The 57,671-nt window shown below is 44.6% G+C and carries 57 protein-coding genes (2 of these 57 cut by a window edge); 27 read left to right on the forward strand and 30 right to left on the reverse strand.

Translation table 11 applies throughout. The features are described from left to right. Both MSG38_RS14200 and MSG38_RS14205 read left to right on the forward strand, forming a co-directional pair. Positions 1–354, forward strand: the 3' portion of a protein-coding gene (locus tag MSG38_RS14200) for a protein disulfide oxidoreductase (RefSeq protein ID WP_248402042.1). It extends 204 nt beyond the left edge of the window; the window shows 354 of its 558 coding nt (coding positions 205–558); its start codon lies off the left edge, out of view; it ends in the stop codon at positions 352–354. A gap of 127 nt (positions 355–481) precedes the next feature. Further along, positions 482–1,201: a DsbA family protein gene (locus tag MSG38_RS14205; protein ID WP_248402043.1), complete on the forward strand. Its 720-nt coding sequence runs from the start codon at positions 482–484 to the stop codon at positions 1,199–1,201. A gap of 315 nt (positions 1,202–1,516) precedes the next feature. On the opposite strand, the gene MSG38_RS14210 is transcribed toward MSG38_RS14205, so the two are convergent. Continuing rightward, positions 1,517–2,533 carry a succinylglutamate desuccinylase/aspartoacylase family protein gene (locus tag MSG38_RS14210; protein ID WP_248402044.1) on the reverse strand — a complete coding sequence of 339 codons (1,017 nt, stop codon included), beginning with the start codon at positions 2,531–2,533 and terminating at the stop codon, positions 1,517–1,519. 376 nt (positions 2,534–2,909) lie between these two features. On the opposite strand from MSG38_RS14210, the gene MSG38_RS14215 reads away from it, so the two are divergent. The 3 genes from MSG38_RS14215 (at position 2,910) to MSG38_RS14225 (ending at position 5,632) form a co-directional block, all read left to right on the forward strand. Further along, positions 2,910–3,902: a porin gene (locus MSG38_RS14215; RefSeq protein WP_048609714.1), complete on the forward strand. Its 993-nt coding sequence runs from the start codon at positions 2,910–2,912 to the stop codon at positions 3,900–3,902. 153 nt (positions 3,903–4,055) lie between these two features. Then, on the forward strand, positions 4,056–4,946 hold the full coding sequence (locus tag MSG38_RS14220) for a DMT family transporter (protein ID WP_048614762.1): 891 nt from the start codon (positions 4,056–4,058) through the stop codon (positions 4,944–4,946). Positions 4,947–5,014: 68 nt separating this feature from the next. Beyond that, the gene (locus MSG38_RS14225; protein ID WP_248402045.1) at positions 5,015–5,632 is read left to right on the forward strand and encodes a glutaredoxin; all 618 of its coding nucleotides are present in this window, start codon (positions 5,015–5,017) and stop codon (positions 5,630–5,632) included. A 153-nt stretch (positions 5,633–5,785) separates the two neighbouring features. On the opposite strand, the gene MSG38_RS23995 is transcribed toward MSG38_RS14225, so the two are convergent. From MSG38_RS23995 to MSG38_RS14235, 3 genes are all read right to left on the reverse strand, one after another. After that, entirely contained in the window at positions 5,786–5,920 is a 135-nt protein-coding gene (locus MSG38_RS23995) for a hypothetical protein (RefSeq protein ID WP_010431176.1), read from the reverse strand. Between the two features lie 285 nt (positions 5,921–6,205). Next, positions 6,206–6,556 (reverse strand): hypothetical protein, encoded by a 351-nt coding sequence (locus tag MSG38_RS14230; RefSeq protein WP_017057980.1) that lies wholly within the window; start codon positions 6,554–6,556, stop codon positions 6,206–6,208. A 100-nt stretch (positions 6,557–6,656) separates the two neighbouring features. Continuing rightward, entirely contained in the window at positions 6,657–7,862 is a 1,206-nt protein-coding gene (locus tag MSG38_RS14235) for a multidrug effflux MFS transporter (RefSeq protein ID WP_248402046.1), read from the reverse strand. 108 nt (positions 7,863–7,970) lie between these two features. On the opposite strand from MSG38_RS14235, the gene MSG38_RS14240 reads away from it, so the two are divergent. After that, positions 7,971–8,867, forward strand: a complete 897-nt coding sequence (locus MSG38_RS14240; RefSeq protein ID WP_048610723.1) for a LysR family transcriptional regulator — start codon at positions 7,971–7,973, stop codon at positions 8,865–8,867. A gap of 142 nt (positions 8,868–9,009) precedes the next feature. Further along, entirely contained in the window at positions 9,010–10,854 is a 1,845-nt protein-coding gene (locus MSG38_RS14245) for a bifunctional diguanylate cyclase/phosphodiesterase (protein ID WP_248402047.1), read from the forward strand. Between the two features lie 131 nt (positions 10,855–10,985). Here MSG38_RS14245 and MSG38_RS14250 read toward each other — a convergent pair whose 3' ends face one another. From MSG38_RS14250 to MSG38_RS14260, 3 genes are all read right to left on the reverse strand, one after another. Continuing rightward, positions 10,986–12,278 carry a peptidoglycan DD-metalloendopeptidase family protein gene (locus tag MSG38_RS14250; RefSeq protein WP_248402048.1) on the reverse strand — a complete coding sequence of 431 codons (1,293 nt, stop codon included), beginning with the start codon at positions 12,276–12,278 and terminating at the stop codon, positions 10,986–10,988. A gap of 277 nt (positions 12,279–12,555) precedes the next feature. Continuing rightward, positions 12,556–12,855, reverse strand: a complete 300-nt coding sequence (locus MSG38_RS14255; RefSeq protein WP_009845720.1) for an isoamylase early set domain-containing protein — start codon at positions 12,853–12,855, stop codon at positions 12,556–12,558. A gap of 124 nt (positions 12,856–12,979) precedes the next feature. Next, a complete protein-coding gene (locus MSG38_RS14260; RefSeq protein ID WP_248402049.1) occupies positions 12,980–13,633 on the reverse strand; it encodes a hypothetical protein in 654 nt (217 codons plus the stop codon). Positions 13,634–13,665: 32 nt separating this feature from the next. Here MSG38_RS14260 and MSG38_RS14265 point away from each other — a divergent pair, with 32 nt between their 5' ends. The 4 genes from MSG38_RS14265 (at position 13,666) to MSG38_RS14280 (ending at position 18,905) form a co-directional block, all read left to right on the forward strand. Beyond that, entirely contained in the window at positions 13,666–14,148 is a 483-nt protein-coding gene (locus MSG38_RS14265; protein WP_248365719.1) for a GFA family protein, read from the forward strand. Between the two features lie 175 nt (positions 14,149–14,323). Continuing rightward, positions 14,324–14,998, forward strand: coding sequence for a YoaK family protein (locus tag MSG38_RS14270; RefSeq protein WP_048610715.1), 675 nt, complete (start codon positions 14,324–14,326; stop codon positions 14,996–14,998). Positions 14,999–15,226: 228 nt separating this feature from the next. Next, on the forward strand, positions 15,227–16,597 hold the full coding sequence (locus tag MSG38_RS14275; protein WP_048609722.1) for a YjiH family protein: 1,371 nt from the start codon (positions 15,227–15,229) through the stop codon (positions 16,595–16,597). Positions 16,598–17,033: 436 nt separating this feature from the next. Further along, the gene (locus tag MSG38_RS14280) at positions 17,034–18,905 is read left to right on the forward strand and encodes a methyl-accepting chemotaxis protein (protein WP_048610713.1); all 1,872 of its coding nucleotides are present in this window, start codon (positions 17,034–17,036) and stop codon (positions 18,903–18,905) included. A gap of 145 nt (positions 18,906–19,050) precedes the next feature. Here the strand turns inward: MSG38_RS14280 and MSG38_RS14285 are convergent, their stop codons facing one another. Next, complete coding sequence (locus MSG38_RS14285) at positions 19,051–20,436, reverse strand: alpha-amylase family glycosyl hydrolase (RefSeq protein ID WP_248402050.1); 1,386 nt, start codon at positions 20,434–20,436, stop codon at positions 19,051–19,053. 283 nt (positions 20,437–20,719) lie between these two features. Next, on the reverse strand, positions 20,720–21,001 hold the full coding sequence (ppiC, locus tag MSG38_RS14290; RefSeq protein WP_258185064.1) for a peptidylprolyl isomerase PpiC: 282 nt from the start codon (positions 20,999–21,001) through the stop codon (positions 20,720–20,722). A 280-nt stretch (positions 21,002–21,281) separates the two neighbouring features. Here ppiC and MSG38_RS14295 point away from each other — a divergent pair, with 280 nt between their 5' ends. Further along, entirely contained in the window at positions 21,282–22,196 is a 915-nt protein-coding gene (locus MSG38_RS14295) for a chemotaxis protein (protein WP_017062751.1), read from the forward strand. Between the two features lie 94 nt (positions 22,197–22,290). Here the strand turns inward: MSG38_RS14295 and MSG38_RS14300 are convergent, their stop codons facing one another. From MSG38_RS14300 to hutW, 4 genes are all read right to left on the reverse strand, one after another. Beyond that, complete coding sequence (locus tag MSG38_RS14300; protein ID WP_248402051.1) at positions 22,291–22,851, reverse strand: ATP:cob(I)alamin adenosyltransferase; 561 nt, start codon at positions 22,849–22,851, stop codon at positions 22,291–22,293. Between the two features lie 113 nt (positions 22,852–22,964). After that, on the reverse strand, positions 22,965–23,495 hold the full coding sequence (gene hutZ / locus MSG38_RS14305) for a heme utilization protein HutZ (RefSeq protein WP_004731858.1): 531 nt from the start codon (positions 23,493–23,495) through the stop codon (positions 22,965–22,967). A 155-nt stretch (positions 23,496–23,650) separates the two neighbouring features. After that, the gene (gene hutX / locus MSG38_RS14310) at positions 23,651–24,172 is read right to left on the reverse strand and encodes a heme utilization cystosolic carrier protein HutX (RefSeq protein WP_248402052.1); all 522 of its coding nucleotides are present in this window, start codon (positions 24,170–24,172) and stop codon (positions 23,651–23,653) included. A gap of 57 nt (positions 24,173–24,229) precedes the next feature. Further along, a complete protein-coding gene (gene hutW / locus MSG38_RS14315; protein WP_248402053.1) occupies positions 24,230–25,639 on the reverse strand; it encodes a heme anaerobic degradation radical SAM methyltransferase ChuW/HutW in 1,410 nt (469 codons plus the stop codon). 161 nt (positions 25,640–25,800) lie between these two features. Here hutW and MSG38_RS14320 point away from each other — a divergent pair, with 161 nt between their 5' ends. The 6 genes from MSG38_RS14320 (at position 25,801) to MSG38_RS14345 (ending at position 30,719) form a co-directional block, all read left to right on the forward strand. Next, entirely contained in the window at positions 25,801–26,607 is an 807-nt protein-coding gene (locus MSG38_RS14320; protein WP_248402054.1) for an energy transducer TonB, read from the forward strand. A 2-nt stretch (positions 26,608–26,609) separates the two neighbouring features. Continuing rightward, entirely contained in the window at positions 26,610–27,311 is a 702-nt protein-coding gene (locus MSG38_RS14325) for a MotA/TolQ/ExbB proton channel family protein (RefSeq protein ID WP_048610699.1), read from the forward strand. Continuing rightward, positions 27,308–27,721, forward strand: coding sequence for a biopolymer transporter ExbD (locus MSG38_RS14330; RefSeq protein ID WP_019826831.1), 414 nt, complete (start codon positions 27,308–27,310; stop codon positions 27,719–27,721). Before MSG38_RS14325 ends, MSG38_RS14330 begins: the two co-directional genes overlap by 4 nt. Positions 27,722–27,886: 165 nt before the next feature. After that, positions 27,887–28,774: an ABC transporter substrate-binding protein gene (locus MSG38_RS14335; RefSeq protein ID WP_061038026.1), complete on the forward strand. Its 888-nt coding sequence runs from the start codon at positions 27,887–27,889 to the stop codon at positions 28,772–28,774. 125 nt (positions 28,775–28,899) lie between these two features. Beyond that, entirely contained in the window at positions 28,900–29,937 is a 1,038-nt protein-coding gene (locus MSG38_RS14340) for an iron ABC transporter permease (protein WP_048609731.1), read from the forward strand. After that, positions 29,937–30,719, forward strand: a complete 783-nt coding sequence (locus MSG38_RS14345) for a heme ABC transporter ATP-binding protein (RefSeq protein ID WP_017067953.1) — start codon at positions 29,937–29,939, stop codon at positions 30,717–30,719. Before MSG38_RS14340 ends, MSG38_RS14345 begins: the two co-directional genes overlap by 1 nt. 404 nt (positions 30,720–31,123) lie before the next feature. Here MSG38_RS14345 and MSG38_RS14350 read toward each other — a convergent pair whose 3' ends face one another. After that, on the reverse strand, positions 31,124–31,585 hold the full coding sequence (locus MSG38_RS14350; RefSeq protein ID WP_004731875.1) for a TetR/AcrR family transcriptional regulator: 462 nt from the start codon (positions 31,583–31,585) through the stop codon (positions 31,124–31,126). 532 nt (positions 31,586–32,117) lie between these two features. Between MSG38_RS14350 and MSG38_RS14355 the strand changes: the two genes are divergently transcribed. Continuing rightward, entirely contained in the window at positions 32,118–32,417 is a 300-nt protein-coding gene (locus MSG38_RS14355) for a YfcZ/YiiS family protein (RefSeq protein ID WP_017062761.1), read from the forward strand. A gap of 36 nt (positions 32,418–32,453) precedes the next feature. Here MSG38_RS14355 and MSG38_RS14360 read toward each other — a convergent pair whose 3' ends face one another. Further along, a complete protein-coding gene (locus tag MSG38_RS14360; protein WP_052878733.1) occupies positions 32,454–32,750 on the reverse strand; it encodes a YnjH family protein in 297 nt (98 codons plus the stop codon). A 103-nt stretch (positions 32,751–32,853) separates the two neighbouring features. Between MSG38_RS14360 and MSG38_RS14365 the strand changes: the two genes are divergently transcribed. Then, positions 32,854–33,453, forward strand: a complete 600-nt coding sequence (locus MSG38_RS14365) for a hypothetical protein (protein WP_052878734.1) — start codon at positions 32,854–32,856, stop codon at positions 33,451–33,453. 102 nt (positions 33,454–33,555) lie between these two features. Here the strand turns inward: MSG38_RS14365 and MSG38_RS14370 are convergent, their stop codons facing one another. Beyond that, entirely contained in the window at positions 33,556–34,662 is a 1,107-nt protein-coding gene (locus tag MSG38_RS14370) for a 1-acyl-sn-glycerol-3-phosphate acyltransferase (protein WP_052878796.1), read from the reverse strand. Between the two features lie 175 nt (positions 34,663–34,837). Between MSG38_RS14370 and MSG38_RS14375 the strand changes: the two genes are divergently transcribed. Then, positions 34,838–35,464, forward strand: coding sequence for an AraC family transcriptional regulator (locus MSG38_RS14375; protein WP_102332682.1), 627 nt, complete (start codon positions 34,838–34,840; stop codon positions 35,462–35,464). Positions 35,465–35,597: 133 nt separating this feature from the next. Here the strand turns inward: MSG38_RS14375 and MSG38_RS14380 are convergent, their stop codons facing one another. After that, positions 35,598–36,083, reverse strand: a complete 486-nt coding sequence (locus tag MSG38_RS14380) for a hypothetical protein (RefSeq protein ID WP_048609737.1) — start codon at positions 36,081–36,083, stop codon at positions 35,598–35,600. A 27-nt stretch (positions 36,084–36,110) separates the two neighbouring features. Then, entirely contained in the window at positions 36,111–36,632 is a 522-nt protein-coding gene (locus MSG38_RS14385; protein WP_248402055.1) for a nicotinate-nicotinamide nucleotide adenylyltransferase, read from the reverse strand. 109 nt (positions 36,633–36,741) lie between these two features. Between MSG38_RS14385 and nadE the strand changes: the two genes are divergently transcribed. Continuing rightward, entirely contained in the window at positions 36,742–37,572 is an 831-nt protein-coding gene (gene nadE / locus MSG38_RS14390) for an ammonia-dependent NAD(+) synthetase (protein WP_248402056.1), read from the forward strand. Positions 37,573–37,672: 100 nt separating this feature from the next. On the opposite strand, the gene MSG38_RS14395 is transcribed toward nadE, so the two are convergent. Beyond that, complete coding sequence (locus MSG38_RS14395) at positions 37,673–39,529, reverse strand: hybrid-cluster NAD(P)-dependent oxidoreductase (protein ID WP_248402057.1); 1,857 nt, start codon at positions 39,527–39,529, stop codon at positions 37,673–37,675. Between the two features lie 218 nt (positions 39,530–39,747). Between MSG38_RS14395 and MSG38_RS14400 the strand changes: the two genes are divergently transcribed. After that, on the forward strand, positions 39,748–39,906 hold the full coding sequence (locus MSG38_RS14400) for a YqaE/Pmp3 family membrane protein (RefSeq protein ID WP_008215717.1): 159 nt from the start codon (positions 39,748–39,750) through the stop codon (positions 39,904–39,906). Between the two features lie 192 nt (positions 39,907–40,098). Then, positions 40,099–41,127 (forward strand): dihydroorotase, encoded by a 1,029-nt coding sequence (pyrC, locus tag MSG38_RS14405; protein WP_048609740.1) that lies wholly within the window; start codon positions 40,099–40,101, stop codon positions 41,125–41,127. Positions 41,128–41,264: 137 nt separating this feature from the next. Here pyrC and MSG38_RS14410 read toward each other — a convergent pair whose 3' ends face one another. Next, positions 41,265–42,170 (reverse strand): DUF808 domain-containing protein, encoded by a 906-nt coding sequence (locus MSG38_RS14410; RefSeq protein ID WP_248402058.1) that lies wholly within the window; start codon positions 42,168–42,170, stop codon positions 41,265–41,267. Positions 42,171–42,344: 174 nt separating this feature from the next. On the opposite strand from MSG38_RS14410, the gene MSG38_RS14415 reads away from it, so the two are divergent. After that, entirely contained in the window at positions 42,345–43,271 is a 927-nt protein-coding gene (locus MSG38_RS14415; RefSeq protein WP_248402059.1) for a M14 family metallocarboxypeptidase, read from the forward strand. Between the two features lie 206 nt (positions 43,272–43,477). On the opposite strand, the gene MSG38_RS14420 is transcribed toward MSG38_RS14415, so the two are convergent. The 10 genes from MSG38_RS14420 to xsc form a co-directional block, all read right to left on the reverse strand. Continuing rightward, complete coding sequence (locus MSG38_RS14420) at positions 43,478–45,085, reverse strand: BCCT family transporter (RefSeq protein WP_050647820.1); 1,608 nt, start codon at positions 45,083–45,085, stop codon at positions 43,478–43,480. Positions 45,086–45,571: 486 nt separating this feature from the next. Then, positions 45,572–46,144 (reverse strand): malate synthase, encoded by a 573-nt coding sequence (locus MSG38_RS14425; protein ID WP_017064292.1) that lies wholly within the window; start codon positions 46,142–46,144, stop codon positions 45,572–45,574. A 236-nt stretch (positions 46,145–46,380) separates the two neighbouring features. Then, positions 46,381–47,301, reverse strand: a complete 921-nt coding sequence (locus MSG38_RS14430; RefSeq protein ID WP_248402060.1) for a cache domain-containing protein — start codon at positions 47,299–47,301, stop codon at positions 46,381–46,383. Between the two features lie 11 nt (positions 47,302–47,312). Continuing rightward, entirely contained in the window at positions 47,313–48,653 is a 1,341-nt protein-coding gene (locus MSG38_RS14435) for a TRAP transporter large permease (RefSeq protein ID WP_017064290.1), read from the reverse strand. A 37-nt stretch (positions 48,654–48,690) separates the two neighbouring features. Further along, positions 48,691–49,233 carry a TRAP transporter small permease gene (locus MSG38_RS14440; protein ID WP_017097758.1) on the reverse strand — a complete coding sequence of 181 codons (543 nt, stop codon included), beginning with the start codon at positions 49,231–49,233 and terminating at the stop codon, positions 48,691–48,693. 164 nt (positions 49,234–49,397) lie between these two features. Next, complete coding sequence (locus tag MSG38_RS14445) at positions 49,398–50,399, reverse strand: TRAP transporter substrate-binding protein (RefSeq protein WP_048610683.1); 1,002 nt, start codon at positions 50,397–50,399, stop codon at positions 49,398–49,400. 120 nt (positions 50,400–50,519) lie between these two features. Next, entirely contained in the window at positions 50,520–51,986 is a 1,467-nt protein-coding gene (locus MSG38_RS14450) for an FAD-binding oxidoreductase (protein ID WP_061038014.1), read from the reverse strand. 48 nt (positions 51,987–52,034) lie between these two features. Then, complete coding sequence (locus MSG38_RS14455) at positions 52,035–52,472, reverse strand: nuclear transport factor 2 family protein (protein WP_248402061.1); 438 nt, start codon at positions 52,470–52,472, stop codon at positions 52,035–52,037. Between the two features lie 265 nt (positions 52,473–52,737). Beyond that, complete coding sequence (locus MSG38_RS14460; RefSeq protein ID WP_248402062.1) at positions 52,738–53,553, reverse strand: FRG domain-containing protein; 816 nt, start codon at positions 53,551–53,553, stop codon at positions 52,738–52,740. Between the two features lie 399 nt (positions 53,554–53,952). Then, on the reverse strand, positions 53,953–55,764 hold the full coding sequence (gene xsc, locus MSG38_RS14465) for a sulfoacetaldehyde acetyltransferase (protein WP_017057935.1): 1,812 nt from the start codon (positions 55,762–55,764) through the stop codon (positions 53,953–53,955). 262 nt (positions 55,765–56,026) lie between these two features. On the opposite strand from xsc, the gene MSG38_RS14470 reads away from it, so the two are divergent. Further along, positions 56,027–57,010, forward strand: a complete 984-nt coding sequence (locus MSG38_RS14470; RefSeq protein WP_248402063.1) for a MoxR family ATPase — start codon at positions 56,027–56,029, stop codon at positions 57,008–57,010. A 3-nt stretch (positions 57,011–57,013) separates the two neighbouring features. Then, positions 57,014–57,671 carry the 5' portion of a cobalamin biosynthesis protein CobT gene (locus tag MSG38_RS14475; protein WP_248402064.1) on the forward strand. 1,064 nt of this gene lie beyond the right edge of the window, so the window shows 658 of its 1,722 coding nt (coding positions 1–658); the start codon lies at positions 57,014–57,016; its stop codon lies off the right edge, out of view.

The raw sequence follows: 57,671 nt of genomic DNA on the forward strand, positions 1-57,671 counted from the left end.
GAAGGTATTGATGTTATTGAGCTAAGCAAAAATGGTAAGCCAGTCATTGTCTATTTTTGGGCGACTTGGTGTGGTGCCTGCAAATTTGTAAGCCCAACCGTCAATAGCTTCAGCGATTCCCATCAGGTGGTTTCGGTCGCTCTATCGTCTGGTCCAGACGAACGTGTCCAGCGCTACTTGGATGCAAAAGAGTATGAATTCCCTGTTATCAATGATCTTTCTGGATCAATCAGCAGAAGTTGGGGCGTTAATGTCACTCCAAGCATCGTAATCATCAAAGACGGAAAGATAAGCAGTATCGCAACAGGCGTTACTTCTCCTATAGGGCTGTGGTTAAGAACCTACTTTGCCTAACTCGCTCACAAAGAAAAACAGAGCAAAGCTAAGTGAATAAACCGACTCAGCCAGTTTAACAAACAATATTAATGTGAGCGCAACCTAATAAGCGCTCACGATTATCACGAATTAGAGAAAAGACAATATGAAAAAGCATCTGATAAGCGCACTGATTTTAGGCTCACTAATGAGTACTAATGCCTTCGCAGAATTAAACAAAGAACAAACTCAACAACTTGAAGAAATTAATCAATTCCTGAAAGAAAACCCATCGACGATCTCTGGATTGCATACCAGTTTAGAGCAGTACGTAGCAGGTCAAGAGCAAGCAAAGAAAGCCCAAGCGGAAAGCCATGATTGGTTATACAACAATGACGCTCACCCGATCCTTGGCAATCCAGATGGCAAATCGGTCATCGTTAATTTTACCGACTATAACTGTCCTTTCTGTAAGCGCTTAGAAAAAGGGTTAACTCAACTCACCTCTGAAAATAGCGACATTAAGGTCATCAATGTCTACCTATCATTTAAGCAGCAACAGGTTTCGGGTCTAAACACCAACGCAGCGCTATACGCTATGAAAGTATGGAAAGATAATCCAGAAGCGTTCCCTGAAGTAGACCGACTATTAATGGCCAAAAGCGGTAGCCACACAAAGTCGTCACTGCAAGCTGTAGCCAAGAAGACAGGAACAGAAGCGCAACTAGACACCACCACAGAACAAAGCAACACGCTAATGACCAACCACCAAACCTTTAGCGCATTGGGTTTAACTGGCACACCAACATTAATGATGAACGGGCAGTTCTTACCGGGATACGTGCCTTACGACCGATTAAAAGAGATCGTAGATGACGCTTTTTAATCGAGTTTAGATAGAGATAAAAATTCGAACGAGAAGTAATAAAAAGCCGACTCGCGTAACTCGCAGTCGGCTTTTTTATGAGCTTAAGATAATGTTTTTAATATTATTTTTGAAACAGAAAAGCAGTCGAAGTGTCACTATCTTGCAATGGATTCTTAATCTAGCCTCGCTACTCTAAAAGCAGTTCTCTCGATGAGTCCAAGACGTGCTTACTCTAGACAACTGTCCTTTGGCCGAGCCCTGCTCGGTCTTTTTTTTTCGTGTTTTAAATGGCGACACAGTGCATTAACACGGAAACGTTCAGCCGACTAAGCCCTAACTTAACAAGCGACAAACAAGCGCACCCGGCTCCCTTAACGCATCCACGTTATAGCTAAGGACACGTCCAGCAGACGGCGCGTGATAACGGCGACACTCATTACCAAAAGCGTCATATTGAATGGCCAATAAATCATCTTGTTCTACGCTCTGTAGAAGCTCAACCTGCGGCAATACAAAACCACCAATATCAGCGCGGATAGAAACCACATCATTACCCTCTATCCAATCCATTCTCGGCAGTTGCATTTTGTCTGGGTTATTTAGGTTAATTTCGAACATTTCATAATAAGACAGCATGTTAAAAACACCGTCTACCGCACGTTGAATCATGTCAGGCTGAGTAAATTTCCCCATACCAACTTCCACCGTGATGCTCGGAATTCCACTTCGATTCCAAACCGTTTCTAAGATACCTGGATCGCCTGGGTCATTCAGAACACAATCGGGCTGCATCAACCTCGCCATCTCCAAACATTGTTCTATGCGGTAATCAGAAAATACATAAAGTGGGTAGACTGCGCCACGAGTTTGAGTGTGGAGATCAACGGCGAAGGTGGCATTGTGCTTAAGCAAACGCTCCCACAAAGACGAAACAAAGCGTTCCGCAGCTAGGCCATTCGCATCACCCGGAAAGAGTCGATTAAGATTGGCAGGGCAAGAACCCGGATCCGAAGAGATGAAATCACGGCTATGGTTCAGCAAGCCAGACAAATTCACAGTAGGCACAATCGTTACCGTACCTTTGAGCGTTTTACCGACTAAGTCCCTGATAATTTGTTGAGCAGCCAACACACCGTTGAGCTCATCACCGTGAATACCAGCGGTGATCATCAACTTAGGACCAGCTTGACTTCCTTTGAAAACAGAAACCGGCATGTTCTTAGGCTGCCCTAGCCCATCACTGGTGACTTGAAACCAAAACTGGTGCTCTCCAACGGGTAGGTCTTCAACATTCAAGGAGCCAATAACCTGCCTACCTTGTAAAACATCGCCTAAGTACTCTGTTTTCATCCAACTCTCCATCTTGTTGAGCAAAATCTATTCTCTTCTGAGTTTTTGCATCATAGAGGATATCCCAACCAGTACAAGCAGTTAATCAGATTAACAAGCCCTCAAGCGCTACCAAAATTCATCACCATCGACATTCGTGATTCCAAGGTAAAACTTGTCAATGTGACCTTTGAAATACACGCAACTTGTATATCTATTCACAGAATACTCAGTCGCATGAAATAAAAGTGCAATAAAATCAACACTTAAAAAAGTTCCCCATTCACGAAAATGTAATTTTATGGAAATGAAAGCTTAATTTATCTGCTCTAAATTAGCTTCATATCGAAACGGAGAGCACATTGCTCACGGATTTTAAAATACAAGGTAAGTGATTATGAAAAAGGCAGTTCTAGCTTCTGCAGTGGTAGCGGCACTAGTTTCAGGTTCATCTCTAGCAGCAACAGTTTACAGCTCTGATGGTACAGAACTTAAAATTGGCGGTCGTGCGGAATTCCGTGGTGATTTCATTGGTTCAGGCGGTGCTGAAGTTGAAGGTACAATGGAAGATAAAACTCGTTTCCGTTTAAACCTTGGTGGTAAAACAGAACTTACAGATACTGTAACAGCATTCGGTTTCTACGAAGCAGAGCAAAGCACTGGTGACAGTGAGTTTGATAACCGTTACATGTACGCTGGTGTTGATTTCGATGGCCAAGCACTTTCTGTCGGTCGTCAAGACATGGCTTCAGTAATCGTATCTGACTTTACGGATATCACTGAGTTCTCTGGTGTTCAGCAAGTAATCGACGCAGCTTCTGACAAAGAAGATAGCGTATTTGCATACCGTGGTGGCTTTGACGCACTTCAATTAGAAGCGACTTATCAAGCAAATAGCGAAAAAGACTCAGACGGCTACGGCATTTCTGGTGTTTACTCACTACCATTCGGTCTTGACCTTGGTCTTGCATACTCTGGCGAAGATCTAGGTGCTGGTGCAGGTAGCGCAAACCAAATCCTTGCAGGTCTAGCATATTCTCTAGATAACCTTTACCTAGCAGCAACCTACTCTACAGGTGATTCAGACGATAAAGCAGTTGGCGCAGATGTTGAGTCATTCACTGCAATGGAATTCGCAGCACAGTATAAATTCACTAAGCAGTTTTCTGCTGCTGTAGTGTACACATATCAAGAAGATGAAGCGGCAAACGGTTCTACAGCAGATTCTGTTGATGGCATCGAGCTAGCAGGCTACTACAAGCTGAACAGCAACTTCCGTACATACCTTGCATACTACATCAATGGTTTGGACGAAGAGAAAAGCCTAATTACAGGTCTAACAACGGAAGGTGAAGACACACTTCGCCTAGGTGTACGTTACGATTTCTAATCTAAATCGACTTTAGATACAGACTAAAAGGTTGGGCAATGGCTCAACCTTTTTCATATTCAAATATTCTGACTGACTTCATCAATGCTTTTTCTGGTTAAGTGGTGTTAAATCCGTATCATAGGTGGACCACATCAAATAATTAGAAGCATCATGTCACAACACCATCCGATCCAAGGCGCTAGCTGGATGCTAACCGCAGGCCTAGCCTTTGCCGTTATTAACAGCCTAACTCAAATTGCTAGCATTCATTTCGGACTTACTTCTACCACCGTTGCCGTTATTCAATACGCCATCGCGTTGTTCGCTATTCTTCCTTATCTGAAAACGCTGGGCATTCGCCGTGCGCTAAAAACCGACAACCTCAAATTGCACGTATTCCGTGTCTTCTTGTCTGTTATTGGTATTCAACTTTGGATATGGGCACTGGCTTACCCGGTACCAATTTGGCAAGGCATTGCCCTTCTCATGACGTCGCCATTGTTTGCAACCATAGGTTCAGGGCTTTTCTTAAAAGAAAAAGTTGGGGCAGCTCGCTGGGGTGCGACCATAGCAGGTTTCGTGGGTGCGATGGTGATTCTAGAGCCATGGGCTGAAGACTTTAACTGGGCAACGCTATTACCAGTCGGCGCGGCGTTTTTCTGGGCATGCTACTCACTGATGGTGAAAAAACTATCTTCTCAAGACAGTCCTTCAACCATGGTGGTCTATCTTCTACTATTAATCACACCATTTAACATCCTGCTTGCTGCGCCAGATTGGCAGACGCCAAGCGGCGGTACAATTTGGGCTATATTGATTGTTATCGGTGTTATGACGGCACTCGCTCAATGGGCGATTGTAAAAGCCTACTCAGTCGCTGATGCTTCGTTTGTGCAACCTTTTGACCACGCCAAATTACCGCTAAATGTTTTAGCAGGTTGGATTGTGTTTAGTTGGGTTCCACCGGGTCGTTTATGGCTAGGGGCTGCTATTATTATTGCGTCAGTTGCATTTATAACGCACTGGGAAACCAAAAAACCTTCAAAAGTGAAGAAAGTTTAAGGTTGGTGAAATAAATAGTTCGACTGTCCGTTCTATATGGATAAGAGAATTCAAACGAGGCCGTAACCATGAAGAAACCAGTCAAGATTACACTATACCGTTGGGCAGGCAGCTGGGGTCCATTTAAAGTTAATATCCCATGTGGGGAATGTACCCTTACCAAAGACATTCTGAAGGATACTTTTGAGAATGAATTGGCCAATGTCGATGTCGAACTGGAAGTGAAAGATTGGTTGTCTCACTGGTGGGAGCCGCTAAAACTAGGCTCTTGGCATGCTCCAATCCTTGTTGTTGAAGGCAAGGTTGTCAGCCAAGGTGAAGCGCTTAATCGCGGTGTGTTAGTCCAATCCGTGATCAAAGAGTGGACCAAACGAGACAGCCTGAAAGGCAACATCGTTTATGGTAAGGCGACCTGCCCATTCTGTGTTAAAGCAAAGAAAATGTTGGATGAAGCGGGTGTTGAATACCAATACCACGATGTCGTAAAAGATAGCGCCGCTTTGTACCGTATGATTCCAGAAGTAAAAGCACACATTGGTGAGAAAACACCGGTCACCGTCCCGCAGATCTGGCTTGATGGTAAGTACATCGGTGGTGCCGATAACTTAGAAGCGTGGATGAAAGAAAATGGCTTAGATAGCATCCCTAATAATGTGGTCGACTTATCCAATCAATCTGCTGGCTGAGTTCATTAAAAGCCATTAGTCAGAAGCTTAATTAGTGTTTTTTGTGTCCATCCACAACAAAACAAAGCGATAACTTTCACCAATCGCTAAAACGAAAAAGGCCTTAAACTTCATCGAGTTTAAGGCCTTTTAAAATTCCGTTTTTGAAAATGCTTATTTAGCCATTTTCTTCATCATTCGCTTAAAGAACGATGGTTTCTTTGGCTTTGAAGTGCCGTACAATGCTTCGTGCATCATGTTTTTTGCTGCCATTTGACCAAGGTATGCGTGGCCTAGTTCGTAATTCATGCTTATCTCCGCACATAATCAACTTTCTTTAGCGCGGATTCTACACTTATAACGCCCAAAAACAAGATCTAAATCACACTTTAATGCAATGCTAAGTGTTCATTTGCAATTAACCTAATTTTGTCTCTGTGCTAATCAGCATTGTATATGTATATCAATGAGTTAACCTAAATTCTGGTTTGAGCTTAATGCTCCATTCCTAATAACAATCCAAAACATTGGTTTAGACACTTATAAAAAAAGCAGCTCAAGAGAGCTGCTTTCTAAAATACTTTACTGAGAAACCTAGCTGCGCTTCGGCTGTCTGTAAGTTTTACCAGCAATTTGGTATGTGTCTTTTTGCTTCAATTCAAACATCGTTTCAAAGAACCAAGCTGCAAATTTGATTAAGTCATCGCCTTCATTCATGACATGTTCGATGTACTCTTGCTCTTCGCCTTGTTCATTTTCTTGAAGCGTCACGTGGTAAATACGCTTTTCGCCTTCCACTTCAGCAAGTGCAAATTGACCAGTCAGTGATGCAGCAGCCTCAGCGACTTCTGTATCCTCATTGGATTTCAATAGCTCAAGCGCTTGAGGCAGGCCATCTAGTGCACAGATAGCTTTTACCAGTACTTCAAATTCATTTTGCTGCATTTTGTTTTTACCTATTCAATGGACCGAAGCATTGTAGAAAACCATCAGCACAAATACAACGTATTAACGATGGTGCGTTAAACGATAGTGAATTTGGCATTTAGCTATATTCCACTTCAACAGTATCGCCTTTGTTGTTCATTTTGGTTGAAGACCAAAGCACTCCGCCCATGGCTGCACCAATAATGAGGTAGAACACGCCTAACTGTAGATGAGTCGTGACCCAACTTTCTACTAGATACCCACCCAATAAACCCGCTAAACACATCTGAATTGAGCCAGACAATGCAGACACTGCGCCCGCTTGTTTCTTATGAGGTTCTAATAACATGCTGATTGATAATGGGAACGAGATGCCTTGTGCTATCGCCAACCAAGTAAACGCCCAAACCAAGTTAAAGATGGATAACTTATGAGTAAGAAGCCAAGTTCCCGACGCCAAGATAATCAAAATAGCTAGGCTCATCAATTGGGGCGTACTAAACCTACGATTGAGTAAGTTTAAGGCGACACTACCTATCAGTAAGCCCGCCGAAGGAACAATCATCAATGAACCATATTCAGCGGCAGTCAGCCCCAATTGCTCTTGCATTAGGAATGGAAACAACGACAGCGATACCAAACTCGCCATGTAGCTCATCCAGTTGTAACTGGCACTGGTCAACACTTGGCGATTGGTCAACAAGCGTCCGTAGTTCTTCACTACTTGGCACGCATCAAAGCGGCTCTTTCCGTATGGCAAAGTTTCATGCAGAACAAAGTAACCCAGCGTAAATATCGCTAATAGGTACAATAGAACGAACAGGAACACCGCCTGCCAACCGAGGTGAAATGAAATCCAACCACCGAATACCGGCGCAATGATCGGCATAATCGAAGCAGTGATCGAGATATAAGACAGCGCTTTGGTAAGCTGAGAACCATCATAGCTGTCGCGAAGCACGCTTCGTCCAAGAACCGAGGCACTACCCGCCCCTAAACCTTGCAGCAAGCGACCAACTTCTAGCGCCGTCATATTGTCAGAAAACACAACACAAACGACTGTACCAATCAAATAAACGCCCTGACCTAACAAGAAAATAGGTCTTCTTCCCACCGCATCGGACATCGGTCCGTAAAATAGCTGAGACAAGCCAAAACCCACCAGAAACAGCGTGACGAGCAGCTGTACATCTACTTGAGTAGCACTTAAATCAGAAGCAATTAACGGTAATGCTGGCAAGTAGATGCTCACACCCACCTGCCCCGTAGCAATAATCATCATTGCTAAGAGTAACGGTGTTTTTTTAAAGGTCGATTGGCTCAAAAAATTCCCTATTCGTTTGATATTTGTTCATTAGATGAGTTTACATTCAAAACCAATAATTGATAATTAGCTAAATTGGAATTTTATTAAGTCCCAACAGGAAACAATATGGATTGGATTCTTAACGTAAAAAGCTATGTCAGAGTAGTGGAAGAAGGCAGCTTCAATGGTGCAGCTCGAAAACTGAACACCACTAGCTCGGCGATCAGCAAAAGAGTGAACTGGTTAGAAGAGCGCATCGGCACCCAACTATTAAAGCGCACCACACGCTCAATTAGCCAAACCGAAGCCGGCGCGCTCTTTTACCTGCGAGCCAAGGATCAGCTCGATAATTGGCAGTCCATAATTGATGAGACACGCTCAGTCAACCAAACCCCTGCAGGTCTGTTAAAGATAGGTGCAACGATAGCGGTTGGTTCTAAGTTTCTCGTGCAATACATGGACGACTTCTTAGAAAAGTATCCGGACATTAAGGTGCAGCTGATCACGACCACGCCAGGGCAATTACCAGAGTTGGGCTTGGATCTAGTGATCAGCCGTGAACTGGAACAGCTCAACTCGTTAAGCTTCAAGAAAACACCGCTGTTTGAACACAAAGCCAGCTTCTATGCAGCGCCAAGCTATTTGGCTAAACATGGTTACCCCACCAACGAGCAGGACTTAGAACAACACAACTCTTTAATTTGGGGAGAGCGCCCTACCCGAGAAGTCACACTTACCAAAGGGCAACGCATCACCCTCAATGGTAACTTTGCTACCACCAATCCAGAGGCTTTGTTTCATGCTGCGAAGCGAGGAATGGGCGTACTGTTAACCATCAAAGCGATGATCAAAGAGGATCTAAAGCAAGGGACATTAGTTCCAGTATTGCCAAATATTACTGCCGACGAAGTGATGGTTTACGCGTACTACCCTAAGCTTGATTACTCGCACACGCGAACCAAGCTCTTTTTGGACCATCTGAAAGACAGGCTAGACAAAGAGCGTAGCACGCAAGCTCTGTGAAATAAGTCACATTTTAATTTGAAAAGTTATACGACACGGCCGATAATAAACTTGACGCATATAGATTATACAAGTTCGCACATATACAAGATAATACGTATACAGCTTACACAGTGAATCTGGTTAACTAGGGATGGTGACTATGACTCAACATACGCACAACAGCATGATAGACACAGAGCGCATTGGCCGTTTGCTGAAATTGGAAGGTATCGACCTTTTAGAATCAGCTGTGCTTACTTTACATCAGACCTTTGATACTCAATACACTAGCATCATTGAGAAGAAGCACTTCCCTGACCAAACCGTTCCTTTGGTGATCGCCCATTCTGACCATGTATTGCATGACAAAATCAATGCGCGCCATGGTCACATCTACCAACAAGCCGTCAACCAAAGACACCCAGATTGCTCGTTTGCTCAGTATGTCGTCCAGTCATTGCCGACATCGGCATTTAGGCAGGAAATCACCTCACAAAACTCCATCGCGATCCCGACTAGAACTCAAAGTGGCGAAGTGATGGGCGTGCTGTTTTCAACGTTCACCTCGCCTCTTAGCCCTGATCAGCAGCAAGACGTAATAAAGCATCATCAATTGTTCGCCGACATCATCATTCACACCTTACGTGAAATGTGGTTTAACGATCGTTCCGAACAACTGGTAAATCAGCTTAGTTATGAGGTGTCACACGACAGCCTAACCGGGTTGCTCAACCGAAGCTGTCTATCAGATACCTTAGAGTCTATTACTCAACAGAGCGTCACTCCGTTTACATTGGCTTTACTCGATATCAATAGCTTCAAAGCCATCAATGACATGCACGGCAATTATATTGGCGATAAAGTGCTTCAATTTGTCGCAGAAACCTTGCGTCGAACCTTACCCGAAAGCAACCTGACTTTCCGGACTGCAGGCAACGAGTTCGCCTTCATTACCTACCATTCCGATCCAATATCCGTTTGCGAACAAATATTGGCTAAGATCAAGCAAGGTTATAGCAGCGTCGATATCAAGATCGATGTCAATCTCAGCATTGGTATTGCGCGCTCAGACGGAGACATCAAAGACATTGAGCAGATCATCTTCAACACCAGTTTAGCGCTTAAAGAGTGCAAACATAGCCAAGATACTCACATTCAATGTTATGACACCCATCTAAGGGTGCGCTACCAAAGAAAGGCTGAGTTAGTTGCTGCTTTACGAAATGAGCTTGAAAACCCAATTTCAAATAATTATGTACCTAGTGGCAATGGTATGTACGTGGTTGTGCAGCCAATTGTCAGTCAAGGTGATACACAATGGGAATACTTCGAGGTACTGACTCGCTGGAAAACCGCCAGACACGGTGATATATCGCCTGTGGAATTCATTCAAGTGGCTGAAGAGTCTGGGCTGATTGTCGAGCTAGGTGAGCGTATTATTGAGTTAGTGTGTCGCGCTAAAACCACCTTAGAGCAAGGCTTAGGTTACAAGGTTAAGCTTGGAATAAACTGTTCTGCTCATGAGCTGACCGACTCGAAACGCTATATATCCTACCTCACTCGAACCATTGAAGAACATCACTTTAAAGCTGAAGAGTTTGTTATTGAGTTAACCGAAACGGTGTTGTTATCTCCAACCCAAGAGACCAAATCGGCACTTAACTTTTTGAGAGGGCAAGGCTTCACTATTGCGCTCGATGATTTCGGTACGGGTTACTCCAGTTTGAACTACATCCACAGCTACCCTATCGACTGCATTAAAATTGATGCCACCTTTATCCGTAACTTGTTGACTAGCTCAACATCGGAGAGCGTCGTTTGGTTGATTGTTCAGCTTGCTCATAGGCTCGATGTGTCATTGGTTGCGGAAGGCGTAGAGAAGCGTGAGCAATTGGAAAAGCTGCACGCAATGGGATGTGACAAGATACAAGGTTACCTCTACTCACCACCGATGCGACCAGAAGCTATCGTCAGCCATATCACACATTCGGAGCCCTTGGCTTAGAGCGCTATCCTTGTATTAACCTAGGATAAAAAAACCGCGAGAACATGGCTCTACTCGGAGTGATGCTCTCGCGGTTTTAATTATGCTTGATGAATAACAACCTTAGTTCAGGGTTATCTCAAAGAGTCTAACTAGCTGTTATTAGATTGGGCTTCTAAAGCGACCTTTAACAGTTTATCTGCTTCATCTCTTGAAGCTACAAACGTCGCTTTTTCCTTTTTAGGCACAGAATCTGCCATCGGGATATTTGCTGTCATTGCATTGACAGGACGACCACGTTCAATCAGTTCATAGTGCAAGTGTGCGCCGGTCACCCGGCCAGTTTTGCCAGACAAGCCAATACGCTGTCCACGAGTTACCGTTTGTCCTTTACGAACCAGAATCTTACTCAAATGTAGGTAACGTGTTTTGTAGGTGCTGCCGTGCTGAATGACCACATAGTTACCTGCGTATGGGTGCTTACGCGTCATAATCACTTTGCCATCACCCGTTGCTTGAACCGGCGTGCCAACTGGCGTCGCGAAGTCGGTACCGTTATGCGGTGAGACTCGGCCTGTCACGGGGTGTAAGCGCTTAGGGTTAAACTGAGAACTTTGGCGCCAGCTACTGCTCACTGGGTAACGTTGGAAAGCACGTTGTAAGCTATCGCCATTGGCATCGTAATATTGACCATCAGTGTGTAAGTACGCTGACACAACGCGGTTACGATTCATGATCTTAATCGCTTCAATTTCACGTTTGCCGGTTGCAACACCATCAACATATTGCGCTTTCTGCAGCACTTCAAACTGATCGCCAGCGCGCAGATCTCGGCTAAAGTTCAGCTTATCTTTAAGAAGAGTCACAATATGGTCAATCTCAAGACTGCTCAGGCCAACCTTGTTCGCCGACATAGAGAAGCTGCCTTGAATATCACCCACTAAAGGTTTTTGCTTCCATTCACCAGGAATAGAGATGTCTTCGAATTCGTAGCTGCCGTCATCCAGCAGTCGGTAAACCACTTTGTCTGCGACGCTAAATTGAAGTTCCATTTTAGAAAGGTCGCCGGTCGCTTCATCACGCCAAAAACGTAATGTATTACCCGGACGAAGCGTATCTAAAGCAAGAAAGTTCAAATCGGTTTCCATCACGCTCATCATCGATTTATAAGAAAATCCAAGTTGCGTGAAGATGCTACTCAAGTTATCGCCAGATTGAATTTGATACTCAAATGTCGGCGGCTCAATAACGGTAACAGAAGATGGTGACAGAATTGACTCAATAACGGTTGAGTCTGGTAGATCAAGTTCGATCGTTTTCGTCAGATTTGATTGCGAAGATTGCAGAGCAACTCCAATCGCTGCAATAAGTGGCAGTCCTAAAATAGCTACTTTTTTTACAGGTGAAAGCTCGGCAAACGGAGAGGAAAATATTTTTGAATACACGGTAAACAGGTCTTTCTACGATATAAAGGCATAGGATATGCTTTTCAAACGCATAAATCATCAATGCATTGTCATAATATGATGTGAATCTGCCCAACTTAGCCTAAGTCATTGAGTTGCCGTAGATGAAGAGCCACTAGATGAGAAATAAAATTAACCGCTAAATTTAAAAATAAAAAAGCAGAAACGGCTAGTTTCTGCTTTCTATTGGTTGACGTTATCCCGTTTCGAATAATTAATAAACGAAGCGAATTAGTCGCTAATTTTAAGACAAAGACTATGCGTTAACCGTCGACACTAAGCAGTTGTCTTCACCAAACTCATTAGGGATGTAACGGTCAGCGTTCGCATCGTTCACCCATTGTTGGTCATCAACTAGGTAGCGGAATTGAAACTCGCCATCTTTAGGTAGACGAGTTTTAAACTTGTAAACCTTCCCTTTGGCCAGTTTTTTCATTGGGGTGGCTTTCCAATCAAGAAAGTCAGCAACGATGGATACAGAGTTCGCTTCCTGAGCTTCTAGCTCGAAGGTCACTTCAACTTCATCTTTCGTCTTAAAAAAACGTTTATTAATCATTCGCAAGCTCCATTTGTAAAAATAAGCGGACACAAAGCTAAGTGTGTCTAAATTTCATTCATCTAACTAAGATAATATGTAATTTGGCTCACATAAACAACAGATCCTTACATTAACGAAAACGTTATTGCTTACCAATTGATTGCGTATCAAAAGAAAAGCTCATTAACACCTTTTCAGAAGGGGGTTCTGCAAATGATTGTTCCGCAGAATGCTGAGTAAAGCCGATAAAACCTTCCCCAGTGAGTTTATTCTGTGATTGCGAATCTGGCTGCTGAGCGACCTCCAATGTCTGAATTTGTATACGATCACCCAGAAAAAGTTGGTCAACTAACACCACACGGCTTCGTTGCTGGTCATGTTTAAACAGGCCTAGATAATAGAACACACCGCTGCCTTGGTTAGATATCCACATCGGCGCGACAAAGAAACTCGCCTTGCCCAGCGTGGCGGCTGAAAGATTATTGGTGTCTACCGTTACCACACCGCGCTCAACACCTGAGTCATAGCGTCCAAACGCGATGGATCTAGGCTCATCAACTTCATTGATAAACGCGTAGGCGTTAGTTTCAGGAACTTTGATTGTCCATGGGTTGGTCGTCTTCAAATCAAAAACGGCTTCTACGACTGGGTCATAACTCACTTGAGAAGAAGGAAACTTCGCCAAGATCTCTTCATCACTTAAGCTAAAGCGATAAATACCCGCCACTATCACCACAACCAGCATGACAATTGGAATCAGTAGAATCAGAGGAATAGGTAAGATTTTCTTTTTCATGGGCAATTATATTCTTTTGTTTTCATCCAGTTGTGCAGACCATAAAGGGCTTTAGTATAATTATCAATACAGGGTTAACCAGAAGTGGAGCATGGATGGATATCAATCATATTAAAGATAGAAATATCAGAAGTTGCGAATGCCGCTGTGGAGCAGTCAACCTAGTATGCCGAGGCGAACCTCAACGCACCTCTGTCTGCCATTGCTATGAGTGTCAGAAACGCACCGGAAGTGTGTTCGGCGTTCAGGCACGGTTCCCAATAGAACAAGTCACACTCAGCGGGGAAGTGACCTCTTTCTCACGCATCAGCGATACGGGTAATGAAGTCACCTATCAGTTTTGCCCCAAGTGTGGCACCACCATGCTTTTGCAGTCGGTTGCCGCCGCCGATTTTTATATCGTCCCGCTCGGATTATTTAAAGAGCAAGACTTCCCACTGCCGAGCTTTTCGGTTTATGAAGAACGCAAACACGGTTGGGTTAAGTTCGACCACCAAATGAGCCATTACAGCTAGTTTGTCATTGAGCGTTATCTTTACCTCGTTATTGACCGTTATCTTTATATCGCAACAGTATTAAAACAAACTGCAATACTGTTGCCTAAGATCAAATATCAACGCTCCACAGCGCTAGCGTATCTTTTGTCTAGCGTTATAATCTTGCTCCTCTATTTAACCCAGGGTGAACCACATGATTTCTAAGCTACCTCGCTGGGTTGAATACGGCGCCCTTTTGTTAGCTGGTCTTGCTGGCAGTGTTAATGCTATCGGCTTACTTGGCTTCCAACATCAAGCTATCTCCCATATCTCCGGCACCATGTCTTTGCTAGGCAGTAGCCTGCTTACACCGACCTCGGCTTCTGTTCACCTCCTATTGGTGATCATGAGCTTCATGTTAGGTGCGGCGTTCAGCGGGTTCTTTATTGAAAACCAAGCATTGAAGTTAGGACGCCGTTACGGTGTTGCGCTATGTATTGAGGGGGGATTGCTGTTTTTGGCGCTGTGGACACTGTTGCAAGGCTATACTTCAGGTCAGTATTTCGCTTCAGCCGCGTGTGGTTTGCAGAACGCGATGATCACCACTTACAGCGGGGCGATCATTAGAACAACACACATGAGTGGGATCATTACCGATCTGGGGATCATGATTGGTGCTCGCTTAAAGGGGATGCCTTTTGACCGTCGTAAAGCCAAACTACTGATGTTCATTGTGGTTGGCTTCCTGTTTGGCGGCTTAAGTGGCGCTTGTCTGTTCCAACGCTTCGAAATCTTGGCATTGGCTTTCCCAGCGTCTTTCGCCTTCATTATTGCGTTTAGCTACTGGTTATACTTGACCTATCGAACTGAAACCCCAGTCAATTTATAAATATCTGGCAATATAACCTCAAACTACGTAACATCCGCAACACTTTATTCTAAACTCTTAATACGTAGCAGAATAACCAGCATGAATATTTAGCGATATTTGATGAATAGTATTGCAAGCGATATTAATACTGGGTAATCTTGCACCCAATGAGAAAATACGGACGTTTAGTGAATAAAAATGCCAAGGATGTGGCTTTTTTACGTGTAGAAATTCGAGAACAATAACATGTCTAACAACACGAATACTGCTCAAACAGAGAAATCTAAAGGCAGTTTCTGGGTTTTCTTAATCCCATCATTGATTGGTTTATTCCTTTTCATGGCGCCAATCAGCTATCAAGGTGATCTAACCATCCCTGTAGCTATCTTAGCCAAATCAATTCAAGCGGTTTTCGGTGAATATCTAGTCCCTATCATCACTGCGATCGTTGCCTTCATGTCTGTAGCTTCCGTTTTAAGCACCATTTTTAAGCCTACATTCATTACATCAAATTCATTTTTAAACGGCCTTTTCAACCCATCTCCATTGTGGTTGCTGGTTCGTTTAATTGGTGGTGCTGCAGCCGTTATGGCTTTCTTCCAAGTTGGCCCTGAGGTTATTTGGGAAGAAAACACCGGTGGTCTGGTTCTAGAAGGTCTGCTTCCGACACTGTTCTCAGTATTCATCTTTGCAGGTTTGCTACTGCCGCTTCTACTTAACTTTGGCCTACTAGAGCTGTTTGGCACGCTACTAAGTAAAATCATGCGCCCAATCTTCAACCTACCAGGCCGCAGTGCGATTGACTGTATGGCTTCTTGGTTAGGTGACGGCAGCGTGGGTATCCTGCTTACAAGCAAACAGTACGAGAAGAAATTCTACACTCAGCGTGAAGCAGCGGTTGTTGGTACGACTTTCTCAGCAGTATCTATCACATTCAGTCTTGTGGTTATTGCTCAGGTAGAACTAGAGCACCTATTCCTACCTTTCTACGCAGCAATCTGTTTAGCGGGTATTGTGGCAGCGGTAATCATCCCTCGCCTTCCACCACTAAGCATGAAGAAAGATACTTTCATTGATGGCAGCAAGCCGCACAAAGACGCTGACGCTATCCCAGCGGGTCACTCAACATTCTCTTGGGGTCTTGAGCTAGCGGTAAGCAAAGCATCACAAGTTAAGTCTGCTAAGTCAGTATTTGCTGAAGGCATCCGTAACGCCGTGGACATGGTCTTTGGCGTACTGCCTGTTGTTATGGGCCTTGGTACGATGGCGCTGGTTATTGCGGAATACACTTCTGTATTCTCATTCCTAGGTCAGCCTTTCATTCCATTCCTAGAGCTACTTGGTGTTCCTGAAGCGGTTGCAGCATCTGAAACGATTGTTGTTGGTTTTGCGGATATGTTTATTCCTGCAATTCTTGCCGCTTCTATTGACAACGAGATGACTCGCTTTGTTATTGCAGCAATGTCGGTTACTCAACTGATCTACATGTCTGAAGTGGGCGCTCTGCTTCTAGGCAGTAAGATTCCAGTGAACATCTTAGAACTGTTTATTATCTTTATTCTGCGTACGTTAATTACGCTTCCAGTTATCGCTGGTGTAGCGCATCTAATATTCTAAATTAGATGTTACTTATATAACTCAATAAAGATTCAGTTTATAAAGCCTCACTTTTGTGGGGCTTTTTATTTGCGAAAAATATATACACAGTATTATTTGGAGTTCAATCAATTTATAAGTTCTGCATATCATTCGATTTCATATCGTTTATTCACCCCGCCTCTTGTTAATAGAAAACTGAACGCATAACTATCAAATTAATACATTCTTAATTCCCCCTTAAACTACGTCTAGCCCCATTCCCCAACTCATTGAACCAAATACTAAAAGTAACAAATATGTGATTTAGTGAATTTTGTATTGTTTGGGTTGTTGTATTTTTGTAGTCTATTTTGTGAAATTACATTCAAGTAAAATTCAATCGAGTCGATATATATAATTACAAAAACACGATTAACTTTAGTCTTCGCAAAGCCTGTGAGAAGGGGAAAACTCAATGAAATTTAGCCATAAGGTGGTTGCTGCATCATCAGCCTTGCTGCTAGTGACAGTATCATTGCTTTCAATACAACAACTTTACACTGTAAGAAGTGCAGTAGAAAACCACGTCAATGCGAGCCTAGAAGAGATGGTCTCGGGCGTGAAAAATACCGTCGTATCGGAGATGAACGCCAAGAAAGCGTTGGCTCAATCGACGACTGAAGTCATCGAGATCAACCCTGAAGATCGCGCTTACGTTAAAGAAATCCTAGAAAAGCCAAAGCTTAAAAACAGCTTCCTAGCGGTTGGTTTTGGTTATGAAGCAAACGGTTTCGTTATTGAAAATGATGATGGTTGGGATGCAGGTCCAGATTACGACCCGCGAATTCGTCCTTGGTACATTGATGCTAAATCCAAAAACAGTTTAGTTGTTACCGCTCCTTATGTGGATGCATCGAGTAAGAAAGTCATCATCTCTGTGGGGACGCCAGTTAAAGACAATGGACGCTTCACTGCAGGTATGTTCTACGACCTAGAACTGACGAACCTTGCTACCTTGGTCAACCAAGTGAACTTGTTTGATGCGGGTTACCTGTTCCTAGTAACAGCGGACGGCACCACGATTGCTCACCCGAATGCGAAAAACAACGGTGAAACGCTTTCGAGCTACATGCCTCAAGCGACTATTCGTGAAGGCTCTCAAGAAATTGAAGTCGACGGCAAAATGTTCCTAGTTAACTTCACCCACATCCCAAGTGAAGATTGGTACATCGGTGCCATCCTTGATGAAGAGATCGCTTTCCAAACGGTTGAAGAATTGAAGAACAGCTCAATGATCTACTCATTGATTGCGGTGATTCTAAGCATCATTGCTCTAACAGTTCTGATTCGTGTGTTAATGCGACCACTGGATGCACTTAACCAAGCCATTCAAGACGTAGCAAGCGGACAAGGTGACCTAACAAAGCGCCTAGATACCAACACAGACAAAGAGTTCTCTGATCTAGCGAAAGGCTTCAATACCTTTACCGAAAATCTACAAAATCAGATCATTCAATCGAAAGCGATCGGTGTTGAGATTAAACGCGGTACTGAGATCACAGTGAAAGGTGCGGGCGAGTCAGCGAAAGCAATGAATACCCAGCTGCAAGAGCTTGAACAGTTAGCGACTGCAATGAACGAGATGGCGGTTACTGCAACTGAAGTTGCAAACAATGCTCAAGGCGCAGCAGCGGCAGCCCGTGAAGCAGACGAAGCAACGCTAGACGGCACATCTGTCGTAAGCGACACCACTCAAGCGATTGATAACCTTTCAGCACGTATCGACCAAGCGGTTGCCGAAGTACAAGTACTTGAATCAGCAACAGCCAACATCGAAACGATTCTAAAAGTAATCAACGATATTGCAGACCAAACCAACCTACTGGCATTGAATGCGGCTATTGAAGCGGCGCGTGCTGGTGAGTCAGGCCGTGGTTTCGCAGTCGTTGCCGATGAAGTTCGCACTCTGGCGCAACGTACTCAAGAATCGACGACTGAAATCCGCAACATGATCGAGCAGCTCCAAGCGGGTGCAAGCTCAGTATCGAACGCGATGAACCAAAGTAAAGACACAGCCACTGACGCCGTTGAACGCGCTCAGCAAGCGAACTCTTCACTTGACCGTATCCGTGACGCGATTCAACGCATCTCAGATATGAACATCCAGATTGCTTCAGCGGCAGAAGAGCAGAGCTTGGTAGCGGAAGAGATCAATAACAACACAGTTAAGATCAAAGACCTTTCAACACAAGTGTCCAACGCAGCTCAAGAAGCGAACACAGCAATGCAGGTTCAAACGGACAATGTTCGCCAACAAGACGAGCTATTGAACAAGTTTACGGTTTAATCGCTTTACCGTTGAACTAACACTCTGTTTAGTAACTAATAAACAGCTTCAAATAAAAAGCCCCGCTTACTGATTGCCAGTAGCGGGGCTTTCTTTTCAATCTTATCTTTCTAAACGATTAGACGTAACTCATAACAGATTCGATCTAGTTGGTCGTCAGCATCATGCACTGGTTAGGCTCAACCTTGATGGTTAACTCCTTACCAACACAGTCAAACACTTCTCCAGACAACAAGTCGGTCACTGCACCAGTCCAATTTAATGAGGCTGTCTTGCTTCGTTTCGACTTGTTAATCACCACAATGCCTTTATCGCCACGGACAAACACCAACAAATCATCATTCGCTTCAACTACACGCATCGCTTCGCCATGAACATGGTTATGGAATTGAATCATGTTTTTCATGTAAGGCGCTTGCCAGTCGTTGAGCCAACGAGGCTGACCGCTCTTGTCCAGAATACCGCTGGTGCTCAGTTCACTGTAAACAAGCGGCACACCGCCGTCTCGACCAAGAATGAAAGCATGAGCCAATCGCTCATCCACTTCATCCATCACATGCTCCAAAAACACCTCGTTGTTTGGAATATCATGAGTTACCGCAAACGTGATGGCTCGCATGTTCGACAGAGCTTGACCAAAACAGTAAGGGTTAATCAAAGACTTAAAGCTGCCCTGTTCTTCAAATGCTTTGAAGATGGTGTTGAACAACGGGAAATCGTAAGCGCCTAAGCGAGTGTGTTTAAGATAAGGCTCAAGGAACAGCTCATACTCTTCTTCTGTCGCGCCGCCATCGGTAATGATCTCACCGAAGATGTGCATTTCTTCGCAGATGTCATCAGTCCACACCTTACGTAGGTGTGCCAGTGTCATATGCTTTGCCGCATCAATGCGAAATCCTTTCACACCAATGGCTTTCAGTGCTTTTAGGTAGGCTCTTTGCTGTGCCACCACATTATCGTTATCGAGTAGCGTTGGCAGGCCAGGATCGCTCGCGCCACCGGTAATACGCCCGTTTTGCACTTCCCACGTGTCTTTCCAGTTCTTGATACCAAACGCTTCCACGAAGTCGTTCTCATCAAAAAGAGGCTCAGAAAGGTCACCAAACAAACGTATGGATTCATAATAGTCAGCATCTTTTTGATAAGACGCCATGTCTTGCTGATTGGGATACGTTAGATCACCGCGGATACCCGATTCGTTGGCCATGTGGTTAAACACGACGTCTACATAGGTACGAAGCCCGTGTTGCTTTAACGTGTTCACCATCGCTGTGAAGTCTTGAGTGTCACCAAGTTGATTATCGATCACACGGTAATCTTGGGGCTGATAACGTTGCCACCATTGGGTGCCAGAATCTCGGTCGCAACCTTTAGGGCCGCGTAGCGATTTCATCGCTGGTGAAACTAAAACCGATTTATAACCCAACTCTTGGATCAGTGGGGCGTTCTTCATTACGTCAGCGTAGCACCAGTCAAAAGCATGCAATATGACATCTGTCGCTGGGTTGCTTAACATAGCTGAACTCTCCATGTTGTTCTCCTACCAAACTCGTTTACAGCTTTCTAGATAAAGACAAAGGCTAAAAGGCAAAGCTGCATAAATTTCCTTAAGAATGGTATTTATTATATGAGTTACTCATTAAAACCCCTCATCCTCCCACCGATTAGTCGCGGCGGATAGTTAAGGGCGTAGCGCCAATTATCGCATAACGTCTGGGATGAACACTCAACCGTAGTGCTTTAAAATGCGCAAAAAAGTCACAAAAAAGGAGCGTATATACGCTCCTTTTATTCAATCTAACACATATTTATGACTAAGTTCTGTAAAGAACCTTCACCACATGCCAACCGAATTTTGTTTTCACAAGGTGTGGTACAAGCGTCTCGCCAGAGAAACAAACCTTATCAAACTGAGGCACCATTTGACCTTTTTTGAACTCACCTAGGTCGCCGCCCTTCTTACCAGATGGACAGGTTGAATGTTTCTTCGCTAGCGTTTGAAATTTAGCGCCCTTTTTAAGCTGCGTCATGATGTCTTCTGCTAGTTCTTTATGCTTCACCAAAATATGAAGCGCTGCTGCTGTTCTTGCCATGATAATTCTCAGTTTGTTGCTGCCAGTTTACTTACGACGATTGCTTAGAACATCGTGAATGCACTGACTGTTGTAAATCTGTTTGCCGCTAACGGCTTATCGACATAAATTCATCGACAGCCAGCGTTTAGCGTGATTTTAACCCAAGAACCGCTATTCTTCACTCTATAACCGAAAACAACTGCCTTAAAGCCATTAAAAACCGCATCGCGACTTGCTGCGGCTTCCATTTCCCTTTAAATTAATCCTTATAAATTAAGCGCGTATTAAGTAGGAGCCACTTATGGCCAAACCGATCAGTAAAGCGAGTCAGTCACAGGGAATGTTGATGTTCAAGTTATCCCTCACTCAAAGTTTTGCGATTGGCACGCTTAAGGTCAGAGAAATCGTCCCTTTTCAGCCGATGACTCAGATCCCCTACTCCCATCATCACGTGATTGGTACAGTGACTATCCGCGACCTTACAGTTCCTGTGATTGATATGTCCGCTGCGATTGGCTTCCGTCCGATAACACCCGCTGAATACCAAGATTGTGTACTCATCGTCACCGACTGTTTAAGAACAGTTGTGGCGTTCTTGGTTCGTTCGATTGATAAAATTATTGAATGCGACTGGAAGAGTATTGAATCTCCACCCACCAGTGTGGGTCGCAATGTGTTTGTTACCGGTATTACACGTTTCGAAGACCGTATTGTGCAAATGCTCGACGTGGAACTGCTGCTTTCTAAGATTTACCCAGCTTATGAGAATGCTCATATCCCGATGCTGACCGATGTAGAAAGGGAACGCCTCAAAGCGTTGAACATCTTATTGGTGGATGATTCCTTGATTGCGCGTAAACAGTTATCTGATGCCTTAGACAGCATCAATATCCCTTACAGCATTTGTAACAACGGCTTAGATGCCATCGACCTAATGCGACGCCAAGCCAGCGCTGGCAACGCCATTGACCTTCTGGTGAGTGATATCGAGATGCCGGGATTAGATGGTTATGAGCTTGCATTTGAAGTGCAAAACGACAGCGCTTTAAGTCACGCTTACTGTATTTTGCATACCTCATTATCCAGTGAGATCTGTGTTGATCGTGCCAATCAGGTAGGGGCACATGAAGCGCTTGAGAAGTTCAACGCGGGTGAATTAATCGAAGCTATGCTACGCGGTGCAAAAGTCTTAAACGGCGCCTCTACGGCTGCTTAGGCTCTATTTTAGAAGCTAAACCTAGCATAGTGCTCAATGGTTTAGCTTCTTAGTCTCTTCTTTGTTCAAATCTTAATAAGAATAGAGCTAACCGTTAGTCTTTGTTTTCTGGCACAGACTTTTTCGGCATAGAGTAGCTCTTACTCACAAATTCCACTTCCTCGACTTCATTCACATGATTGGTAAAAGAGGCCAATGCATAGAGAGTGTTCGCGACTAGGTTGGCGTATTTAAAAAGAATCGGGTCTGGCGACTTTTTGCTTTCATGATGTTCAATACTCACCAAAGCTCGCACAACTTTCTTAGCCTGACAACGACACAAGTGAAGTTCACTAGACACTCGGTGCCCACCGGGTAAGACAAAACCTTTAAAACCACCTTCTAACTGCTCACGGATACGATGATAGTCTTGCTTGAGCTCGACCAATTCAGACTCGGTGATGGCAAGCTTACCGCGTACAGAGCCATTCAAATGGTAGATGTTTGGCTGCAAGCGTTGCAGGATCTCACGAACCTGAGGCTCTAGCTCTAAAGACAACACCAATCCAACTCGACAACAAAGTTCATCCGACAAAATCTCAAAATCACAGATAGGACTGTCTTCATAGATAAATGGGTAACAGAACTCGTCCCAATCTCGACTTACTGGTTTCACGTACCGATCCTTACACATAAATAGTCATCAAACGCCAATATACCAAACTCTTTGATTTAGACATAAAAAAGCCCTCACATTGGAGGGCTCCTGAAGAAATAGGTTAAACGAGATTACTCATTAGATACTTTTTTGTGGCCTTCTTGTAGGTGAACGAAGTCCACCAGATCGTCGCCTGACACTTGGTATGCTTGACCAAAGCCTTTAACGAACAGGCCATTCTCTGCTTTAAGGTTGAACAGAGAGAAGTCTTGCAGTTGGCTCAAACCATCAATGATTTCACCAAAACGCTCTTGCATCTGGCCAATCACTTGAGTCCAAAGTTCCGTTTCACGCTCCACAACACTTGCTTGAGCATCAAACGTTAAACGCTTACGTGCGTAAAGCTGCTTCGAGCTCTCTTCGTCTTCAATCATCATCAAAGAGACCTGAGGGTTCGCTTTCAAGTTACGAGCATGACGAGCAATATCAGAAATTAGAACAAAGTAACCTTCTTGGTTCTGAACGAAAGGTGCGTAACTTACGTTCGGGCGACCTTCTTCATCAACCGTTGCAAGTTGAAGGGTACGGCGCTCTTGGCGAAACTCTTTAATTTCTGGACCTAGGCGACCTTGTAGACGTTCTTGTTTTACTTGCTGTTCCATGGGTAATTCCTTTCTTCACTTTCTCTGATTTATTATTTTTGCCCGAGGTTGAGCGATCATTAGCGAACTAAACGATCCTCGAGCATTGATGTCTTGTTTAAGCCAGTTAGCAACCCTATGTCAGATTGCTGCTGATTATTTACTATTGACTGTACTTAAGCTTGTTCTTTTAACGCTTTGAAGCGTTCTACTTGGTCGGCAATAAGCTCACGCTTTTCGTTACGGCCTAGGTAAATCTTAAAAATATTTTCGCCGGTTTCACTGAAGAAGCCGAAGTAATGACTTTCACGACCCATGAACGCCTTGCTCACCAAACCGATATGTTTAACGTTATCCAGTTTTAGGTGGCCATGAAGCTCGCCATCTTTACCCAACAGGTTGTAGTAACCACGCGCTACTTTACCTTTCGGGAATGGCGCTTTTACTTCAAAGATAGAACCAAATGAATGCACGATAGTGGTCACAGGGCCCCAACCCACTAAACCTTCTAGAATCTCTTGAGCACGGCTGCCATCTAGCATTACTGCCATGTCGTTTGGAAAAGCAGCAACCACTTCAACCTCTGAAACACCTAGCTTCTCAGCAATTGCTGTTGGAAGTAGTTTTGGCTCTTCTTCTAAAATTAGAGCTACGCGTTGTTCTAGAGTTTCTGTCATTTCTAATGTTGTATCTGTCATTGAATATGTTCCGTATAAACGAGTAATTTGCGTAAGTTATAAACTAAAAATTCGATATTAAGCGTGCTTCAAACTTGCATGCGGGTGTACGCCCGAACCTGATGCTTTAGGCGCTGGATGCATAGCTTGGTATTCAGCGTTAAGCACTTGAATTACACTCTGCGCTAGGCTTACCGCCCAAAAGCTGCCAGCAATAGTCAGGCTCAGATAATCTTCCGAAAGCTCAACTAAACCGTTCTTTTCCCAATGCGCGAACAGAGGTTTTAGGTAGTCGAACGTGTCTTGTCCCATAAAGCTCGGTAGCGTACTTCTTCTAACAACACCAGAATCGAAACCTGCCTTTAATGTTGAGAAGATAGGCTCTAATGAGCTTTGTTTCGTCATCATGGCGATAGGTAATTGACCTTGCTTTATAGACTCCATGTAGCTGTCTAAAGTTCGATGCTGCATCACACCATGGCCACCGATGTTGCCTCCAGCGCCACAACCAATGGGTAGAACTTCGGCATAAGTTTTCGCTAAGCTGTTGTAAATGCTGCGTTCGCGGTTATCACGAGTCCAGTGGTTTACGCTCAGTTGCTTGACCTTATTTTTTGTCATGAATTCCACACCCGCCAAATACATGCTCGCCTTATCTGGCGTATTCGCAGGCGGTGGGATTTTTCCTTTCTCAACAAGATTAAGCATAGGTGCATTGCCCGCAACAATCAGTTGGTAGAGGTCAATGCCGTGTGCGCCAGTAGACATGTAGTCTTCTAAATCTTGTTGGAACACTTCCATAGATTGGTGTGGTAATCCGTATAACAGGTCAAGAACGATTGGCGCTTGCTCGGTGCGGCTTAGTGAACTGATACGTTCTAGCACAACCTCTCGGTCATCTAGGCGCTTAGCACTACGTCGAACCTGAGTATTGAAACTTTGAATACCGAACGAGAAACGATTGAAGCCACCTTCAAGCGCACGATCAAACATCTCGTCACCAAATCGATTGATACGCCCTTCCAATGTCATCTCAACATCGTTTGCTAGTGGGAAATATTGGCGAATCGCTTTACCCAGCTGCTCAACTTGTTGAGGTGACAAATCGGTGGGTGTTCCGCCACCAATATAGACGGCGTGAAATAGTCCAGACTGAGCCCAAGGCGTTTTGGCTTTCTGCTTTAGCTCGACCATCAGTGCATCGAAATACTCATCCACTAATTTACGGCTTGCGGCATTTTGGAAGAAATTGCAGAACGTACAACGCACACGACAGAAAGGAATGTGGATATACAAGCAACGCTTATCCTGTTTTTTCCCTTCACTCAACATCAATTCGTCAAAGAGTTCTAACTTCTTATTGGGGTCGACCGGAATTGAACTTCCTCCGGCGTGTGCAGAATGCTTTTTCGCAAACGCAAAACGAAGCGGATCAGGGCTAGAAACGCCCAAGATTGATTCGTCAAATTTATAAATATTAAGACTCATATAATCTCTCTAAACACTTACATAGCAAAGTCTGGAAGACTATTCGCTAAAAACTGAGAGAATCATAAATACACGCAAATGATAATGCAATTGATAATTGATCTTATTTAGATTCTAAGCAATAATCCGATACAGAATTTTGATTTGGTAAAGGATTGATTGTGAACGTTCCTAGATATGTTATTGCAGGCGGTGCATCGTTAGTGATTCATGCCGCGTTGTTGTTTGTCGCTCAAGAATCCAAAGTCTTTGCGATGCCTGCAGGTAGCCAATCGAACACGGTATCGATCAACTTCACTCCTAAGAGCGTTCCTTCACAAGCTCAGCAAAAAACAGTCACAGAGCCAGTTGAACCTGAGCCAATAAAAGAAACCGTCTCACAAGCTGAACCTAAACCAGTCGAACCAAAAACAGTTGAGCCAAAGCAAGCTAAGCCAACTCCAAAGAAAAAAGCGATCACCAATAAGCCTCAACCAAAGAAAGTAGAGAAAAAAGTGATTGAGAAGAAGGTTGTCGAGAAGAAGCCGGTTCAAAAGAAACCAGTGACTGAGAAAAAGGTGGTGAAGAAAGAGCGCCCAGAGCGAGCGCCACAACAAGAGAAGCTGTCCGACAAGAAAGTCGATAAGAATATGGACGAATCTGCCAACCAGCCTCAGGAAGTAAACCAAGGCGTATCAAACCAAGAGCCAGTTTTGGTCACTAAACCTTCGTTCTCTGCGCGTCCTACCCCACCGAATTACCCTCGCCAAGCAAGACGCCGTGGCGTTGAAGGTGTCGCGACTTATGAGATCTGGCTAGACGCTGAAGGTAAACAAATTAAACAAGCATTAGTAAATTCATCAGGCGCACTAATGCTCGATAACGCCGCATTAGATGCCATTAAACAATGGAAATTCTCACCTCACACTGTCAATGGTCGAGCGATTGCTCACCGAGTACAAATACCTGTTCGTTTTAGGTTGGATTAATCATGCAACAAATCAGTTACTTACAAGATCAACTTGGCTTAATGACTTGGCCTCTTCTTATCTGTTCAGCATTAACAGCAATGATCATCGCTGAACGTGTCTTCCAAGTCATGCTCAGCATTGGTGTGGGCAAACGTGCCATTCGTCGTGAGCTTAACCAAATTTCACCAACCAACAGTAAAGAGATTGAAGCGCTTGCTCAGTCGATTTCAGGTAAACGTCCGCTACTGTACAAGGGCGTGTCAATGTTGCTTGCTCACCACTCTTTCTCAAAAGGGTTACGAGAAGATGCCGCTGGGATCTGGCTACAAGAAAAACGCCACCAGCTTCATGCAGGTTTAAGGCTACTTGGTTTGATCGGCGTGATCAGCCCACTCATCGGCTTGCTTGGTACGGTACTTGGTCTTATTGAGATGTTTAAAGGCGTTGCCGCGACAACAGGCAGCATCACGCCTAATGATTTGGCAGACGGTCTTGGATTAGCAATGAGAACCACAGCAGCAGGTTTGATGATTGCGCTTCCTGCTATTTCTGGTGCTCAGCTACTAGGGCTATGGGCCGATCGAGTGCTAGCTCAGCTAGAACATACTCTGAACTATGTGAATGTGTGGCTAGAAGGCATGTCGATTCAAACCAATCAGTCCGATGATACTCAAGGCAAGCCTGTCAACAAATCTTCTATCGGTGATGTGAGCCAAGCATGATTAAAACGCCCCACTCATCGAACACGCAGAGCCTAGCGCCGGACTTAACACCGCTGCTCGACATCATTTTTATCGTGATGGTTTTTCTATTGCTTACGGCATCGGTAAAGCTGGAATCGCTAGAAGTTGAGCTGCCAAGCTCGGATGTCAAAAACGTTTCTGAAGTCCACAAGGATTCGATTAGCGTCAATATTTTAGACCGTGAACCCTATTGGGCAATTAACGGCCAAGAATACATCGACTGGGAAAACTTCAAGATTGCCCTGTTAGAAGAGACTGGTTCAACGGATAAAAAACCGATCATCATTGGCGCAGATAAAGCCGCCAACGTTGAAAACCTAGTGAAGTTGCTTTCATTCCTTCAAGAAAACGGAATACCAGCGACTCAACTGCTCACGGACGATGGTTAGAACAATACTCAATTTTTATGAGGCCTAGAGTTTATGAAATTTGGCTCCTGATAGCTAAGAGCAAATAGACAGAACTAAGCCTCTCTATCGATTCGAACTCACAATGCGAACGGACTGCTCACTGAGTATCTTCGCGATACAAAAAGAAAATATAAAGAACTTATTATGAACAACTTAAACGTGCTCAATAAATTAAAGACCAAGACACATCTCCTTTCAGTTGCCGCTATGAGCTTGGCACTTAGCGCACCCGCAATGGCCAACGACACTGAACAACCTAGAATCATCAGTGCTGGCAGTGCCGTTACTGAATTGGTTTTGGCATTAGGTGCTGAAGAACAGCTAGTCGCGATTGATGTGACCAGCCACTTTCCTCAAGCAGAAAACCTACCAAAGATTGGTTATCACCGAAACCTGTCTGCGGAAGGTTTGCTTGCCCTAGAGCCAACCACTCTGATTGGCTCTGATGAAATGGGGCCAGACAACGCGATCTCTCAATTAAAATCGGCAGGCGTCGATGTAGAGATCGTGAACACTGAAGCAAACGTTGAAGGGCTGTTAAAGCGTATCGACCAAATCGCCAAGATTACCCATACCGAAGATCATTCGCAGCAAGTGAAAGCCGAAGTAAATCAGAAGATCGCTGCACTGAAAGCGAACCAAGTACCAAGCGACGAAGCGAAGAAGGTGCTTTTCTTATTGCTGCATGAAGGCCGTCCTGCGAACGTTGCTGGCGGTGAAACTTCGCCAAATGCAATCATCGAGTTAGCTGGCGGTGTGAACCCTGCAGCTCAAAGCCTAACGTCTTACAAGCCACTGTCGATGGAGTCACTGGTAGAAATGCAGCCAGATGTGATTCTAGTCAGTGGCCGTAGCTACCAAAAGATGGGCGGTGCTGATGCCATCCTGAAATCGCTACCTATGTTAGCAGCGACTCCTGCAGGTATGAACAAGCAAATCATTACCGTAAATGGCAGTGCTTTGGTTGGCGGGCTTGGCCTAGAAAGCCTTTCAGAAGCTAAGCGATTAAACGCACTTATCTATCCGCTATAACTTATCTACCCGCTATAACGCGACTACCCTATTTTTACTGTTGCTAGTTCAATGCCCGTCACCAGCCTACTTTCGCTAATGTTGGTAATGGATATTGAAGTTAGCAGTGGACATTGAGGCCCTTTATGTTGTTACGATCCGTCCCGCTGAAAACATCGATGTTAGGCCTAGGTGCTACCCTAGTCTTCGTCGCACTGTTTTCAATCACCGTTGGGCCAATGAACATTAGCTTGGCTGACAGCGCAGCGAGCTTACTCCAGCCAAACAATGACTTGGCTCCCCACATCAACTTAGTGATTCAAGAGATTCGCTTACCTCGAACCATTTTGTGCATGTTGATTGGTGCGATTCTCGCGTTATGTGGTGCTGTTATGCAGGGCCTATTTCGAAACCCGCTTGCTGAGCCTGGGATCATCGGTGTGTCTGCTGGGGCGGCGCTAGGTGCAGCACTGGCCATCGTACTTTTCTCTGAGCTATCGCTTCAATACCCTGCTTTCATGAACTTTGCTGCGGTTCCTGTGTTCGCTTTTCTTGGCGGCGCTTTAACCACGCTGCTGGTGTATAAGCTGGGTACAGGTAAATTCGGCACCTCTGTCACCATCATGTTGTTGGCGGGTGTGGCGATCAGTGCGCTCTCTGGCGCAGGTATTGGCTTCTTGAATTTCATTGCTGATGACCAAATGCTGCGCGATCTTTCATTGTGGTCGATGGGTTCATTGGCAGGCGCTAAGTGGTCAGGGATTTTGCTGGCAGCTGTCACGCTCGTTGGCTTGTTTGTTGTTTTCTACCGCCAAGCGATGTCTCTAAATGCTCTATTACTGGGCGAGTCAGAAGCGCAACACCTTGGTATCCCAGTACAGAAGTTGAAACGAAAGCTGATTCTACTGACTGCCGCAGGCGTTGGTATCACGGTTAGCCTATCTGGCATGATTGGTTTTATTGGATTGGTTATCCCACATTTAGGTCGCATGTTAGCGGGCCCTGACCACCGAGTTCTGTTGCCACTATCAGCGGTACTAGGCGCACTGCTGCTAACCGCCGCAGACATGTTCTCACGCGTGGTACTTGCTCCGGCTGAACTTCCTGTTGGTATTGTCACTGCGATTATCGGCGCCCCATTCTTCTTGTATCTACTATTTCAACAGAAAGGGAGAATCCTTTAATGTTTCCTTCAGCTTTAAAAGCGACCGATATCGAAGTGAAGTTCGGCAGTAAAGTGATATTAGATGGCGTTTCTATTGAGATTGAAGCGGGAAAGGTAACCACACTGCTTGGGCCAAATGGCGCAGGTAAAAGCACGCTGCTTAAAGCTTTGTGCCAAGAGATATCAAGCAACGGCGATATCCAGTATTTTGGACACACCAAAGACAAGTGGCCTTCTCAAAAGTTAGCTAAGCACCTTGCTATGCTTCCTCAACACAGCACATTGACCTTCCCATTCTTGGCTCATGAAGTTGTCGAGCTTGGTGGGATTCCTCTGCAAGAATCCAACAAGAAGCTGACCAGCATTGCTAGCCAAAAAATGGATGTTGCTGATGTGACTCACTTGAGTGAAAGGCTTTATCCTTCACTATCAGGCGGTGAAAAGCAGCGAGTGCACTTGGCTCGAGTGTTAACTCAGCTTCACCACTCTGGTGACCAATGTATTTTGATGCTTGATGAACCAACGTCTGCACTGGATCTTGCCCACCAGCACAACACCTTAAAGATTGCGAGAGAATTGGCCGACAACCACAATGCCGCGGTTATCGTAGTTTTGCATGATCTCAACTTAGCCGCGCAGTATTCCGATCGATTGGTGGTATTGAAAGATGGCAATTTGGTGTGTGATGGCAAGCCTTGGGATGCGCTGAAACCTTCGATGATAGAAGATGTGTATGGTTACAAAAGTATCGTAGAAAAACACCCAACCATGAGTTTCCCTCAGGTTCACCCCGCACAATAAGTCAGATTAAGGAGCGACTCGTTTTGAGTATTCGTTCTTGATAACAATGACGTAATTCTAAGCCTCGATTTGTTCGGGGCTTTTTATTGGCTCACAGCCACTCTCTCGGCTTAAACTCAATTTTATTAATAACCACAAAAGCAAGCACCAAAACGACTCACCTTGAGCATTTGAGGCTCTAGAAATGAACTCTACTTGTTAGGGTTACTTAGCTTTTAACACTGAAGAGAAAAACAAGCCGCGGGCGTAAGCATATAAAAAGAAAAGAAATAACATCATTCAGCATCAATCAACATCATTCAGCAAACAGCAACATCGGTGTGGGATTGAGAGAAAAACGCACAAGAAGTGAAACTGCAGGCACAAAAAAAGCCCCCGCAGGAGCTTCTTTTATTGAGTGCTAATTATTGGCTCATACGAATCAATGATTTACCAATCAACCACTCTAGTTCTTTACCGCTAGTATCGCCAAACTGAGTTTCAGTCAGCTTGTATAGACGATCAATACCGTTTGCAGCGAACTCATGTGCGCTCTCAGCAGTAACGATATGATGGAAAAGTAAACGTAAGATTGCTAGGAACTCAGCGTCTTCAAGTGCTGCAACCCAGCTTGCTGAAAATGCGTCAAGGCCATTTTCGAAGTCAATGTGTTCCATGAACATCTTGAAAATACGACCGTCTAGAGCAGCAGTAAAATCCGTTTTCTTTGGAAAGTGATGACTTATACCTGTACGAGAAACACCCGTTTGCTGACTCAACGTCGTGTATGACATCTTGTCGTAACCCAATCTTAGTAGCTGGTCTACAACGGCATCCATGATTTTCTGGATCGTGATTTCTGTATCTTCTTTACTACGCTTTGGCATATTCAGGCTCTTCTCTTTGTAAATCCATCTAACTCAATCAAATGAAGTCAGAATGAAAATCGTTATCAGCATTATGTGAGCAAGGTATTTTTTCGCAAGTATTTCCATTAAATACCAACAAATACTTTGTACGAACAATTTTACAGTGCTGCCTCTTTGGGCACTTTGTCTAATTATTCTTCGAAAGTCACCTTACCTCTCTAAGTGGTTAATCTAAAATAACAACTTAGAATATCAAATACCCAACAATAAATTCATTGTATAAATACCTATCAAGCAATAGATAGTCTTATAAAATTAGTTACGACGCAACTAACTGAATGATATTCTAACAAATTAATGACACTGCTTATCAACAAAACATGAGATAGATCACATACATATTTGGCGACGCGAATGTACACATTCATTTAACCCCTTCAACAAACAACATAGCATACCAGTACAAATTAGTTCAAAGATTTTAATTTTTGTAGATACAGTTCAAATTGCTCGTTAGAATAACCTCAGACTTTGTAAGAGGATTATTATTATGAGCCAAGATATTGGTAACAACGATGTATGTGAGGCTTGCGGCTGTGCAGGCGAAATCGGGTTCATCATTAAAGAAGGCGACGATGTTGCTGAAGTAACGGTTTACGGAAACTCAAAAGCACTTATTGAAGCTGAGTTTGCTAAGTACGTTGAACTTGCTAAACAAGTGTCTAGCAACGTTGAATTTGAAGCATCAGAGATGACTGAAGAAAGCACAGAGTTGCACGCTCGCTTCAAATTTGAAGTTAGCGCTGAGAAGATTATTTTTGAACTTAAGACTCGCTCTCTAGCGCGTTAATATAAGCATTTATATTCTTATTAAAAGACGAGTGAATTACTCGTCTTTTTTTAATTGAACCCAAGCCAGTGACCCATTTTGCTCAAAATCGTTTTCTGCAGCGCACTGAATCACTACACCCCCCACCTCTAACACAGCCCCAATGCTATAAGCCTTATCATCGTAATAACAAACTCGTTGCTGTTGACCGCCTTGTGTCACCACCACCGCAGCTTTACCGGGCGTTGAAATTACTTTGTTGGCACTCGCAGACATTGAGCCAAACATTGAAGCGGCTATCAGAAAGACCTTAATAATTCGTATATTTACTCTAATCATCGATTTACCTATCATCTTTGCTCCATTCCTCGTTAATCTACCGCCAAATGGGTAAAACACTATGCGAGATTAATTTTTCCATTATAGTGTAAGCGTCTATCGTAATAAGAAGCCTGTTATGCTCAGAATAATTGCACTTATTATTGGTTCCTTAACCATAACAAATGTCAGTGCTGAACCACTCGATCACTATCAAATATTGAACCATCTCGATAATTACGGAAACTTATATCTACGAAATAAGCCTTATACATCACTTCCAACGGGCTTGGTGGTAGATGGTAATCTCAATATAGAGAATACTGCGATCACACGCCTGCCCAAAGGGTTAGAAGTGAACGGCAGCCTAAAAGGCTCTAACAGCCAACTCGCTCGAGTCCCGAGCGGGGTTAAGATAAAAGGTTACGTCGACTTGATTGGCAGCCAAATCACCAGCTGGCCAAGAGGCGTAAGAGTGGGTGGTTTTATCAACCTCACTGATACTCCACTTCAGAGGCTACCTAATGGCTTTAGAGTGAAAGGCGATCTGAGCGTGATTCGTACGCCTTTAACAGAACTACCAAACGGGATAATCATTGATGGTGACTTATATATAGGTGGTTCTGGGATCACAACGTTTCCCGATACCATGACAGTCAAAGGCAACATCTATCTAGGCGGCAACACTGTAACCACATGGCCAACCAACCTAGAACTCGGTGGCGCCGTCGCTCGATAGTTCAACCCAAACTTTAGGTCTTAAAAGCAGATGGTCAGCAACAAAAAAGGAGCCTAAGGCTCCTTTTTCAGTTCCATCAATGAACTCGTTTGCTAACACTCGTTAGCCGATATTCTTCACTGGGTTCGCATAGCTATCGATCAAGTATTGACGAGCGCCTTGTGGCAAAGTCGATAACTTCTCTTCAAACTCTTGCTTAACCGCAGCTGTAATCGACTCGTCTTCTCTTTCCGCTGCTAGCAAGTTAACTGGGAACAGCTTGTAGTTATCGTGGATCTGACGATCGATCTCTTCAGCAAGAGCTTCAGGCGTATCAAAATCTTGGTCGATAACCTGACCGAAGCCGACGTGAACGCGTCCTTTATTACCGATGATGCCTTGAATGATACTTTCGATATCTTCAAACTCACCCTTTTCGTAACTGCCGTTTACGTCTTTTTCGAAAAGCTCTATCGCTTTAGCTGTGTCACATGGGTCGTTCTCGTAAGAAATAGCCACAGGAACAATCTTTAATGACTTCACGTATTCAGGAAAAGCAATTTTTTGCTTACGTCCTTCAACATGGAACATCTTCAAGATAGCTGGCTCTGTAAAATCGTTACCGTCTTTAGCACGGCCTTCTTTTTGAGCGATCCAGATAGAGTTACCTGTCTCTAGAGAGTGCTTAATGTAAGAAGACAGTTGACCTAGCGCTTTCATCATTTCACGCGGCCCTTTCAAAGAGCGCTTAACGATGAAACTTTTGTTCAGACGCATCAATTCAGTCGCACATGGCTTCTTCAACAGGTTGTCGCCAATCGCGATGCGACAAGTCTGATGGTTATTTTGATGCAGAGCGTAATTTACTAACGCCGGATCCATAGCAATGTCACGATGGTTTGATACAAACAGGTAAGCTTGATTCGCATCCAGTGACTCTACACCTGTGTAAGTCACGCCGTTTGTGGTTTTCGCTAACGTGTCACGTAAGTACTTTTTCACTTCAATCTGAATGGATTCAACGCTAGTCAGCTTGCTCCACTTCATTTTTAAGTACACACGCAAAATCGGGCTCATTAATGCTTTGAACCAAGACGCATGGTTTGAAAAACGGTAGTGCAAGATTGCACTGATAAATTCTTCATCATTAATAAGACGGTTTAGTGCCGCTGGAATTTCATCATCGCCGTAAGGACGAATATCAACATATGGATCGGTTGGAGAGGTCATTTTTTAATTCATATAATAAAAAGCTGGCTCATTCTACGCGTTGTTTTGACTTCTCGCAGCTACAGAGCCCATACTTTTGACAAGGTCAGACCAGAAACATTGAAAATCCCCTGTTATTGTTGGCATTCTTTAAGATTAACGGTAATCTTGACGCCCCAAAATTAAGGTACTATCTATGAACTTCGCTATTGAATATACATCGGCTTACTTTTCACACTTGGTGATCACACCACGCAAGAAAGTACTTAAACATAGCCTTGTATCGGTTCAAAATGGCTTGGTTTTGATTAAGTTAGGCAAACAAGAGTATGCCGTTGAACCAGGACAAAGCGTCTGGATTCCACACGACTGCCTAACGTCACTGACCTACTTTCCAAACACTCAGGTTAATCGCGTCGACTTTTCTGTTCGTTTGACGGATTCATTCCCAAGACAAGCGGGTTACATCACGCAAACTAACCTCTCTTCGGCGCTACTAGAAAAACTAGAGCAAACCAAAGCTCGTGCTTCCAATGCCAATAATACGGAACAAGCGTTTAAAGATATGCTTTCTGTATTGAAGCAAGAAGTGTTGTCGTTTAAACCCCTGCTTTGCGAAAGTGCTCTTTCTCAGCGATTCAATCAATGGAACATTGATGATTCAAACCTGCCACAAGAGCACACTCTGGTGATGGTGATGCGAGAAGCGAAGAAGCGCATGCAGTCAGGCCAGAAACGTTCACTTGTGATTGATGATCTGTTCTCAGGTAAAGAAGAAGAGTTCGAGCAACTGTGTATGCTTGTTTTTGGTGAAGATTTATAGCTTGGCGGAAAGTGAGTGCTGGTATTTAAACTAGCAAGCCAGATACTAAAAAGCCGCAAAAACTGAGTTTTTGCGGCTTTTTTAATTCTTACTATTTAGACGTAGATAGCAATCTATCTATGTCACTACTGGTCTAGAATGGCAACTCAACCTGCATCATTAGGTCGGCGTCACGTGAGTCGTGCCAACGATAATCAAAGCGCATACGCGGCTGCCCTTCTACTTTCTCGCCAAAACCGATGCTGAGTTGAAGACCATGATTCATCAACCACTCTTCAGTCGACATATCATACTGCTCGTCTTCAAGGTCTTCTGGAAACCACATACCCAAGCCAACATAATTTGACTCAATGCTTTGTGTCAGCAATGGCGAGTCTTTACTTTGAAGTACCCAATCAGACCAATAGTCCGGAGTGCTTTCAGGTTCATCATCGCTCAGCCCGCTGATTTCCATCATACGTTGGCCAAAAGACTCGATGCTGGTCGAGAAATCTAGACAGTTGTCATCTTCATCAGAAGTCAGCATGATTGAATCTAGGCTAAAAAAATCACACTCAGCATACGCAGGCATACTGCATGCTGCCATGATCAACGTCGCTGGTATCGCGCTCTTTAGCATAGTCCTCTGACCTCTTGATTAGTGAACTTACATTATCTGATACAGTCCACTATCTTGCAACATCTTTGTAACTGACTTTGTACTCAGTTTTGCAACATCGCTTCCACTTATCAGTGCATTACGTATGTCTGTGCTGCGAATTTTTACTTTTTCAGGGCAAGCCATTACAGACCATCGCTCGGTAATCTCATCTGATTTATAGAAAGATGAGAACTTAAAGAAGTTATCTGGGCCAATAACAAATGTCAGTTCAGCGTCACGATGTAACTTTTGAAGTTCACTGAGCACCGCATAAGTCGTGACGCTTTCACCTGGGGTAAATAGGCTCTTTTCGACCAAAGAAAGCTCCACTTGATCCAGTGAAAGATCGCTAATAAATGCGTTAACTAACTGACATCTCGTATCAAAGTCTAGCATCTCTTTTCCCCAAGCATGGGCAATACTTGGAACAAGTAGAATTTTGTCAAAGTGAGCCAACGAATCAATCACACTTTTGTGCCCTAAGCTCGGCGGATTAAACGCACTACCGAAAATGGCTATTTTTTCCATTATTAATTACTGCCTTCTCTTTCTAAGCTTGTGCAAAGAGGTTTTTAAATCGGATGATTTAGGTATGATAACACTAGATTTTTAATTTGCTTGCAGGAAAGGAATACGAATGGAACAGTTAATTCGTGACGAAATGCGCGTACTACCTTCAATTGACCCTCACTTCGAAGTGACTCGTCGTGTGGACTTTATCAAAACGAAACTTCAGCAGTCAGGCTGCAAGTCTCTGATCCTTGGTATCAGTGGCGGTGTGGATTCGACAACTTGTGGCCGTTTAGCACAAATGGCCGTTGATAGCCTAAATGAAAGCGCTGGTAGCGACGACTACCAATTCATCGCGGTTCGCCTGCCTTACGGTGAACAAAAAGATGAAGACGAAGCGCAACTTGCGCTGTCTTTCATTCAGCCTTCTCAATCTGTTTCTGTAAATATTAAAGCGGGTGTTGATGGGCTTCACGCTGCATCTCACGTTGCTTTAGAAGGCACAGGATTGCTACCAACAGATTCAGCAAAAATCGACTTTGTGAAAGGCAATGTGAAAGCTCGCGCTCGCATGATCGCACAATACGAAATTGCAGGTTACGTTGGCGGCCTTGTAATCGGTACAGACCACTCAGCGGAAAACATTACTGGCTTCTACACCAAGCACGGTGACGGCGCATGTGATTTAGCACCTTTGTTCGGCCTGAACAAGCGTCAAGTTCGTGAACTAGCAGCAACACTGGGCGCTCCAGAGCTACTGGTTAAGAAAGTACCAACTGCAGATCTAGAAGAGCTTGACCCACAGAAAGCCGATGAAGCAGCATTGAACCTTTCTTACGATCAGATCGATGATTTCCTTGAAGGCAAAGCCGTTTCTCAAGACGTATCCGATCGCTTAGTGAGCATCTACAAAGCAACACAGCACAAGCGTCAACCAATCCCAACGATCTACGATTAATTCGTTTTTGAATTAGTCTCAGAATCAAAAAGGCCGGAAGCTCATTCACGAACTTCCGGCCTTTTCTATTTAGTGCTTTTCCTTTTGACCGAACGCGTCGTTAATCAACAACTTCGATATCGGTTTGAGGCACACTGCAACACGCCAGTATCTGACCCATATTGCGTTCATGTTCTTGCAATGCAGGCACATCCGGTTGGTGAACTTGCCCTGACTCAAGGGTCACTTTACAAGCGCCACAGAAACCAGCACGGCAACTTGAAGCGATAGACACACCCGCCGATTCAGCTTGCTCTAGCAGGGTTGATTGGTTATTACCTTCGAACAAGTAGCCATTAACACTTAACTGCAGTTGCTTCACCGCCTCTTCAGTAGACTGAGCAACACCAAACGCTTCTTGATGATAATGCTGAGGATTAAGCCCCATTTGAATCAGCAGTTTCTTGGCATTATCCATAAAGCCGTCAGGACCACATACGAATGCTTGACGCTTATGTAGCTCTTTAATTTTAGCGACATGAGACACGCTCAAACGGCCTGATAAACCATCCCACTCTTTCGTTGGTTGGCTTAGTGAGTAAATCACCTGTAAGCCCGGATGTTCATTGGCAATTTGATCGATCTCTGCTTGATAAGGGATATCTTCTTCGCTGCTGCATTGGTGATAGAAAACCACATCATCAATCTGACCATGGTCGGCCAAATAACGAAGCATCGACAACATTGGCGTAATACCGCTACCCGCAGACAAAAGCAGCAGTGGGTGCTTAGGGTTTTGTTCTAAATAGAAAGCGCCATCTGGATTTTGAGCAACAAGCGTGTCACCGACTTGGAAGTGATCATTGAGCCAGTTGGAGATTTGACCATCATCCACTCGCTTTACAGAAATCGCCAAACGACCTGCGCGTGATGGGCTCGAAGATAACGTGTAACGACGAGACACTTTTTCACCATCAATCACCATCTCAATCGGTAGATGTTGCCCTGGCTGATAGCTTGGTAATGAATGGTTCTCTTTCGCTGGCTCTAGCCAAAACGTTGTGAAGTCGCGAGCGATCTCTTCACGCTCGACGCAAGTTAAGTGCAGTGATTCTACCCAAGTGTCTTCATAGTGCTCTTTCTCTTTGGTTTCAAGTACCTCAACCACATCACCCGCTTTCACCAGACCTTCATTTTTTGCCACAAGGTTCTGACCAAAGAAAACACCACCACGCTCGTTAGCTCTGAATGTAGAGAAGGTATTGAGTGGTTCTTTTGTTGCTCTGAATTCTCCACTCTCAACATCGACTGTTGTTAGGATACAGCGCTCGCAAGGCTTCACTGCTTCGAATTCAACCTCACCAATTCGGATACGCTTCCAACCATCTTCAGCAAAGGCTTCTGTATTTGAAACAACAAAGTTAGTACGGAACTGATCCATTGAATGAACTTCAGGGCTGCGGCGGTTGAGCTCATCTAGAGAGGCTTGGCTGATCACCAACATTGGATAGCCATCAGCGAAACTGACATTCTGACCAAGCTTTTCTCGAACACGATTGGATTGCTCACCACAGAATAGCAGTTCTACGCGAACACCAAGCACATCGCTAAACCAATCATCCGCCTCGTCGTTGGTGGTATACGCAGTGAAGCTATCTTTCCACACTGTTGCAGGCGCTTCTTGCATCTTGAAGTTTGCATATTTCAGGCGCAGCGGCTCTTTGCCTTCGTAAGTAAAGATCAAACCGTCTGGCTGCAAGCTTGAAGACACCTTGACCATTTTAGGGTACTTACGCGCCGTCACCATTGAGCCGTCAGCCAACGCCAACATAAAACGTCTGTCGAAGGTAAGGCCCTGTTTTTCGACCCAAGCAGAAGAGAGTGCGATCCCGCCTACTGATTTAACCGGAAACACGTTGATTTGAGATAAGGAAGGAGCTTGCTCTGAAGCCTTTCGATCTATAGGTGACTGCGACATAACGATTCCAATGTTTTGTTGTTTGTCCCAATGCTAACAAATGGTTATAAATAGATAAACTGGCAGGAATTAAACACTTGATACTAAGCTAATATCTTGAGATGTTTAAATCACTGCCTTGTATACATTAAGACAGCAATGCATTAACACTCTCCATACGTTCTATAATGTGAACACGGTTATCGCATTGAACTTTCATTGGATAAAAAGGATTTATCATGAACAAACTCGTCATTATCATTTTATGTGTACTGCTTCCGCCTGTTGGTGTGTTCTTCGCTCGTGGCGCAGGTAAGGATTTGCTGATTAACATCGTCCTGACCTTCTTCTTCTGGGTACCAGGAATGATCCACGGACTCTGGGTGGCGACTCGCTAACCCGTATCCAAAAATAAATACCGAATTAAAACGCCATAAAAACAAGCTCCTAGCCCTGAAGAGTTAAAAATAGGATGAAATGAAAGTGCTTTTCCACTATCATCCTGTCGCCTAAACGTAAGCGATTGCTTTCACAGATTTCGCCGAGTTTAGGCTCCAACTACATAACACTTCAAATGGTGGGAGCCTTCAATGACACAACTTACGATTACTCGTCCTGACGACTGGCACGTTCATCTACGCGATGGCGAAGTATTAAAAGATACAGTGCGCGATATCAGCCGCTACAATGGTCGAGCGTTAATCATGCCAAACACCATCCCACCGGTAACCGATACCGAAATGGCTTTAGCTTACCGTGAACGCATCATGGCAGAGCAGCCAAGCGAGCAATTCCAGCCTCTAATGGCACTTTACCTGACAGACAACACCACACCTGAAGAAATTCGCAAAGCGAAAGAGTCTGGTGCAGTAGTGGCAGCAAAGCTTTACCCAGCGGGCGCGACGACTAACTCTGATTCAGGCGTGACGTCAGCACAAAAGATTTACCACGTGTTAGAAGCAATGCAAGAAGTAGATATGTTGCTATTGGTTCATGGTGAAGTTACCACTCACGATGTTGATATCTTCGACCGTGAGAAGCAGTTCCTAGACACAGTGCTCGCGCCGATTGTGAACGACTTCCCTAACCTAAAGATTGTTCTTGAGCACATCACAACCGCTGACGCTGCAAACTTCGTTAAGAACGCGAATGACAACGTAGCGGCAACCATCACCGCTCACCACCTGCTTTACAACCGCAACCACATGTTGGTTGGCGGCATTAAGCCACACTTCTACTGCCTTCCTATCCTAAAGCGCAACACGCACCAATTAGCGCTTATCGAAGCTGCAACCAGCGGCAGCAAGAAGTTCTTCTTGGGTACAGACTCAGCACCACATGCAAAAGGTGCAAAAGAGTCAGCATGCGGTTGTGCGGGTTCTTACACAGCGCACGCTGCCGTTGAACTGTACGCAGAAGTGTTCGACTTAGAAGGTAAGATTGAGAACCTAGAAGCGTTTGCAAGCCACAACGGCCCTGACTTCTACGGTATTCCACGTAACACGGACACCATCACTCTTGTTAAAGAAGAGTGGAACGTTGCTGAAACCATGCCTTTCGGTTCAGACATCGTTGTACCAATCCGTGGCGGCGAGACGATTGCTTGGTCAGTAAAATAAGCACTCGGAAGGCAAAGTAAATACGTTGTAGATACTTCGTAAATACTTCACTTCAACTAAAAAGGGTCACCCAATTATGGGTGACCCTTTTTTATTCTGTATGAAAGTGACGCGTTACATAAGACGTTGTTTAAGCCCTACTTGCCGCGAACCTTCTCTATCGCACTCCAAACCGCGACAACAAGTAACCCTGCCACTACACCAATCACGCCATTCAACAAAGTGGGAACAACCGCAGTCGCAATCGTATGTCCACGAAAGTCCATAATAATCGGCTCAATTAAGTGATGAATCGCAGGAACGTTGTGCACCACAATACCGCCACCAACCAAGAACATCGCAACAGTGCCGACCACAGCAAGCGTCTTCATTAACTTGGGCGCAAACGCGACTAGCCCGTTACCCAATTGAGTTTTAATGGCACTACCGTTCGATGTTCGTTGCAGATAGAAACCTAAATCGTCCAACTTAACGATCCCTGCTACTAAACCATAAACACCAATCGTCATCACAACCGCAATCAAACTCACGACAAGAATCTGAGTAAGGATACTTGTACCTGTCACGGTGCCCAGTGCTATCACGATGATTTCCGCGGATAATATGAAATCGGTACGAATCGCGCCTGCGACCTTTATCTTCTCATATTCCTCTATGGATTCACCAGTACTTGTGTCCTCTCCCTTTTCAGCCTCTTGATGAGCATGAGGAAAGAGCTTCTCTAAGACTTTCTCGGCACCTTCAAAACAAAGAAACAAGCCACCAATCAAAAGCAAAGGCATGATCAGCCAAGGAATAAAGGCACCGATCAATAATGCCGCGGGCACCAAAATCAGCTTGTTTTTAAATGAACCTTTGGCAACCGCCCACACCACTGGGATTTCTCGTTCAGCAGAAACACCAGATACCTGCTGAGCGTTAAGCGCTAAATCATCCCCCAACACACCAGCGGTTTTTTTCGCTGCGACCTTAGACATCAGTGCGACATCATCCAACACGGTCGCAATGTCATCCAGTAGCGTTAATAAACTTGCTCCAGCCATTTTATGGTCTCTTTTAAGGGATTAAACAATTGATAAAATGTAACACCATCAATCCACTCATCAAAGTTATGAGTCTGTAAAAAATAGAGTCACAAGTTGTGTTTTCTATTGCCGTCTCTGCTAGACAGGACTAGTCTGTCTTCATCTTTCGCGAACATAAAAGAAGAAGTATAGATGAAAAGTGAATACTCCTACCCAATTGGTGAGCCAGGACAAAAATGGCAACAAGCAGAACGTCAAGCATGGTTAGCTCAAAGAACCGTTAAGCGTGAATACCAGCAAGAAGTCGTGCCAAAAATCCAAGCATTGGCAGACCGCTTTGACATCGAGCAATACGGCGCACTGAGCTACGATGAAGCTCGTTTCCCGCTTTTTGCAATCAAAAGCAAAAACTGGGATGCATCAAAACCGACGATCCTTGTAACAGGTGGTGTTCACGGTTACGAAACCAGTGGTGTGCATGGCGCGATCAAATTCGCCGCAACTCAAGCAGAACAATACTCAGCGCACTTCAACATTGTTGTTGCACCTTGTGTGAGTCCTTGGGGTTACGAAGTCATCAACCGTTGGAACCCAAATGCTGTCGATCCAAACCGCTCTTTCTACGACGGTACGCCAGCAGAAGAATCAGCAAACCTACGTGCATTAGTCGCTTCTTTACCAGAAGTCTTAGTTCACGTTGACCTACATGAAACGACGGATTCTGACGAAACAGAATTCCGACCAGCACTCGCAGCGCGTGATGGCATTGAGTACATCGAAGGTATGATCCCAGACGGTTTCTACACGGTTGGCGATACAGAAAATCCACAGCCGGAATTCCAAGCGGCGGTAATTGCTTCAGTTGAAAAAGTAACGCACATTGCGCCAGCAGATGCAGACGGCAAGATCATTGGCTCTGAAGTTACCCAACATGGTGTGATTAACTACCCAATGAAGAAGCTTGGGTTATGTGGCGGTGTGACTGATTGTAAGTACGGTACAACCACAGAGGTTTACCCGGACAGCGACAAAGTGACAGACGAAGAGTGTAACGATGCTCAAGTTGCTGCGGTAGTCGGTGCTTTGGATTACGTAATTCAACACGAACTAAACGCGTAAGCTAGTAGCTAGTAGCTAGTAGCTAGTACCCTAGAGCTAAGCCCTAAAACTAAATAAGAGCCACAAGTGACGATTCGCTTGTGGCTCTTTTTTGTCTCTTTCTCTTACCTGTCATTTCTTCTCAGGCATAAAAAAGCTCCCTTGCAGTACAAGAGAGCTTTGAAATAACGCTTCCTCTGGAATAAGTCGTTAATTAGCTATTGACTTTATTTCGCTGTTTCGCTAACGCTTGCTTGTCCTTTGTCTACTTCAGTCAGTAGACCTTTCAACAAGCTGAAACAACCAATCAGAAGAATGATCGTAAACGGCAGTGCAGCAATGATCGTGATCGATTGCAGTGCTTGGATAGATTGAGTACCACCAATCCACAACATCACCATTGCGATAGCACCTGAGATAACCGCCCAAACCACTTTCTGTTTAACAGGAACTTCAAGCTTACCGCCCGCCGTCATGCCATCGATAACGATAGAACCTGAGTCTAGTGTAGTCACGAAGAATACGATGATCAGTGCTACAGCGATAACCGATAGAATGCTACCAAACGGGTAAGCATCTAGCATGTAGAACAAGCTTAGAGACACGTCTGTGATGCCTTGGTCGAGGCCAAGTTGCCCCACATGACTGATCACTTGCTCGATAGCCACGCCACCAAAGATAGACATCCAAGCAGACGTTACCAGTGTTGGGATAATCAATACGCAAAGTAAGAATTCACGAACCGTACGGCCCTTAGAAATACGCGCTACGAACATACCGAAGAATGGTGCATACGCAACCCACCATGCCCAGTAGAATACAGTCCAGCCATGCAACCATGTTGTGTCTTCACGGCCAGAGCTTTGGCTCAATGCAATGATGTTTTTCGCATACCCCGTCACAGCAGTCGCGACAGAATCAAGCACAGTTGTGAAGTTCAGAACAGCGATCAGACCAAGGAATACGAACGCAATAACCATGTTCAGGTTACTTAGGAATTTAACACCACCGTCCATACCACGTAGTACAGAGATGATCGCTAAGCCCATGATCAGAACGATGATAGATTGCTGAAGGAAGATGTTGTTATCCAAGCCAAACACGTGGCTGATACCACTTGCTGCTTGTGTACCACCTAAGCCTAGTGAAGTCGCAAGACCAAACAGAGTAACCAGTACCGTTAGTACATCGATCACATCACCCGTTTTGCCCCATACTCGCTCACCCAAAATTGGGTAGAACACAGAACGCATTGATAGCGGTAAGCCTTTGTTGTAAACAAAATACGCAAGGCAAAGTGCCGTCATGCCATAGATAGCCCAAGCATGGAAGCCCCAGTGGAATACGGTCGCACCGAGTGCTAGTTCACGGCCAGCTGCTGTGAACGGTTCTGCATCGAGTGGCGTTCCGAACCAGTTCGTAAAGAACGCGGTTGGCTCTGCAACACCCCAGAAAATAAGTCCAATACCCATACCTGCTGCGAATAACATCGCAATCCAAGATGACATTGAATAGTCCGCTGTCGCGTCTTCGCCACCTAAGCGAACTTTACCCAAAGGTGAGAATGCAAGAATAACGGCAAAAACTAACATGATGTTGGCTCCCCACATAAAGAGGAAGTCAAACTTTGATAAAACAGCACCCTTAATAGAATCAATCGCAGCTTTGGCATCTGCAGGAGGAAGAGCAAGAAGAGTGATGATGAAGAGAAGAGATAAGCCTACTGAGGCTACGAAGACTGTGTTATGGACATCCATGCCCCATTTACTGACGTTATCTTGACCAACTTGATAGTCAGTAGAATCAATACTGTATTTTTTTGATTTAAAACTCATAAATTATGATGTTCACATATCCGAATCAACGAATATAAGGACGCTCTCCGTATCCAATTACTACTTGATTGGCTCGCCGAACCGCCTAAATAAAAGGCAATAAAAATCACAATAGTTAGTGATAAATGGACTTACTGGCTCAATCCCAAGGCGCACATTATAGCACAGCTCAAAGCATTTTGACTGAGTTTTAGCTCAATAGTCACCCAAACCGCCGTTGATAGTGATAGTTAACCCAATAAAAACAGAATAAAATAAAAGAATAAAAACCTTCAAATACAACAATTTAAATTGAAATGACGCACCGTAAAATTACATCCAAACTTTTTTCAGATAATTTTAATAATCACCCAATTTACTTATAGCTCTAATAAAAAAGCCCCGCTATAGGGGCGGGGAAAGTTACCAAAGGTAAAAGAGAAATCAGTGCTCAAATGTCAGTGCTGTGTCTCACAGATCAGCACTGCACATTTCAAAGACAGTTCGTTAGATTGCGAAGCAAAAACCTAGGTTATAGTCTTCACCATTTTTCGCCGTGAACTCTTTGTCTTCACTTGATGCATTCGGGCGGCCACTTTCATCGCCTTTTACTAAGCTCACCCAGTGACGGATGCCAGAAGAACGGCTCGCCTCAGTTTGACCAAACGTGGTGCATGTCTCTAATTGGATATCTTGAATATCAACCAACTCCAGACGGCCTGTGCCTTTACGAGCGCCGATTGTCACTTCAACGTGCGTACCGCTTTCATCACGGAATAGGATTGCTGAAGGCTTAGATTTATCACCTGTGTAAGCCACAAAGTGTTTAGCGCGTTTCAGTCCAGTATGTTCACCATTCTTGAAGTAAACCTGAACGTGTCGGTAATCGATCTCGTAGCTCACTACATCTTCATGTGAACCCGTCTCTAGAGGAAATAGAGTATCAAGCAACTGTTTCGCCATTTTTTGTTTTTCAAGTTGCTTGTCTGCTTTCACCATTTCGACGGCAAAGACAGCTTCAGCAATAAATGTTGAATGGTTTCTGTGAAGTTCTGTTTTGTCTAGTGTCAGCATATTCATAGTCTATCCCTCGTACGGCTTTAAATTTCATTTAGGTCAAACATCCCAATAGACCCTTTTCAAAATTGTTCTTTACTGTGTGGTTTCCATGTTTTTCATACTACTGTTATTTTTGAAACAATTTCACAACAAAAATTACACAGTGTGAATTTTACTAAATTGCTTTTTTACACAAACCGGCATTTCGAGCCCCCAGCCCTTTATTTAACTGGGTTGAGGGTTCCGTAGAAACGCGTTTACGTGTTGTTTGAATTTGTGTAATAACCCACCCCAACCAACTTATTGTCGATAACTCGATAGTAAGTGTGCTTAGTTTCCACTTTGCTCGACAGCGGATTTAACCATCGATAGGTGTAAACGCCACGACCATTTTCTTTGGCTAGATTTAACATCTCAGTGAGAATTGGCTTATCGTCAGGACTTAGAATTTCGTTGTGTGAACGCCCAACAAGCTCAGGAGAGACGCCATGCGCGAGCAGTTTTCCAGAGCTCATATCCATCACAAACACATACAAGTCCCCTTCTACAAAACTGCCTTTGGTATCATTAAATTCAGTAATGCTGTCTTGCTCAGACTCTACTATTGCGGTCATGGCTCTCGCCAATAATCGCTTAGCTTCTGCAGCACTGGAACGTTCTGGGTAATACCCCACCGCCACGATTACATCGCCGACACGCTCGAAGAAGGTGGTTTTCGGCTCACCCATGCGATCGGTCGGGTTAGTCCAGTGATACTTCACTTCACCAAAACCGTTGTGTACCGCTTTGGTGATCATTTCTCGGAAAAAAGGATTGCCGTAAACGTCTTGGGTATCCAACACACTGTCGCCCACCAGCACCATAGAAGAGCCGCCGCTAGCCAGGAATTGGCCATCGACGCCCAAAGCAAACACATAGAGCTCACCGTCTATATATTCGGCATCACTCATGAAGTCTTTCACGCTGTCGTCACCTTCTTTTTGAACGTGCACCACCGCTTTCGCCAACAAGGTTTTGGCTCTCCTTTCAGCGTCACTGACCACATGTGGCTCAGAGATATCGAGCACATTGACTGGCTTAATCTCTTTCTCGACTTCTGAATGCTCGGCACGCAATCCAATGCCGCTAACCACAGCAAACAAGGCGCAGCCAATAAGGATTATTCTGGATAGATTCATCGTTGTGTCTCCTAATAGCCGACTAAGGACGGTAGCCAAAGCGTGATTTGTGGGAAGAAAGCGATAACGAAAACGCCTACGACAGATGCAAGTACAAAGGGATGGATCTTCGCGGTGATCTGCTCGACCGTAGAGCCACCGATCCCCGAGGCAACAAAGATGTTTTCACCGAGCGGTGGTGTCGCAAAACCTATCGAGAGCGTACACACCACCACGATACCAACATGGGTAGGATCGGCGCCCAGCATGTACATGATTGGCAGCAGCACTGGCACAATGATCATGATCGCCGCCAAGGTTTCCATGAACATGCCGATGAACAGCAGCAAGGTAATCGTTAGTGCCCACACCATGTACATGTTGTCGGTAAAACTAAGTAGCGATTCCGCCACAACAACTGGGATTTTTTGTTCTATCAACAGGCGTCCGAACACAGTGGCAGCAAAGAGGATTAACAATACGCGTCCGGTGATCCATGTGGTGGTCGACAAAGATTTCATCACGCTTTTGAACGACAACTCTCGGTGAATAAACACACCCACGAATAGCGAATAAAAAATCGCCACAACCGCAGACTCTGTTGGTGTGAACATACCGCTGTAGATACCACCAAGAATCAGGAATGGCGCTAATATCGACCATAAACCGCGACGCAAGTAATGCCTTACATCACCAAACGACCATGTTTCGGTAAGCCCTTTATAGCCTTCACGCTTAGCAATGAAATAGTTAGTGACCACTAGCGTCGACGCCATAATGAAACCCGGCACAACCCCAGCAACAAACAGCTTTGGAATAGACAAAGAAGCAAACTGCCCATGCTGAGCAATGGCTTCTGGCGGTGCCATTAATCCCATCGCAGAAATGCCGAAAATAACCAAAGGAATGGACGGCGGAATGATGATACCCAAGCCACCTGATGCAGCCGTTACTGCTGACGCGTAGCTCTTATCGTAGTCACGCTTAACCATAGCGGGCACCATTAGCATGCCCACCGCTGCGGTTGTTGCAGGGCCTGAACCCGAGATAGCGCCAAAGAAAAGACACGCCATAACCGTTGCCGCGCCAAGGCCGCCTGTTACGGGCCCAGCTAAGCTTTCGGCGATATCCACCAAACGTTTGGAGATCCCCGCCGCCTCCATTAATGCGCCTGCAAGAACAAAGGCTGGCAGCGCCATTAATGGGAAGTTACCCACCGAAGTAAACGCAATTTGTACTAAAGCGATGGGATTTTTGTCGAGCAACATATAGGCCGCCATTGAAGCGCCGGCCAGTGATACTGTGATTGGTGCACCCAGAATTAACAGGGTTAAGAAGCCACCAAATAAAATTAGAGTTAAATAGGATTCCATTATTACATCTCTCTATTACGACTATTCTCTGTGATGACTACTGCGCTGACTTTTGTGCCGTCATTTTTCGCAGCTCTTTGACTTCTGGATCTTCGTTGGTTGCGCCTTTGAATAAACGCTCGTAGTTGTTCCAGATAATTCGAATCATCATTAGGGAAAACGCGATAGGTAAAATCATGTAGAAATACTTCATCGGGATGCCTGTGGTTTGAGATTTCCAAAACAGGTTCATTTTGTTAAACACGAAGTCGTAACTGAGGTAAACAAAGTAACCGTTGAAGCAGAGCCATAAGAAGTCAGCGATGGTTTCGCTAACGGTTTGCACGATTGGCGGAAAGAATTTGAAGTGAAAGCTCACTCGGTTATGAGCCGACATTTTGGCTGCCACAACGGCGCCTAGATAAGCAAACCAAACGAACATGTAAGTGGCCACTTCATCACCCCAAGGTATGGAGTAATCAAAGAACTGACGAGTAATGATTTGTGTGAACAGCAATAGGACAAAGCTTGCGAGCAGCAGACAACAGGTATATTCCTCAATGTTGTTTAGGTGCTTTTTTATTGTTTTAGCGACTGACATATAACCTCCAATGTTGATTTCCACATGACAACCAGTCGCTCACGGTCCTAAAAAGATCAGGTACAGAACAGATCAACGAGTAAAGCCATGTAAATGCCCTATCTCACTGTTCTATCGCTAGGTGATTAAGTAGCGGAGAACAGCAGATAGGGCGAATCTAATCGTTACTTTCTACCTAGTAACTCAAGAACGTCGTCTAGCTTGTCTTTGCCCCCAATGCTTGAGTAGAACTTAGGCCAAACTGACTTAGTCACCTTGTTGATCCACTCTTGTTCATTGTCTGCTGGGTCGGTGAAGACCATGCCTTTCGCTTGTAGTTCTTCACGGATTTTGTTTTCAGTATTCTCTAGATAAGCAAAGCTGTGCTCTGTCGCTTCCTGACCTGCTTCAAGAATGATCTTTTGCATCTCTGGAGTCTGTTGTTGGAAGACGGTTTCACTGACGATTAGCGGCTCAAGCGAGAAGATGTAGCGAATGTTGGTCACGTACTTTTGTACTTCATTGAACTTCATCGCATGCACAGTGATGTAAGGGTTATCTTGACCATCAACCACGCCTTGTTGCAGGCCGGTAAAGGTCTCAGACCATGCCATTGGTGTTGGGTTTACACCCCATGCTTGATAAGACGCAATCATGATTTCATTACGAGGAACACGAATCACCAGCCCTTTAAGATCTTCTGGCGAAGCGACTGGCTTTTTCGAGTTAGTCAACACCCTAAAGCCTGAATAAGCCCAACCAACGATGCGAACACCAGCATCACGAATCGTGTTATCGACGAGGTCTTGGCCAACTTGGCCTTGAGTCAGTAGAACCGCTTCTTCTGCGCTTTGAATCACGTAAGGCATGGTCAGTAGACCAACAGTTGGAGAGAAAGGGGTTACGTTGTTGATCGCCAGTACAGAGAAGTCGAGTAAGCCGATTGCCGCATCGTTGACGGTGTCTTGCTCATTGCCTAATTGACCATTCGGGAACAGATCGATTTTTACTTTACCGTCTGTTTTTTGCTCCATCAGTTCAGAAAACGATGTCGCCAATTCCCACTGCGTACCACCAGCAGCATCGCCGATAGCCATTTTAAAATTCGCTGCTGCCGCGGTATGAGATAGCACCGCTGTTGCTACAATGGTGACACCAGCAATAATTTTATTTTTAATAAATTTCATAGTCTTAACCTTTCCTATCGTACAGACTTCCTGCCTGTACTTTGCTCACAAGGTGACCTGGTACAACTTTCCCGGTCGTAGTTCTATTTCCCTATTTTGGAAACAATGTTCGAGTCGCGATTACAGCTTTTCATCCTTTAACGAATACCACTGATAAAGGAACCGCTGCCCCATTCTGCGAAACGGTGCAAACATCTCTGATTCCACCACTTCCCTCACGTTGGGGAACGGAAGTTTTGATTCAAATATTGGCAAGTCCAACTTGTGGCCTTCACCTGCGATCCACTGAGCGAGGCGCTTACCTGCTTGAGCGGAATACATCACGCCATTACCGCCATAACCCAGCGCGTAAAAGATGGATTGCTTAGGATTAGGCTGATAGATTCTCGGCATCATGTCGTGGCTAACATCCACCCAGCCCCACCATGAATAGTCGATTTTGATTTGATCGAGAGACGGGAATTTTCGAGTTAAATCCGCTCTCAACATGTCTTCGTATTTCTTTTCAGGTGCGTTCTTGCCACTGATGGCACTGCGTGTCCCAATCTGTACTCGGTTATCCGGTAACAGACGGTAGTAATGACGCAGGATTCGGGTATCTGTAATCACCTGATTGGTTTTGAAGTTACACGCGGCGATTTCGTCTTGAGTTAGCGGACGTGTCACCATCGAATTAGAAAGTACCGGCAACAAGCGATTCTTAAGTTCTGAATGCAAACCTTGGCTGGTGTATCCACCGGTACAAACCCCAACAGAACGTGCCTTCACAACACCGCCGGGCGTTTTCAAGTAGTGCACACCGTTGCGTGTTTCCCACCCCATTACAGGGCTTGCTGGATGCACTTTTACACCGAGTGCTCTCGCCTTTCTTAGATAGCCAAACGCAAGTTTCCCTGCATGAATACCAATCCCTTCTGGCTCATGCATTGCGCCTGCCGCTTCTTGGTCACCAACGTAATCACGCTTTACGGTTTCCGCATCTAAGATCTGCGCATCGTAATCGAACGTCTCACGCAGCAACTTGGCTTCTTTCTCTAGTGTTGCCATCACTTTTGGACGGTGAGCGACGTATAAGTGACCACCCGGCTGCGGGTCACAATCAATGTCTTTGATTAGAGACTTAAAGGTGTTCATGCCATCTACGCATTCGCGGTGCATTTTCAGCGCGGTTTCTAGTCCCCAGCGTTCAATCCACTGAGAGCGTTTTAAGCGTCCTGACGCACACTGAGCCTGACCACCATTTCGGGTACTGCAGCCCCAACTCATACGGTTAGCTTCAATCACAGTCGCTTTAATGCCGTACATTTCAGCAAGGTGTATCGCGGTACTTAGGCCTGTGTAACCTGAACCGATTATCGCCACATCAACATCCATATCCGATGTAATTGGACCATCATCTTCAGGTGGCGCGCCTGCCGTATCTACCCAGTACGTTGGTGCGTATTCCTTACCGTGACCTGGGCTCTTGTCTTTAAGTGGATCGTATTTTGGATCGTATTTATCTCTTGCTTGGGTACTTTCTTTTGCTTGGGTGCTTTTCACCTTTGGCGGCACATCGGCTGCCGGTTGTTCCATTACTAAACTCATAATTCGACTCTCCTAGTCATAACACGTGAACGGGTTGTGGTTTCGTGTCTAGCTCTTGGGAGTATTGTGGGGAGTCAAAAGAGGTCGTGTTTTACGGAAGGCATTTTTTACGCTGATTTTTCCATCTTTCAGGGTAAACACGTCGACCATGCGAGCTTCGATGATGCTGCCATCAGGATTAGTCGCAGAGAACGTCGATTCACTCACCGCGCGGTCACCACACACAAAATGGACAGGGTCGCTCCAAGCTGCATCTGGAAAGTTTTGCCAAACCAATTCAAAGCTATTGCGAACAGCTTCGTACCCTTCAATAGTATTTCCAAGCAAGCCTTCACCTGCCACGGTGTGGAAGACACAGTCTTCAGTCATAAACGACATCAGTGCTTCAATGTCGTGGTTATTCCACGCATCACTGAAAGACTGTAAAAAGGCGGTGTCGACTTGGTTTTCCAGCACGAATGTCGCTGCATTGGTTTGCATATTCATATTCCAGAATCCTTTATGTTTTCGTTATTGGTTTAAATTTCAGTGGCTTTGCGCCACTTTTTTATTAGAGTGTTTAAACTAGATTTGTGGAAATTTAACAACTTGATAACAAGCTTCGCCACTCTAACTTCGAGTAGCTTTATAAACAATCTCTAAGCTCACAGATTTCATCTTTTTATAAACTAATTAGTGTTCTAATTTTATTTACCAGAAAAACAACTACGTTAAGTCTAAAACTAATTTAAATTGATATAGATATTATCCTTTAGTCGAAGTCAAAATCTTGATGGTACTTTCGGCCATACTGCTCAAGTTTACGGTTATGGGTATTCACTTGTAATTCAATATTCCCCTCACCTTTATTAATAACTTGATTGTTATCTACATGGGCTTCATTTTTTATATCGGTTAGCTTCTCTTCGATATAATCAGTCGGTTCATTTAAAACATTCATGGATATTAACTCCTTTATCAGGTTTACTTTTGCTGACGGAAGAATATGAACGGATACTAGACCGTTTGAATATTCTTTCTCATCGTACAAAGGCTGAATGGCATCATTACTGCCGTCCTTAAATGGATGAATGGAATACCACTTATCCGTTCGTTGCTCCTGCTTATCGCAGTCGGCTACTTTAAAGATCTGAGTTCTTTCAAGTTCATAGGGTGAGTTAAAAACACTAACCCTATGATAATTAATCGCTTTAACAATATTGATGCAGTCTTTACTTTGGCTATGGCACACAGACCACAACGCATTAATCAGGCTATCTGTCCATTCAAGTAACCGGGTTGGAAACCCCTGCTTCTTGGCTAAGCACATCAATAACCAATCGTTTATCTCGTGTGAACTCAGTGAATGCCCACCGTAAACTCTCACGGTTGAAAGCAACTCTTGTTCGACACGGCGAATGTTTTTACGATTTGACCGGCCTAAGCTTGGCATCAGATTACGGTTTTCATAATCACACACGTTATAAATTAAACCACGCTCTCCACTACACCCCGTGATAAGTAAATCGATTATTTCATACAGCTCTTCGAGTGAGCTTATATAGCGTTTATTGTTCACAGCATGCATGTAATAGGTCGCTTAATTTAAATTTATTGCAATCAAAAATTAACTATTCTGGTTAATCAGTATCGGTACGAATGATTTTTAAAATGGTAATAGGTATATATCTTTATCAATGACTATATATCCTCATCAATAACTAGCAGTTATAAAACCATTAACTAAGGAGCAATAAGCTAAGGGTCGATTAATAAGGAACGAAAAAGTTATATAACTAAAACCACTTATATGCACAACAGTCATTTAATTCATGTTCTAACGTTTGACTAAGAATTATTGAAATACGGGTTGCCGGTATTCACTTAAGTACATTGCCAATACCCGTTAATATTGCCCGACCACATTCTCGATTGCACTTTCGTTAACACTCTCGAAAATACCGTGGCCGGACAAACTTCCTATGGCTTATACGTAATCTTTGTATTTATCTAGGAAACGAACCGGTGTTGATAGCGCATCTCGGCGGAACGGGTCGCCCAATTCCTGAGTACACATGATTTCAATGATGGTTGTTTTGCCTTCGTTCATCTGCATGTCGATGGCTTTTTGCAAAGTTGGACCTACATCTTCTAGCTTATCAACCGTGATACCTTCAGCACCCATTGCTCGAGCGATTTCAGCAAAGCTTTGGTTATCTAGCTCACCGGCAACAAAGCGTCGGTTGTAGAAATCGACTTGGTTCTTCTTCTCTGCACCCCATTGACGGTTGTGGAATACCACGGCTGTCACTGGAATGTTATGACGAACACATGTCATGGTTTCCATCAGGCTCATGCCCCACGCACCGTCGCCTGCATAAGAGATAGCTGGGCGATGAGGTGCTGCTGCTTTCGCGCCAATAATAGTTGGGAACGCGTAACCACAGTTACCAAAACTCATTGCCGCAAAGAAGCTACGTGGTTTTTCAAAGCGTAAATAGCTGTTTGCCACCGAGTTGATGTTACCGATATCGGTTGAGACCATTACGTCTTCTGGCATCGCTTTTTCTAGCTCACGCAGTACTTGGCGTGGATGTAGGTATTCACCACCAGAGAACGGAGTCTCGTGTGAGTTTTCTTCAATCATATCCAAGCTGAAAGAGTCACGTTCGTGTGTCCACTCATCAAGCTCTTTTTCCCAAAGTGCTTTCTCTGTTGCGACTGTATCTTGGCGAGCGCCTTTATTGTCATCACACAACAGTGCACGGCCTTCCAATCTTTCAGATAGAGCAACCGCAGCTGCTTTCGCATCACCACAGATACCAACTGAAATCTTCTTAACCAGACCTAGCATCTTGTTGTCTGCATCAATCTGAATGATTTTCGCATTCTTCGGCCAGTAGTCCATACCATGTTGAGGCAACGTACCAAATGGACCAAGACGTGTACCCAAAGCGATAACCACATCCGCTTGAGCCATCAACTTCATTGCTGCTTTCGAACCTTGGTAGCCTAAAGGACCACACCATAATGGGTGACTAGCAGGGAACGAGTCATTGTGCAGGTAGCTGTTCACAACGGGTGCGCCCAGTCTTTCTGCCAACGCTGCACACTCTTGAACGGCATCAGCCATAACCACGCCGCCACCAGAGATGATGACTGGGAATTTCGCTTCAGCAATCAGGTCTGCCGCTTCATTCAGAGATTTCTCGCCACCCGGACCACGGTCTAAACGCGCAGGTTTAGGGATCTCGGTTTGAGTTTCACCATAGAAGTAATCACGAGGAATATTCAGTTGAGTTGGCCCCATTTCGCTCATTGCGCGGTCGAAACATCGGCCTGTGTATTCCGCCATACGGTCTGGGTGCGTTACGTGTCCTTGATACTTAGTAAACTCTTGGAACATTGGAAGTTGGTTACACTCTTGGAAACCACCTAAGCCCATTGTTTTAGTACCTGTCTCAGGCGTCACAATTACGACCGGGCTATGTGCCCAGAACGCCGCTGCAATCGCAGTCACACAGTTACTGATACCCGGGCCATTCTGCCCGATAACTACACCGTGGCGACCCGATACACGAGAGTAACCATCTGCCATGTGGGCAGCGCCTTGCTCGTGTACTACTGGGACCAATCGAATGCCAGCAGGAGCAAAGATATCCATTGCGTCCATAAATGCTGACCCCATGATGCCGAACATGTCGGTAACATCATTAGCAACCATAGTTTCAACGAACGCTTCTGATGGTGTCATTGTTACTGTGCCGGAAACAACCGTACGTTTTTCTTGCTCGCTCATTCTTCCATTCTCCTTGAGTTGACCATAATTTCATTTTTCGGAATGAATTGTCTCTTTTTCGAATTCATTTTCACCTTAGTAGTAGAATTTTTACGCGTCAACTTTTTATATTAAATTGGAACAATTCATTCTAATTAATGAAACTGGATCACATTATTGGTAGTTTTTCGTACAAAAAGTGCCGTTAACTTAGGTTGAGCTGTTAATAATCGACGACATAGCGCAATAGCTGCGACAAGTAATGGGTTATATAGAGGGAAGAATGATGAAAGAGTCGGAATTGATACCAACGCGACAGGTAAGTATGAGAGAGTGCTTTGGGATCGACAGCAACCTAACGGTGATGGCGTTTGAACATGCGGGAGAGTATGTGCCAAAAATCGATCCTAACTACTGTTTTGATCCTGAAGTGACGCTGGCCATATTGGCGGGGTTCACTTCCAATCGTCGCACGTTGATACAAGGTACGCACGGGACGGGCAAGTCTTCTCACATTGAACAAATTGCCGCGAGATTGAATTGGCCATGTTTGAGGATCAACCTAGACGGACACTTAAGTCGATTGGATTTCATTGGTAAAGACAGCATCGTCATTAAAGATGGAATGCAGGTGACAGAGTTTAAAGAAGGCATTCTTCCACAAAGCATTCAGCAGCCCATCGCGCTGGTATTAGATGAGTACGACGCTGGTCGCCCTGATGTGATGTTTGTGATTCAGCAGCTATTAGAGCAAGACGGCAAATACACCTCTTTAGAACAAAACCGAGTGATCACGCCTCACCCTTCTTTCCGCCTGTTTGCTACCTGCAACACGCTTGGCTTGGGTAACTTTTCAGGTTTGTATTCGGGTACTCAAGTGCTTAACCACAGTCAGTTAGATAGATGGAACATCATCGCTACGCTCAACTATTTAGACCCACAACATGAAACCAAGATCGTGTTATCCAAACTTCCAGAGCTGAATAATGAAAGTGGCCAGCAGTTAGTAGAGAAAATGATCGCGACCGCAGGATTGACGCGTAACGGGTTTCGGGCTGGCGACCTTTCAACTGTGATGTCTCCGCGAACAGTGCTCACTTGGGCTGAAAACATCCAAATATTCGACGATGTAGCGACGGCATTTAGGCTTTCATTCTTAAATCGCTGCCAAGACGAAGAGAAAGAACTGGTTAGCGAATACTATTTCCGTTGCTTTGGTGAAGCCTTGAAAGCGCATACTCAAAACCATTCGCACTCGGAGTCGTAAACCATGGCCAATGTTTCTTCTCAGCAGAAAAAGATCCTCGATATTGGTGTGTCTGTCGCCAGAGCAATCAGTGGTGAACTCGATCTGAACTATCGGGGAGAACGACTCTATAAAGGCAATAGCCCCTGTTATTACCAGTCTGCTCACACCAACGATCTCACCTTTGTGTCTCGTCATGAGCTGAAAAACAGCAAGCTTTCGATGCAAGGTAAGATCGATTCATCGGCACTGCGACTATTGCTTTCTGACGCTGACCTCCATTATTCATTGCGACCGAAAAACGAAATAGAACGTCTGCTTTACGACTTCTGCGAACAGGTCCGAATTGAATCTCAAGTCCCACCTTATCTAAAAGGCGTGACCACCAGTATCCAATTCAACTTTGCGTATTGGAGCGACCAATATCATCAAAATGGCTTTACCGAATCACGAATAGGCATGTTGCTGTTTACTCTAATGCAAGTGATCCATACCCGCTTAACCGGTGTCCCTGTTTCGGAACCTATCGCTGAGACCATTGAATCGACTCGCGCTGGCATCGTGCCTACTTTTGGGCATAGCCTGAAGCGCTTAAAGCAACATAGAACCGACCAACAACAGTTTGCTCACTGCGCCAATGAGTTAGCAGCCCTTGCACAAGAGCTCATCAACCAAGAGCAAG

The organism is Vibrio sp. 1CM24A (genome assembly GCF_023161725.1).
GTDB lineage: Bacteria > Pseudomonadota > Gammaproteobacteria > Enterobacterales > Vibrionaceae > Vibrio > Vibrio coralliirubri.

Excerpts from the sequence above, each read along its gene's own strand:
- MSG38_RS14205 (WP_248402043.1), top strand. The coding sequence starts at position 482 with ATGAAAAAGCATCTGATAAGCGCACTGATTTTAGGCTCACTAATGAGT.
- MSG38_RS14210 (WP_248402044.1), bottom strand. The coding sequence starts at position 2,533 with ATGAAAACAGAGTACTTAGGCGATGTTTTACAAGGTAGGCAGGTTATT.
- MSG38_RS14215 (WP_048609714.1), top strand. The coding sequence starts at position 2,910 with ATGAAAAAGGCAGTTCTAGCTTCTGCAGTGGTAGCGGCACTAGTTTCA.
- MSG38_RS14220 (WP_048614762.1), top strand. The coding sequence starts at position 4,056 with ATGTCACAACACCATCCGATCCAAGGCGCTAGCTGGATGCTAACCGCA.
- MSG38_RS14225 (WP_248402045.1), top strand. The coding sequence starts at position 5,015 with ATGAAGAAACCAGTCAAGATTACACTATACCGTTGGGCAGGCAGCTGG.
- MSG38_RS23995 (WP_010431176.1), bottom strand. The coding sequence starts at position 5,920 with ATGAATTACGAACTAGGCCACGCATACCTTGGTCAAATGGCAGCAAAA.
- MSG38_RS14230 (WP_017057980.1), bottom strand. The coding sequence starts at position 6,556 with ATGCAGCAAAATGAATTTGAAGTACTGGTAAAAGCTATCTGTGCACTA.
- MSG38_RS14240 (WP_048610723.1), top strand. The coding sequence starts at position 7,971 with ATGGATTGGATTCTTAACGTAAAAAGCTATGTCAGAGTAGTGGAAGAA.
- MSG38_RS14245 (WP_248402047.1), top strand. The coding sequence starts at position 9,010 with ATGACTCAACATACGCACAACAGCATGATAGACACAGAGCGCATTGGC.
- MSG38_RS14255 (WP_009845720.1), bottom strand. The coding sequence starts at position 12,855 with ATGATTAATAAACGTTTTTTTAAGACGAAAGATGAAGTTGAAGTGACC.
- MSG38_RS14260 (WP_248402049.1), bottom strand. The coding sequence starts at position 13,633 with ATGAAAAAGAAAATCTTACCTATTCCTCTGATTCTACTGATTCCAATT.
- MSG38_RS14270 (WP_048610715.1), top strand. The coding sequence starts at position 14,324 with ATGATTTCTAAGCTACCTCGCTGGGTTGAATACGGCGCCCTTTTGTTA.
- MSG38_RS14275 (WP_048609722.1), top strand. The coding sequence starts at position 15,227 with ATGTCTAACAACACGAATACTGCTCAAACAGAGAAATCTAAAGGCAGT.
- MSG38_RS14280 (WP_048610713.1), top strand. The coding sequence starts at position 17,034 with ATGAAATTTAGCCATAAGGTGGTTGCTGCATCATCAGCCTTGCTGCTA.
- MSG38_RS14285 (WP_248402050.1), bottom strand. The coding sequence starts at position 20,436 with ATGGAGAGTTCAGCTATGTTAAGCAACCCAGCGACAGATGTCATATTG.
- MSG38_RS14295 (WP_017062751.1), top strand. The coding sequence starts at position 21,282 with ATGGCCAAACCGATCAGTAAAGCGAGTCAGTCACAGGGAATGTTGATG.
- hutZ (WP_004731858.1), bottom strand. The coding sequence starts at position 23,495 with ATGGAACAGCAAGTAAAACAAGAACGTCTACAAGGTCGCCTAGGTCCA.
- hutX (WP_248402052.1), bottom strand. The coding sequence starts at position 24,172 with ATGACAGATACAACATTAGAAATGACAGAAACTCTAGAACAACGCGTA.
- hutW (WP_248402053.1), bottom strand. The coding sequence starts at position 25,639 with ATGAGTCTTAATATTTATAAATTTGACGAATCAATCTTGGGCGTTTCT.
- MSG38_RS14325 (WP_048610699.1), top strand. The coding sequence starts at position 26,610 with ATGCAACAAATCAGTTACTTACAAGATCAACTTGGCTTAATGACTTGG.
- MSG38_RS14330 (WP_019826831.1), top strand. The coding sequence starts at position 27,308 with ATGATTAAAACGCCCCACTCATCGAACACGCAGAGCCTAGCGCCGGAC.
- MSG38_RS14335 (WP_061038026.1), top strand. The coding sequence starts at position 27,887 with ATGAACAACTTAAACGTGCTCAATAAATTAAAGACCAAGACACATCTC.
- MSG38_RS14340 (WP_048609731.1), top strand. The coding sequence starts at position 28,900 with ATGTTGTTACGATCCGTCCCGCTGAAAACATCGATGTTAGGCCTAGGT.
- MSG38_RS14345 (WP_017067953.1), top strand. The coding sequence starts at position 29,937 with ATGTTTCCTTCAGCTTTAAAAGCGACCGATATCGAAGTGAAGTTCGGC.
- MSG38_RS14350 (WP_004731875.1), bottom strand. The coding sequence starts at position 31,585 with ATGCCAAAGCGTAGTAAAGAAGATACAGAAATCACGATCCAGAAAATC.
- MSG38_RS14355 (WP_017062761.1), top strand. The coding sequence starts at position 32,118 with ATGAGCCAAGATATTGGTAACAACGATGTATGTGAGGCTTGCGGCTGT.
- MSG38_RS14360 (WP_052878733.1), bottom strand. The coding sequence starts at position 32,750 with ATGATAGGTAAATCGATGATTAGAGTAAATATACGAATTATTAAGGTC.
- MSG38_RS14365 (WP_052878734.1), top strand. The coding sequence starts at position 32,854 with ATGCTCAGAATAATTGCACTTATTATTGGTTCCTTAACCATAACAAAT.
- MSG38_RS14370 (WP_052878796.1), bottom strand. The coding sequence starts at position 34,662 with ATGACCTCTCCAACCGATCCATATGTTGATATTCGTCCTTACGGCGAT.
- MSG38_RS14375 (WP_102332682.1), top strand. The coding sequence starts at position 34,838 with ATGAACTTCGCTATTGAATATACATCGGCTTACTTTTCACACTTGGTG.
- MSG38_RS14380 (WP_048609737.1), bottom strand. The coding sequence starts at position 36,083 with ATGCTAAAGAGCGCGATACCAGCGACGTTGATCATGGCAGCATGCAGT.
- MSG38_RS14385 (WP_248402055.1), bottom strand. The coding sequence starts at position 36,632 with ATGGAAAAAATAGCCATTTTCGGTAGTGCGTTTAATCCGCCGAGCTTA.
- nadE (WP_248402056.1), top strand. The coding sequence starts at position 36,742 with ATGGAACAGTTAATTCGTGACGAAATGCGCGTACTACCTTCAATTGAC.
- MSG38_RS14395 (WP_248402057.1), bottom strand. The coding sequence starts at position 39,529 with ATGTCGCAGTCACCTATAGATCGAAAGGCTTCAGAGCAAGCTCCTTCC.
- MSG38_RS14400 (WP_008215717.1), top strand. The coding sequence starts at position 39,748 with ATGAACAAACTCGTCATTATCATTTTATGTGTACTGCTTCCGCCTGTT.
- pyrC (WP_048609740.1), top strand. The coding sequence starts at position 40,099 with ATGACACAACTTACGATTACTCGTCCTGACGACTGGCACGTTCATCTA.
- MSG38_RS14410 (WP_248402058.1), bottom strand. The coding sequence starts at position 42,170 with ATGGCTGGAGCAAGTTTATTAACGCTACTGGATGACATTGCGACCGTG.
- MSG38_RS14415 (WP_248402059.1), top strand. The coding sequence starts at position 42,345 with ATGAAAAGTGAATACTCCTACCCAATTGGTGAGCCAGGACAAAAATGG.
- MSG38_RS14420 (WP_050647820.1), bottom strand. The coding sequence starts at position 45,085 with ATGAGTTTTAAATCAAAAAAATACAGTATTGATTCTACTGACTATCAA.
- MSG38_RS14425 (WP_017064292.1), bottom strand. The coding sequence starts at position 46,144 with ATGAATATGCTGACACTAGACAAAACAGAACTTCACAGAAACCATTCA.
- MSG38_RS14430 (WP_248402060.1), bottom strand. The coding sequence starts at position 47,301 with ATGAATCTATCCAGAATAATCCTTATTGGCTGCGCCTTGTTTGCTGTG.
- MSG38_RS14435 (WP_017064290.1), bottom strand. The coding sequence starts at position 48,653 with ATGGAATCCTATTTAACTCTAATTTTATTTGGTGGCTTCTTAACCCTG.
- MSG38_RS14440 (WP_017097758.1), bottom strand. The coding sequence starts at position 49,233 with ATGTCAGTCGCTAAAACAATAAAAAAGCACCTAAACAACATTGAGGAA.
- MSG38_RS14445 (WP_048610683.1), bottom strand. The coding sequence starts at position 50,399 with ATGAAATTTATTAAAAATAAAATTATTGCTGGTGTCACCATTGTAGCA.
- MSG38_RS14450 (WP_061038014.1), bottom strand. The coding sequence starts at position 51,986 with ATGAGTTTAGTAATGGAACAACCGGCAGCCGATGTGCCGCCAAAGGTG.
- MSG38_RS14455 (WP_248402061.1), bottom strand. The coding sequence starts at position 52,472 with ATGAATATGCAAACCAATGCAGCGACATTCGTGCTGGAAAACCAAGTC.
- MSG38_RS14460 (WP_248402062.1), bottom strand. The coding sequence starts at position 53,553 with ATGCATGCTGTGAACAATAAACGCTATATAAGCTCACTCGAAGAGCTG.
- xsc (WP_017057935.1), bottom strand. The coding sequence starts at position 55,764 with ATGAGCGAGCAAGAAAAACGTACGGTTGTTTCCGGCACAGTAACAATG.
- MSG38_RS14470 (WP_248402063.1), top strand. The coding sequence starts at position 56,027 with ATGATGAAAGAGTCGGAATTGATACCAACGCGACAGGTAAGTATGAGA.